Source organism: Kitasatospora sp. NPDC057595 (genome assembly GCF_042800875.1).
Classification (GTDB): domain Bacteria; phylum Actinomycetota; class Actinomycetes; order Streptomycetales; family Streptomycetaceae; genus Kitasatospora.
The window spans coordinates 115,344-169,731 of sequence record NZ_JBHVGL010000020.1 but is presented as its reverse complement, the minus strand read 5'-3'; the positions used below and the strand labels follow the sequence as shown (position 1 = coordinate 169,731).

The 54,388-nt window shown below is 74.1% G+C and carries 54 protein-coding genes (2 of these 54 only partly in view); 15 read left to right on the top strand and 39 right to left on the bottom strand.

Annotated features, from left to right (window positions below; translation table 11 throughout):
• Both ACFU9E_RS27220 and ACFU9E_RS27215 read left to right on the top strand, forming a co-directional pair.
• On the top strand, window positions 1–1,202 hold the 3' portion of the coding sequence (locus ACFU9E_RS27220) for an MFS transporter (RefSeq protein WP_380687149.1). Its footprint begins 67 nt before the window's first position; only the last 1,202 of its 1,269 coding nucleotides appear in the window; its start codon lies beyond the left edge, outside the window; the stop codon is at window positions 1,200–1,202.
• Window positions 1,203–1,294: 92 nt separating this feature from the next.
• Window positions 1,295–2,617, top strand: a complete 1,323-nt coding sequence (locus ACFU9E_RS27215; RefSeq protein ID WP_380687147.1) for a D-arabinono-1,4-lactone oxidase — start codon at window positions 1,295–1,297, stop codon at window positions 2,615–2,617.
• On the opposite strand, the gene ACFU9E_RS27210 is transcribed toward ACFU9E_RS27215, so the two are convergent.
• The gene (locus ACFU9E_RS27210; RefSeq protein ID WP_380687145.1) at window positions 2,614–3,480 is read right to left on the bottom strand and encodes a hypothetical protein; all 867 of its coding nucleotides are present in this window, start codon (window positions 3,478–3,480) and stop codon (window positions 2,614–2,616) included. The two genes, ACFU9E_RS27215 and ACFU9E_RS27210, sit on opposite strands and share 4 nt — an antisense overlap.
• Window positions 3,481–4,060: 580 nt before the next feature.
• Here ACFU9E_RS27210 and sepH point away from each other — a divergent pair.
• Window positions 4,061–5,137: a septation protein SepH gene (gene sepH / locus ACFU9E_RS27205; RefSeq protein WP_380687143.1), complete on the top strand. Its 1,077-nt coding sequence runs from the start codon at window positions 4,061–4,063 to the stop codon at window positions 5,135–5,137.
• A gap of 57 nt (window positions 5,138–5,194) precedes the next feature.
• Here the strand turns inward: sepH and ACFU9E_RS27200 are convergent, their stop codons facing one another.
• Window positions 5,195–6,055, bottom strand: coding sequence for a sulfurtransferase (locus tag ACFU9E_RS27200; protein ID WP_380686677.1), 861 nt, complete (start codon window positions 6,053–6,055; stop codon window positions 5,195–5,197).
• A 155-nt stretch (window positions 6,056–6,210) separates the two neighbouring features.
• On the opposite strand from ACFU9E_RS27200, the gene ACFU9E_RS27195 reads away from it, so the two are divergent.
• Window positions 6,211–6,960, top strand: coding sequence for a VOC family protein (locus tag ACFU9E_RS27195; RefSeq protein WP_380686679.1), 750 nt, complete (start codon window positions 6,211–6,213; stop codon window positions 6,958–6,960).
• Between the two features lie 12 nt (window positions 6,961–6,972).
• Here ACFU9E_RS27195 and ACFU9E_RS27190 read toward each other — a convergent pair whose 3' ends face one another.
• The 4 genes from ACFU9E_RS27190 to ACFU9E_RS27175 form a co-directional block, all read right to left on the bottom strand.
• A complete protein-coding gene (locus tag ACFU9E_RS27190; RefSeq protein ID WP_380686681.1) occupies window positions 6,973–7,629 on the bottom strand; it encodes a thymidine kinase in 657 nt (218 codons plus the stop codon).
• Between the two features lie 33 nt (window positions 7,630–7,662).
• Complete coding sequence (locus ACFU9E_RS27185; RefSeq protein ID WP_380686683.1) at window positions 7,663–8,847, bottom strand: alkaline phosphatase family protein; 1,185 nt, start codon at window positions 8,845–8,847, stop codon at window positions 7,663–7,665.
• Window positions 8,848–9,006: 159 nt separating this feature from the next.
• Window positions 9,007–9,606 carry a DUF5998 family protein gene (locus ACFU9E_RS27180; protein WP_355364902.1) on the bottom strand — a complete coding sequence of 200 codons (600 nt, stop codon included), beginning with the start codon at window positions 9,604–9,606 and terminating at the stop codon, window positions 9,007–9,009.
• A gap of 93 nt (window positions 9,607–9,699) precedes the next feature.
• Window positions 9,700–12,513 (bottom strand): GNAT family N-acetyltransferase, encoded by a 2,814-nt coding sequence (locus tag ACFU9E_RS27175; protein ID WP_380686685.1) that lies wholly within the window; start codon window positions 12,511–12,513, stop codon window positions 9,700–9,702.
• Window positions 12,514–12,752: 239 nt separating this feature from the next.
• Here ACFU9E_RS27175 and ACFU9E_RS27170 point away from each other — a divergent pair, with 239 nt between their 5' ends.
• Window positions 12,753–13,034, top strand: a complete 282-nt coding sequence (locus ACFU9E_RS27170) for an HPr family phosphocarrier protein (protein ID WP_355364908.1) — start codon at window positions 12,753–12,755, stop codon at window positions 13,032–13,034.
• A 73-nt stretch (window positions 13,035–13,107) separates the two neighbouring features.
• Here the strand turns inward: ACFU9E_RS27170 and ACFU9E_RS27165 are convergent, their stop codons facing one another.
• From ACFU9E_RS27165 to ACFU9E_RS27115, 11 genes are all read right to left on the bottom strand, one after another.
• The gene (locus tag ACFU9E_RS27165; RefSeq protein WP_380715418.1) at window positions 13,108–15,684 is read right to left on the bottom strand and encodes an ABC transporter permease; all 2,577 of its coding nucleotides are present in this window, start codon (window positions 15,682–15,684) and stop codon (window positions 13,108–13,110) included.
• Window positions 15,681–16,433, bottom strand: a complete 753-nt coding sequence (locus ACFU9E_RS27160) for an ABC transporter ATP-binding protein (RefSeq protein WP_355365251.1) — start codon at window positions 16,431–16,433, stop codon at window positions 15,681–15,683. The genes ACFU9E_RS27165 and ACFU9E_RS27160 overlap by 4 nt, the downstream gene beginning before the upstream one ends.
• 38 nt (window positions 16,434–16,471) lie before the next feature.
• A complete protein-coding gene (locus ACFU9E_RS27155) occupies window positions 16,472–16,861 on the bottom strand; it encodes an SHOCT domain-containing protein (RefSeq protein ID WP_380683995.1) in 390 nt (129 codons plus the stop codon).
• Window positions 16,862–17,076: 215 nt separating this feature from the next.
• Complete coding sequence (locus ACFU9E_RS27150; RefSeq protein WP_380683993.1) at window positions 17,077–17,742, bottom strand: response regulator; 666 nt, start codon at window positions 17,740–17,742, stop codon at window positions 17,077–17,079.
• Window positions 17,739–18,947 (bottom strand): sensor histidine kinase, encoded by a 1,209-nt coding sequence (locus ACFU9E_RS27145; RefSeq protein ID WP_380683992.1) that lies wholly within the window; start codon window positions 18,945–18,947, stop codon window positions 17,739–17,741. Before ACFU9E_RS27145 ends, ACFU9E_RS27150 begins: the two co-directional genes overlap by 4 nt.
• A gap of 13 nt (window positions 18,948–18,960) precedes the next feature.
• Window positions 18,961–19,626 carry a DUF2269 domain-containing protein gene (locus ACFU9E_RS27140; RefSeq protein ID WP_380683991.1) on the bottom strand — a complete coding sequence of 222 codons (666 nt, stop codon included), beginning with the start codon at window positions 19,624–19,626 and terminating at the stop codon, window positions 18,961–18,963.
• 223 nt (window positions 19,627–19,849) lie between these two features.
• Window positions 19,850–20,488 (bottom strand): NAD(P)-dependent oxidoreductase, encoded by a 639-nt coding sequence (locus tag ACFU9E_RS27135; RefSeq protein ID WP_380683990.1) that lies wholly within the window; start codon window positions 20,486–20,488, stop codon window positions 19,850–19,852.
• Between the two features lie 159 nt (window positions 20,489–20,647).
• Window positions 20,648–21,277 carry an NAD(P)-dependent oxidoreductase gene (locus ACFU9E_RS27130; RefSeq protein ID WP_380683989.1) on the bottom strand — a complete coding sequence of 210 codons (630 nt, stop codon included), beginning with the start codon at window positions 21,275–21,277 and terminating at the stop codon, window positions 20,648–20,650.
• Between the two features lie 77 nt (window positions 21,278–21,354).
• The gene (locus ACFU9E_RS27125; RefSeq protein WP_380683988.1) at window positions 21,355–22,986 is read right to left on the bottom strand and encodes a PQQ-binding-like beta-propeller repeat protein; all 1,632 of its coding nucleotides are present in this window, start codon (window positions 22,984–22,986) and stop codon (window positions 21,355–21,357) included.
• A gap of 31 nt (window positions 22,987–23,017) precedes the next feature.
• The gene (locus tag ACFU9E_RS27120) at window positions 23,018–23,992 is read right to left on the bottom strand and encodes an NAD(P)-dependent oxidoreductase (protein ID WP_355364935.1); all 975 of its coding nucleotides are present in this window, start codon (window positions 23,990–23,992) and stop codon (window positions 23,018–23,020) included.
• Between the two features lie 333 nt (window positions 23,993–24,325).
• Complete coding sequence (locus ACFU9E_RS27115) at window positions 24,326–25,960, bottom strand: MDR family MFS transporter (protein ID WP_380683987.1); 1,635 nt, start codon at window positions 25,958–25,960, stop codon at window positions 24,326–24,328.
• A gap of 249 nt (window positions 25,961–26,209) precedes the next feature.
• On the opposite strand from ACFU9E_RS27115, the gene ACFU9E_RS27110 reads away from it, so the two are divergent.
• Both ACFU9E_RS27110 and ACFU9E_RS27105 read left to right on the top strand, forming a co-directional pair.
• On the top strand, window positions 26,210–27,058 hold the full coding sequence (locus tag ACFU9E_RS27110; RefSeq protein ID WP_380683986.1) for an SDR family NAD(P)-dependent oxidoreductase: 849 nt from the start codon (window positions 26,210–26,212) through the stop codon (window positions 27,056–27,058).
• A 171-nt stretch (window positions 27,059–27,229) separates the two neighbouring features.
• Window positions 27,230–27,982, top strand: coding sequence for a GNAT family N-acetyltransferase (locus tag ACFU9E_RS27105; RefSeq protein WP_380683985.1), 753 nt, complete (start codon window positions 27,230–27,232; stop codon window positions 27,980–27,982).
• Window positions 27,983–28,140: 158 nt separating this feature from the next.
• On the opposite strand, the gene ACFU9E_RS27100 is transcribed toward ACFU9E_RS27105, so the two are convergent.
• The 13 genes from ACFU9E_RS27100 to ACFU9E_RS27040 form a co-directional block, all read right to left on the bottom strand.
• The gene (locus ACFU9E_RS27100; RefSeq protein ID WP_380690391.1) at window positions 28,141–29,190 is read right to left on the bottom strand and encodes an ArsR family transcriptional regulator; all 1,050 of its coding nucleotides are present in this window, start codon (window positions 29,188–29,190) and stop codon (window positions 28,141–28,143) included.
• 149 nt (window positions 29,191–29,339) lie between these two features.
• Complete coding sequence (locus tag ACFU9E_RS27095; RefSeq protein WP_380715416.1) at window positions 29,340–30,518, bottom strand: RCC1 domain-containing protein; 1,179 nt, start codon at window positions 30,516–30,518, stop codon at window positions 29,340–29,342.
• 34 nt (window positions 30,519–30,552) lie between these two features.
• Window positions 30,553–30,951 (bottom strand): nuclear transport factor 2 family protein, encoded by a 399-nt coding sequence (locus ACFU9E_RS27090; protein WP_380684792.1) that lies wholly within the window; start codon window positions 30,949–30,951, stop codon window positions 30,553–30,555.
• An 80-nt stretch (window positions 30,952–31,031) separates the two neighbouring features.
• Window positions 31,032–32,459 (bottom strand): FAD-dependent oxidoreductase, encoded by a 1,428-nt coding sequence (locus ACFU9E_RS27085; RefSeq protein WP_380684791.1) that lies wholly within the window; start codon window positions 32,457–32,459, stop codon window positions 31,032–31,034.
• A gap of 4 nt (window positions 32,460–32,463) precedes the next feature.
• Window positions 32,464–32,829: an antibiotic biosynthesis monooxygenase family protein gene (locus ACFU9E_RS27080; RefSeq protein WP_355364958.1), complete on the bottom strand. Its 366-nt coding sequence runs from the start codon at window positions 32,827–32,829 to the stop codon at window positions 32,464–32,466.
• 33 nt (window positions 32,830–32,862) lie between these two features.
• On the bottom strand, window positions 32,863–34,098 hold the full coding sequence (locus ACFU9E_RS27075; RefSeq protein WP_380684790.1) for a beta-ketoacyl synthase N-terminal-like domain-containing protein: 1,236 nt from the start codon (window positions 34,096–34,098) through the stop codon (window positions 32,863–32,865).
• Window positions 34,095–35,381: a beta-ketoacyl-[acyl-carrier-protein] synthase family protein gene (locus ACFU9E_RS27070; protein WP_380684789.1), complete on the bottom strand. Its 1,287-nt coding sequence runs from the start codon at window positions 35,379–35,381 to the stop codon at window positions 34,095–34,097. The genes ACFU9E_RS27075 and ACFU9E_RS27070 overlap by 4 nt, the downstream gene beginning before the upstream one ends.
• Window positions 35,378–35,806 (bottom strand): cupin domain-containing protein, encoded by a 429-nt coding sequence (locus ACFU9E_RS27065; protein ID WP_355364967.1) that lies wholly within the window; start codon window positions 35,804–35,806, stop codon window positions 35,378–35,380. The genes ACFU9E_RS27070 and ACFU9E_RS27065 overlap by 4 nt, the downstream gene beginning before the upstream one ends.
• A gap of 5 nt (window positions 35,807–35,811) precedes the next feature.
• Window positions 35,812–36,318: an SRPBCC family protein gene (locus ACFU9E_RS27060; RefSeq protein WP_380684788.1), complete on the bottom strand. Its 507-nt coding sequence runs from the start codon at window positions 36,316–36,318 to the stop codon at window positions 35,812–35,814.
• Window positions 36,319–36,320: 2 nt separating this feature from the next.
• Window positions 36,321–36,590 carry an acyl carrier protein gene (locus ACFU9E_RS27055; RefSeq protein WP_380684787.1) on the bottom strand — a complete coding sequence of 90 codons (270 nt, stop codon included), beginning with the start codon at window positions 36,588–36,590 and terminating at the stop codon, window positions 36,321–36,323.
• A 102-nt stretch (window positions 36,591–36,692) separates the two neighbouring features.
• Window positions 36,693–37,025 carry a TcmI family type II polyketide cyclase gene (locus tag ACFU9E_RS27050; RefSeq protein WP_355364976.1) on the bottom strand — a complete coding sequence of 111 codons (333 nt, stop codon included), beginning with the start codon at window positions 37,023–37,025 and terminating at the stop codon, window positions 36,693–36,695.
• A 104-nt stretch (window positions 37,026–37,129) separates the two neighbouring features.
• Window positions 37,130–37,585, bottom strand: a complete 456-nt coding sequence (locus ACFU9E_RS27045; RefSeq protein WP_380684786.1) for an ester cyclase — start codon at window positions 37,583–37,585, stop codon at window positions 37,130–37,132.
• Between the two features lie 84 nt (window positions 37,586–37,669).
• Window positions 37,670–38,134 carry a hypothetical protein gene (locus tag ACFU9E_RS27040; RefSeq protein ID WP_355364982.1) on the bottom strand — a complete coding sequence of 155 codons (465 nt, stop codon included), beginning with the start codon at window positions 38,132–38,134 and terminating at the stop codon, window positions 37,670–37,672.
• A 408-nt stretch (window positions 38,135–38,542) separates the two neighbouring features.
• Here ACFU9E_RS27040 and ACFU9E_RS27035 point away from each other — a divergent pair, with 408 nt between their 5' ends.
• The 4 genes from ACFU9E_RS27035 (at window position 38,543) to ACFU9E_RS27020 (ending at window position 41,900) form a co-directional block, all read left to right on the top strand.
• Window positions 38,543–39,607, top strand: a complete 1,065-nt coding sequence (locus ACFU9E_RS27035) for an amidohydrolase family protein (RefSeq protein WP_380684785.1) — start codon at window positions 38,543–38,545, stop codon at window positions 39,605–39,607.
• Between the two features lie 61 nt (window positions 39,608–39,668).
• Window positions 39,669–40,583, top strand: coding sequence for an SDR family NAD(P)-dependent oxidoreductase (locus ACFU9E_RS27030; protein WP_380684784.1), 915 nt, complete (start codon window positions 39,669–39,671; stop codon window positions 40,581–40,583).
• Window positions 40,584–40,645: 62 nt separating this feature from the next.
• On the top strand, window positions 40,646–41,026 hold the full coding sequence (locus ACFU9E_RS27025; RefSeq protein ID WP_355364991.1) for a SchA/CurD-like domain-containing protein: 381 nt from the start codon (window positions 40,646–40,648) through the stop codon (window positions 41,024–41,026).
• Between the two features lies 1 nt (window position 41,027).
• A complete protein-coding gene (locus tag ACFU9E_RS27020; protein ID WP_380684783.1) occupies window positions 41,028–41,900 on the top strand; it encodes an LLM class flavin-dependent oxidoreductase in 873 nt (290 codons plus the stop codon).
• 139 nt (window positions 41,901–42,039) lie between these two features.
• On the opposite strand, the gene ACFU9E_RS27015 is transcribed toward ACFU9E_RS27020, so the two are convergent.
• From ACFU9E_RS27015 to ACFU9E_RS27000, 4 genes are all read right to left on the bottom strand, one after another.
• Complete coding sequence (locus tag ACFU9E_RS27015; RefSeq protein WP_380687927.1) at window positions 42,040–42,675, bottom strand: TetR/AcrR family transcriptional regulator; 636 nt, start codon at window positions 42,673–42,675, stop codon at window positions 42,040–42,042.
• Window positions 42,676–42,842: 167 nt separating this feature from the next.
• The gene (locus tag ACFU9E_RS27010; protein ID WP_380687929.1) at window positions 42,843–43,349 is read right to left on the bottom strand and encodes a quercetin 2,3-dioxygenase; all 507 of its coding nucleotides are present in this window, start codon (window positions 43,347–43,349) and stop codon (window positions 42,843–42,845) included.
• A 133-nt stretch (window positions 43,350–43,482) separates the two neighbouring features.
• Window positions 43,483–44,460 (bottom strand): alpha-ketoacid dehydrogenase subunit beta, encoded by a 978-nt coding sequence (locus ACFU9E_RS27005; RefSeq protein WP_380687931.1) that lies wholly within the window; start codon window positions 44,458–44,460, stop codon window positions 43,483–43,485.
• 22 nt (window positions 44,461–44,482) lie between these two features.
• Window positions 44,483–45,469, bottom strand: a complete 987-nt coding sequence (locus ACFU9E_RS27000) for a thiamine pyrophosphate-dependent dehydrogenase E1 component subunit alpha (RefSeq protein WP_380687934.1) — start codon at window positions 45,467–45,469, stop codon at window positions 44,483–44,485.
• A 361-nt stretch (window positions 45,470–45,830) separates the two neighbouring features.
• On the opposite strand from ACFU9E_RS27000, the gene ACFU9E_RS26995 reads away from it, so the two are divergent.
• Both ACFU9E_RS26995 and ACFU9E_RS26990 read left to right on the top strand, forming a co-directional pair.
• Window positions 45,831–46,739, top strand: coding sequence for a sensor histidine kinase (locus tag ACFU9E_RS26995; protein WP_380687937.1), 909 nt, complete (start codon window positions 45,831–45,833; stop codon window positions 46,737–46,739).
• 121 nt (window positions 46,740–46,860) lie between these two features.
• Complete coding sequence (locus ACFU9E_RS26990; protein WP_380687940.1) at window positions 46,861–47,517, top strand: response regulator; 657 nt, start codon at window positions 46,861–46,863, stop codon at window positions 47,515–47,517.
• Window positions 47,518–47,539: 22 nt separating this feature from the next.
• Here ACFU9E_RS26990 and ACFU9E_RS26985 read toward each other — a convergent pair whose 3' ends face one another.
• Together ACFU9E_RS26985 and ACFU9E_RS26980 are read right to left on the bottom strand one after the other, a co-directional pair.
• Window positions 47,540–47,809 carry a hypothetical protein gene (locus tag ACFU9E_RS26985; RefSeq protein WP_380687942.1) on the bottom strand — a complete coding sequence of 90 codons (270 nt, stop codon included), beginning with the start codon at window positions 47,807–47,809 and terminating at the stop codon, window positions 47,540–47,542.
• Window positions 47,810–48,017: 208 nt separating this feature from the next.
• The gene (locus tag ACFU9E_RS26980) at window positions 48,018–49,025 is read right to left on the bottom strand and encodes a medium chain dehydrogenase/reductase family protein (protein WP_380715414.1); all 1,008 of its coding nucleotides are present in this window, start codon (window positions 49,023–49,025) and stop codon (window positions 48,018–48,020) included.
• Between the two features lie 182 nt (window positions 49,026–49,207).
• On the opposite strand from ACFU9E_RS26980, the gene ACFU9E_RS26975 reads away from it, so the two are divergent.
• Window positions 49,208–49,837 carry a TetR/AcrR family transcriptional regulator gene (locus ACFU9E_RS26975; protein WP_380690155.1) on the top strand — a complete coding sequence of 210 codons (630 nt, stop codon included), beginning with the start codon at window positions 49,208–49,210 and terminating at the stop codon, window positions 49,835–49,837.
• A 360-nt stretch (window positions 49,838–50,197) separates the two neighbouring features.
• Here ACFU9E_RS26975 and ACFU9E_RS26970 read toward each other — a convergent pair whose 3' ends face one another.
• Window positions 50,198–50,914: a DUF4386 domain-containing protein gene (locus tag ACFU9E_RS26970; protein ID WP_380686132.1), complete on the bottom strand. Its 717-nt coding sequence runs from the start codon at window positions 50,912–50,914 to the stop codon at window positions 50,198–50,200.
• A 131-nt stretch (window positions 50,915–51,045) separates the two neighbouring features.
• Here ACFU9E_RS26970 and ACFU9E_RS26965 point away from each other — a divergent pair, with 131 nt between their 5' ends.
• Window positions 51,046–51,561 carry a MarR family winged helix-turn-helix transcriptional regulator gene (locus ACFU9E_RS26965; RefSeq protein WP_380686130.1) on the top strand — a complete coding sequence of 172 codons (516 nt, stop codon included), beginning with the start codon at window positions 51,046–51,048 and terminating at the stop codon, window positions 51,559–51,561.
• 111 nt (window positions 51,562–51,672) lie between these two features.
• Here ACFU9E_RS26965 and ACFU9E_RS26960 read toward each other — a convergent pair whose 3' ends face one another.
• On the bottom strand, window positions 51,673–52,866 hold the full coding sequence (locus ACFU9E_RS26960) for an RtcB family protein (protein ID WP_380686128.1): 1,194 nt from the start codon (window positions 52,864–52,866) through the stop codon (window positions 51,673–51,675).
• Between the two features lie 341 nt (window positions 52,867–53,207).
• Window positions 53,208–54,388 carry the 3' portion of a M16 family metallopeptidase gene (locus ACFU9E_RS26955; protein WP_380686126.1) on the bottom strand. It continues 211 nt past the right edge of the window, so the window shows 1,181 of its 1,392 coding nt (coding positions 212–1,392); the start codon falls outside the window, past its right edge; it ends in the stop codon at window positions 53,208–53,210.

Here is a 54,388-nt window from a genome sequence, read left to right as displayed (position 1 = left end):
TATCCCGGCTGCCGATCTCCATGACGGGCATCGGCATCGTCACGATGCTCTCCGAGCTGCGCGGCTCCTTCGGGGTCGCCGGTCTGGTCTCGGCGACGATGGCGGTGTCCGCGGCGATCCTCGGCCCGCAGGTGTCCCGGCTGGTGGACCGGCACGGGCAGCGCCGGATCGTCCTGCCGGCCACCGCGATCACCGTCGTGGCCGCGATCGGCCTGCTGCTGTCCGCCCGGTTCGAGGCGCCGGTCTGGACGCTCTTCGTGTTCGCCGCCGGGATGGGCGTGATGCCGAGCACCGGGGCGATGGTGCGGGCCCGCTGGGCGCACCTGTACCGGGAGGAGGCGCCGAAGCTGCACACCGCCTACTCCTTCGAGGCGGTGGTCGACGAGATCTGCTTCATCGTCGGCCCGATCCTCTCGGTGACGCTGGCCACCGCGGTCTTCCCCGAGGCCGGCGTGCTGCTCGCCGGCGTGTTCCTGGCCGTGGGCGTGGCCCTGTTCGCCGCCCAGCGCTCCACCGAGCCGCCGGTCCATCCGGCCGCCCGCCACGCCGGCAGTCCGGTGATCCTCAACCGGGGCCTCCAGGTGCTGATCCTGACCTTCGTCTCCACCGGCGCGATCTTCGGCTCCGTCGAGGTGGTCACCGTCGCGTTCACCAAGGCGCAGGGCCACGGCGCCACCTCCGGTCCGATCCTGGCGCTCTGGGCGCTCGGCTCCTGTGTGGCCGGCGTGGTCTTCGGCGCCCTCAAGCCGAGGGGGTCGATGCCGGTGCGCTTCCTCGTCGGCGTGGTGTTCATGGCCGTCAGCATGGTCCCGCTGCTGCTGCTCGCCGAGACGGTGAACGGCGTCGGCGGCCTGGTGGCGGTCGGTGGCGCGCTGCTGATCGCCGGCATCGCCATCTCCCCCACCCTGATCACCGCGATGGCCGTGGTCGAGCGGCTGGTGCCGGCCGCCCAGCTGACCGAGGGCATGACCTGGACGACCACCGGGCTGGCGCTGGGTGTCGCGGTCGGCTCCTCGGCCGGCGGCTGGGTGGTCGACGCGTCCGGCGCGGCGGCCGGCTACTGGGTGCCGGTGGCCGCCGGGATCTTCGGCGTGCTGGCGGCGCTCGTCGGGCTCGCACGGCTGCGGGCCGGGCTGGCCGCCGGGGAGACCGTCGCGCGGAGTGCCCCGTCCTCGGCCGAAACCGTGGACCTCGAACGGTGACCTGACCTACTCTCCTCCCTACCCGTGGCCTACCCGCGGGTAGGGACCGAGGTGAGCCGACGCCGTTCGGCCACGGAGCAGGAGGCGCCGCAATGCCCCAGGCCAGTACCGCGACCCGCACCCGCTGGACCAACTGGGCGGGCAACCAGAGCGCCGCGCCCGGCCGGGTGGTCACCCCCGGCACCGCGGAGGAGCTGGCCAAGGAGATCCTGCGCGCCGGCGACCAGGGCCGGACCGTGAAGGCGGTCGGCTCGGGCCACTCCTTCACGGCGATCGCCTCCGCCGGGGACGGCGTGCTCGTCCGCCCGCACGCGCTGACCGCCGTGCGCGGGATCGACCGGGAGAACGGCACGGTCACCGTCGAGGCCGGACTGCCGCTGCACCGGCTCAACCGGCTGCTGGACGCGGCGGGCCTGTCGCTCACCAACATGGGTGACATCGAGGTGCAGACCGTGGCCGGCGCCACCAGCACCGGCACCCACGGCACCGGCCGGGACTCCGGCTCGCTCGCCGCCCAGATCCGCGGCCTGGAGATCGTGCTCGCCGACGGCAGCATCCGGCACTGCTCCCCCACCGAGGACCCGCGGCTCTTCGAGGCCGCCCGGCTCGGCCTCGGCGCGCTGGGCGTGATCACCGCGCTCACCCTCGGCGTCGAGCCGGCCTTCCTGCTCACCGCGCACGAGCAGCCGATGCGCTTCGACGAGGTGCTGGAGCGGCTGGACGACCTCACCGCGGTCAACGAGCACTTCGAGTTCTACTGGTTCCCGCACACCGACCGCTGCTCCACCAAGCGGAACAACCGCAGCCAGGGCCCGGCCGCGCCGCTGCCCCGGTTCAAGGAGTGGCTGGAGGACGACTTCCTCTCCAACACCGTCTGGGAGGGCGCCTGCCGGGTGGGCCGCCGGTTCCCCGGTTCGGTGCCGGCCATCGCCTCGCTGGCCAGCCGCGCCTGGTCGGACCGCAGCTACACCGACACCGCGTACAAGGTGTTCACCAGCCCGCGCAAGGTGCGCTTCGTCGAGATGGAGTACGCGGTGCCGCGCGCGGCGGCCGGTGAGGTGCTGCGCGAGCTGCGGGCGATGGTCGAGCGCTCCGGCTGGCGGATCAGCTTCCCGGTCGAAGTGCGGTTCGCCCCGGCCGACGAGGTCTGGCTCTCCACCGCGCACGGCCGGGACACCGTCTACATCGCCGTCCACCTCTACCGGGGCACCGCCGAGCAGGGGTACTTCACGGCGGTCGAGCGGCTGATGACCGAGCACCGGGGCCGCCCGCACTGGGGCAAGCTGCACACCCGGGACGCCGAGTACCTCGCCGGGGTGTACCCGCGCTTCGCGGAGTTCACCGCGCTGCGCGACGAGCTGGACCCGGACCGCCGCTTCGGCAATGACCACCTGCGCCGGGTGCTCGGCGCCTAGCCTTCCGCCCCGCCGGGAGCGGCCGGGGCGGCCGGAGCGGCGGGGGCGGCGGGCGGTTCGACGGCGGTGGTCGGGGCCGGGGGCTTCGGGGTGGCGCCGCCGGACGGCTTCGCGGAGGCGGCCCCGTCCCCGGCCGGCGCGGAGGGCGCGGTGGACGCGGGGGGCGTGGACGGGGCGGACGGCTCGCCGCCGGGGCGCGCGGAGGGCTTCGCGGACGGCTCCGTTCCCGCCCCCGACCCTGAACTGGAACCGGCCGACGGGGAGGCGGACGGCTCGCCGCCCTCCGCACCCGGGCGGGGGTCGGGGCTCGGCCGCCCGGAGGCGCCGCCGTCCCGGCCGGCCGACGGCGAGGGCACCGAGGCGGGCCCGGAGGACGGCGCGTCACCCGGTGGGACGGTCGGTTTCCGGTCGACCCGGCCACCGATCGAGGTACCGGTGCCCGACCCGCCCTTGACGGTCGCCGACACCGGCTGCCCGGTCGCCACCTCGAAGGCGAGGATCGGCACCATCGCGAGGGTGAAGACCAGCGCCGAGACCGCCGCGTACGACTTCCAGGTCCATCGCCGACGCGCCCGGACCACCTGCGGCGTGTTCCACTCCGCGGAGGGCGGCGGCTCCACGCCCGGAACCGGCTCCGGCGCCTGCCGCAGTCCGTTCGCCAACTGCCCCGGCCCGGCGGTCCGGTCCACGGCGCCGCGCAGCTGTTCACCGGTGCGTTTGAAGACGTGCTGGAACACCGCACTGCCGGTGGTGGCGCCGATGCTCACCACCGCCGCGCCGAGAATGGTTCCGTAGACCCCGAGTTCGGACGCGAGCACCGCCCCCACCACGGTGGCCAGTGCGCTGGCGGCGACCTGAGCCACACTCAGATCAATTCGCCTGCGACCTTCCTCGGCTCCGTCCGGGGCGGGCTTCACCTGCGGCATCAACATCCCTCAAGTCAGTACGACTGTCCTTCGAACAAGTCACTCCATCTTGCACAAAGAAGGACACAAGGGTCGAAAATGCGGTTCTGCGCGGGAGATATATGTGAAGATGATCACCGTTCACCGGCCGATCCTCGGCCATTGGGGTCGCGTGCTCTTGAGATTCCCGTGAATCGCGGGAGACTTGAGCGGCGAGCCGCCCCTTTGGATGCCACGAATGGAGTACTGTTCGTAAAGCCTGAGGCCCGGGTCGACTTGTCGACTGCCCATCAACCGGCAGCTCGACGAAGAGCTACGGCACAGGCACGCACGGCGACGCCCGTCCCGGACCGTCGCGACACTCCGCGTGCGAGGACGGCCGGGACACCCAGGCGCGACGCCGACGGATGGCGTGGCAAAAAGGCAACCGTGCCACAGCGACGTGGACGGGCGTGAGCCCGACACGCCGGGGAACTCAGCAAGGTTGTGGCCAGTCGCGAGTGGGCAGGCCACACTCAGTACGGGAGCAGCGACGCAGGTGACGTCGGCAGGCACCACCCGGGAGGTAACCGTGCCCGAACTGCGGGTTGTGGCCGTCAGCAACGACGGCACACGGCTGGTGCTCAAGGCTGCCGACAGCACGGAGTACACCCTTCCCATCGATGAGCGGCTGCGCGCCGCCATCCGTGGTGACCGGCCGCGCCTCGGCCAGATCGAGATCGAGGTCGAGAGCCACCTCCGCCCCCGGGACATCCAGGCGCGGATACGAGCCGGTGCCTCCGCCGAGGAGGTCGCGCAGGCGGCCGGCATCTCCGTCGACCGGGTCCGCCGCTTCGAGGGTCCGGTGCTGGCCGAGCGCGCCTTCATGGCCGAGCGGGCCCGCAAGACCGCGATCCGCCGGCACGGCGAGGCCCCCGGCCCGCAGCTGGGCGAGGCGGTGGCCGAGCGGCTGGCGCTGCGCGGCGCGGAGAAGGAGACCGAGCGCTGGGACTCCTGGCGGCGCGACGACGGCACCTGGGAGGTCATCCTCTCCTACCGGGCCGACGGCGAGGGCCGCAGCGCGTCCTGGACGTACGACCCGCCCCGGCGGCTGGTCCAGCCGAACGACGACGAGGCCCGGGCGCTGATCGGTGAATCGGTCGAGCGCGAGGAGGAGTCGGTCTTCCCGTTCATCCCGCGGATCGCCCGGCTCCCCCAGGACCGGCCGCCGCGCCCGATGATCGACCGGCCGTCGGCGGACCGCATCATGTCGGCCCGTGAGGTCCGGGAGTCCCGCGAGGCGACGGCCGAGTCCCGCGACTCGCTGACCAGCCTGCTGGACGTGGTGCCCGCCTTCCGCGGCGACCTCGCGGTCGGCGCGCCGCCGCCGATCGAGCCGGTGCCCGCCGAGGTGGCCGAGGAGGCGGAGGAGCCGGCGGCCGCCGCCCCGGCGGTCGGCGCGGGCTCGGCGTACGCGGACATCCTGATGCCGCGCGCGGTCGCTCCGCACCGGGACCGGCTGGTCGGCACCACCGACCGGCAGGCCGAGGCGGACGGCGTCCGGCCCGGGCGCCGGGCCACCGTGCCGAGCTGGGACGAGATCGTCTTCGGCAGCCGGCGCAAGAAGCAGGAGTAGTCGCACGAACGGAGGGGCGGACGGCCGTGGCCGTCCGCCCCTCCGGTGTGTCCGGGATCAGCCCGGCTGGTCGGTGACGGCGACCGGGCGGCTCCCGTCGCTCGACCACTCGCTCCAGGACCCCGGGTAGAGGGTGGCCGGCAGGCCGGCGACCGCGAGGGCCAGGATCTGGTGGGCGGCCGTCACCCCGGAACCGCAGTAGACGGCGGTCTCCCGCTCGCCCGCGCCCAGCGCCCGGAAGCGGACGGCGAGTTCGGCGGCGGGCCGGAAGCGGCCGTCCGGGCCGACGTTCTCGGTGGTCGGCGCGGAGAGCGCGCCCGGGATGTGACCGGCCCGCGGATCGATCGGCTCGGTCTCGCCCCGGTAGCGCTCCCCCGCCCGGGCGTCCAGCAGCAGCGCCTCCCGGGCCCAGACCGCGGCGCCGTCCGCGTCGGTCACCGGCAGCTGCCCCGGCACCGGCTTGAAGTCGCCGTCCCCGGCGGGCGGCACCTCGGTGACGACCGGCAGTCCGGCCTCCCGCCAGGCCGCGAAGCCGCCGTCCAGCACCCGGACGTCCGGGTGGCCGGCCCAGCGCAGCAGCCACCAGGCGCGGGCGGCGGCCATCGCGGTGGCACCGTCGTAGACCACCACCGGGCGGTCGGCCGAGACGCCGGAACGGCGCAGCGCGGCGCCGAACTCCTCCGGGTCGGGCAGCGGGTGGCGGCCGCCGCGCCCGGGCGGGCCGGCCGGGGCCGCGAGGTCGGTGTCGAGGGCCACGAAGTGCGCGCCGGGCAGGTGGCCGGCGGTGTAGTCCTCGATGCCGGGCGGGCCGCCGAGCTGCCAGCGCACGTCGAGCAGGACCGGCGGGCGGGCGGAGGCGAGCGCCTCCCGCAGCCCGGTCACCGACACCAGCGGGGAGTCATCGTGAGTGGTGGTCATGGCGGACATTCTGGCGCAGGGCGACCGCACCGGTGCTCTTTGTGCGGTCTTTGCCGGACTTTCCGCGCGGCCCGAGGGTTCGACGCGCGCCACGGTGGAAGCATCACCCTCACTGCGCCGTTTCGTGCGCCGTCCGCCCCCTGAGGAGACCTGTCATGTCCGCGCTGACACTCCGGCTGGCCCAGGGCACCCCGTGCTGGGTCAGCCTGATGACCGACGATCTGCCCGGAGCCCGGGCGTTCTACGGCGAACTGCTCGGATGGACGTTCACCCCGGGGCCGGCGCAGCTCGGCACGTACGTACGGGCCCGGCTCGGCGAGGAGCCGGTGGCCGGGCTCGGGGTGTCCTCGGTGACCGGCTTCCCGGTGCAGTGGACCACCTACTTCGCCGTGGACAGCGCGGACCGCTCGGCCCAGCTGGTGCGGGAGTGCGGAGGGACGGTCGCGGTCGGGCCGCTGCAGGCGGAACGGGCCGGGCGGCTGGCCATCGCGGCGGACGTCTCGGGGGCGGTCTTCGGACTCTGGCAGGGCGAGGAGCACCTCGGCCGGGAGGCCGGCCCAGAGCCGGGCGGGCCGGCCTGGGCCGAGCTGCTCACCCCGGACCCGGACGGCGCGGCGGTCTTCTACCGCGCGGTGCTCGGGGTGCCGGTCGCGGAGGCCGACGGCGGGTCGGCGCTGCTGGTCGGCGGCCGGGCGGTGGCCGGGATCCGGCGGGACGCCGAGCTGCGCGGCCACCCGCCGCGCTGGCGCACCCACTTCGCGGTCGCCGACGTTGAGCTGACGGCGCGTCGGGCGGTGGAGCTGGGCGGCCGGGTACTGGTGGAGCCGCAGCCGACGCCGCGGGGCCGCGCGGCCCGGCTGGCCGACCCGCGCGGCGGGCACTTCTCGGTGCTGGAGACGAGCTAGCGACCCTCCGCCTCAGACCTGCTGGTCCTCGAAGGGGAGGACGTCCGGGGAGAGCACGGCGGCGCGGGCGGTGGCGGCGGTGAGCCGGCGGCGGTGGTGGCGGCGGCAGAGCACCTCGTAGCCGACCTCGTCCTGGCGCACCGAGATGTCGCCGATCACCACCTGCGCGCCCTCGACCACCATCACCCCGCCGACGGTACGGGCGTTGTGGGTGGCCCGGGCGCCGCACCAGCAGAGCGCCTCCACCTGGAGCACCTCGACCCGGTCGGCGAGTTCGATCAGCCGCTGCGAGCCCGGGAAGAGCCGGGTGCGGAAGTCGGTGGTGATGCCGAAGGTGTAGACGTCGATGTCGAGTTCGTCGACGACCCGGGCGAGCTGGTCGATCTGGCCGGGGGTGAAGAACTGGGCCTCGTCGCAGATCAGGTAGTCGACCCGGCCGCCGGCCGAGAGCCGGTGCACCACATGGGCGTGGAAGTCGAAGTCGTCGCCCACCTCGACCGCGTCGGCGCGCAGGCCGAGGCGGCTGGAGATGGTGGCCGCGCCGGCCCGGTCGTCGCGGGTGAGGATGATCCCCTGCCGGCCGCGGGCGGCGTGGTTGTGGTCCATCTGGAGCGCGAGCGTCGACTTGCCGCAGTCCATCGTGCCGGAGAAGAACACCAGTTCAGCCATGGGTGGTGCAAAGGCCTTTCACATCAAGGGAGTTCAGTGGCGAAATTCGAGCAGCGGCACATACTGCTCGACCGGGGTCATCGAACCGTGCAGGCCGATCATCGCGGACTCGCCGGGCTCGTTGCGGGAGGCGGTGATCGCGATGTCGTCGCGGGCGGCGGCGACCACGTCGCCGATCCGGTGGTAGACCCGGTCGTCCACGGCGGGGCCGAACCAGCCGGCCTCGATCGCCTGGTCGCGGGTGGCCACCCACATCCGGTCGCCGAGCACCTCGCTCCAGACCGTGTGCACGTCGGCGGCGGCGCCGGGGACGGCGTAGACGTGGCGGGCCCGGCCCTCGCCGCCGAGCAGGGCGACGCCGGCCCCGAGCTCCCAGTCCTCGTCGAAGTCGATCCGGTCCTCGGGGGCGATGTCGATCATGCCGTGGTCGGCGGTGACGTACATCACCGAGCGCGGGGGCAGCTGCTCGGCCAGCCGGCGGGCCAGCCGGTCGACCGCGTCCAGGGTCATCCGCCACTCGTCGGAGTCCACACCGAAGCGGTGGCCCGCGCCGTCCAGTTCGCTGACGTAGGTGTAGACGAGCGCGCGGTCGTGCTCGGCCAGCCAGGCGGCGGCGCGGTCCATCCGCTCCTCGCCGGTGGTGCGGCCGAGGAAGGTGCCGCCGGAGAGCGCCACCCGGGTGAGCGGGGTCTGGGCGAACAGCGGGGAGGAGACCTGGGCGGTGGCCACCCCGGCGGCGTCGACCCGCTCGAAGACCGTCGGGTACGGCTGCCAGCTGCCCGGGTCGGTGTGCGGCTGCCAGCGGAGCTGGTTCATCAGGTGACCGGCGCCGGGCACCGCCACCGTGTAGCCGGCCAGGCCGTGCAGGCCGGGCGGGGTGCCGGTGCCGACCGAGGCCAGCGAGGTGGCGGTGGTGGACGGGAAGCCCGCGGTCAACGGCCGGCCGGTGCCGCCGAGCGAGCCGGCCGTCAACGAGGAGAGGAACGGCGCGTACTCGGGGTGGCGCAGCAGCAGTTCCCAGCCGAGGCCGTCGACGAGGAAGACCACCGCGCGGTCGGCGGGCGCCAGCGGCAGCGCCGCCTCGAAGCCGGGTACGCCGAGGCCGGCCGCCACCGAGGGCAGCAGGTCGCAGAGCGAGCCGGTGCCGTAGGGGGGCGCGGGGGCGGTGGCGGGGTCGAGGAGCTCGAAGGCGTCGTGGCCGTCGGGGGCGAAGGGCATGGTGGCGGAGGTGGCTTCCTGGCTGGCCGGTACGGTCCGGGCGGGTGGGGGCGGCGTCCGGACGGCGCGGGTCGGTACGTGGCGGCGGGGTGTGACGGCGGTACCGGACCGCGGCACCGTACTACGGAGCCGGACGACGGGGCTGGACGGCGGCGCGGATCAGACCCGGGGGCCGTTGGTGATGGTCGCCTCGGACAGGGCGCGGGCGAAGACCAGGGCCTGGGCGACCGTCTCCGGGCCGTCGCCGGCCTCGCTGACCCGCAGCGACAGGTCGTCGGCGGTGGCCGAGCCGGTGTAGCCGTGGTCCGCCTCGCAGTTGGGGTCGGAGCAGCCGGCCGGTTCGAGGTCGAGGCGCTGGACGGCGCCCCAGCCGATGGTCAGCACCACCTCGCGGGGCAGCGTGCCCGGGGTGTAGGTCTCCGGGTTGGCGACCATCCGGCTCACCACCACGGAGTTGATCCGGTCCAGCCGGACGCTCTCGGTGGAGGTGGTGGCCAGCGGGACGGCGGGGCTGCCGGCGTCACCGGTCTGCTCGTCGGTGTGGCTCACCACGAAGCGGGTCGGGGTCAGCACCAGCACGGTGACGTGCCGGCGGACCTCGTTGGCGTCGAAGGTCGTCTCCTGGTGCACCAGGTAGGAGGTGATCGGCTCGGGACCCACCGCGGACTCCACCGCCTCGGACACCAGGGCCGGGTAGTAGCCGCTGCGCTCGATCGCGGAACGCAGGTCCTGCGTGGTGGTGGTACCGGTCTTCGCCATAACTCCATCCTGGCATGGTCCGCCGACGAAGCGGGCGGCGCGGCGCCGAGCTTCGGACAACGGCGCCCGCGGTCCGGACGCAACCAAGGAAGGTTACAGCGTGCTCATGGCGCGCGGGCCCAGATCGCTGCGGACCGGCAGGGGTGCGATCCGTACGCGCGCCCCCAGGATCGCCAGTCCGTGCGGGGCGACGACCACCGGTTCGAGATCCACCGAGGCGACCTCCGGGAGGTCGTCGACCAGCCGGGACACCCGCAGCAGGACCTCCTCCAGGGCGTCGGTGTCGACCGCCTCGGCGCCGCGCCAGCCGAACAGCAGCGGCGCCGCCCGGACCTCGCGGACCAGCGAGGCGACGTCCTGGTCGGTGGCCGGAACCAGCCGGTGGGCGACGTCGCCGAGCAGTTCGGCGGGGGCGCCGGCGAGGCCGAAGGAGAGGATCGCGCCGACCGCCGGGTCGACGGTGGCGCCGATCACCGTGTCCACCCCGCGCGGGGCGAGCCGCTGGACCACCAGTTCGGCCCCGGCGGCGCCGCCGAGCAGGGCGTCCAGCTCCTGGTGGGCGCGGCGCAGGCCGGGCTCGCCGGTCAGGTCGAGCCGGACGCTGCCGAGGTCGGGGCGGTGGCGCAGGTGCGGGGCGGTTGCCTTGAGCGCGACGGGGTAGCCGAGGGCGGCGGCGGCGCGCACCGCGCTCTCCTCGTCGGGGGCGGGCAGGGTCGGCGAGACGTCGACGCCGTAGCGGGCGAGCAGGGCGGCGGCGTCGGCGTCGGGCAGGGTGATCCGGGCGCCGCCGGGCTGGGTGCGGGCGGCCACCGCCGCGCGGGTGGAGAGCGCGGCCTCCACCAGGGCGCGGGCGCCGGCCTCGTCGATCCGGTCGAGTTCGGGGACCCGGGCGGTCTCCTCGGCGGCGGCCATCCGGTGGCGCCAGTCGGCGTAGTGGACGGCGTGGGCGAGGGCGCGCACGGCCCGTTCGGGCGCCGGGTAGGCGGGTATGCCGCCGGGACGCAGCCGGCCGGGCAGGTCGGTGAGCGCCAGGTGGGCGAGGAGCAGCGGCTTGCCGGCGGCGCGGGCGCGCTCGCCGGCGTCCAGCAGGGCGGCGGCGATCTCCGGGTCGTCGGAGCCGAGCTCGGGGTCGTCGGGGCCGGTGAGCCGGCCGCCCATGAAGTCGTGGGCGGAGGTGCCGATCGGCGGGATGGCGACGGCGATCACCGCGTCCACCCCGGGGTCGCCGAGCGCGGTGTCCAGGGCGATCCGGAAGTTCTCGCCGGTGGCGGCGGTGGTGAGGTCGACGGGGGTGCGCGGGCGCAGGCCGGCGGAGAGGCAGGCGTCGTGGGTGAGCAGGCCGAGGGAGTCGGAGTTGCCGATCACGGCGACCCGGTCGCCGGGCGGCAGCGGCTGCAGGGCGAGCAGTTCGCCGGTGTCGTACAGCTCGGTGATGGTCTCCACCCGGGTGACGCCGGCCTGCTGGAAGAGGGCGTCGACGGTGGCGTCCTTGAGGCCGGTGGCGGTGGCCGGGACGGCGTGGCCGGGCGGCAGGCTGCCGGTGTGGCGGGCGCCCTTGACCACGACGACCGGCTTGGCCTGGGCGAGCCGGCGGGCGATCCGGGTGAACTTGCGGGGGTTGCCGAAGGACTCCAGGTAGAGCAGGACGACGTCGGTGGCCGGGTCCTCGGCCCAGTACTGGAGGAAGTCGTTGCCGGAGACGTCGGCGCGGTTGCCGACCGAGGCGAAGGAGGAGATGCCGAGGCCGCGCCGGTGGGCGGCCTCCAGCAGGGCGACGCCGATCGCGCCGGACTGGCAGAAGACGCCGAAGCCGCCGCGGGCGGGCAGCACCGGGGCGAGCGAGGCGTTGAGCGGCCGCTCGGGGTCGGTGGAGATCAGGCCGAAGGCGTTGGGGCCGATCACCCGCATGCCGGCCGCGCGGGCCTGGCGGACCAGGGCGCGCTGGCGGTCACGGCCCTCGGGGCCGGTCTCGGCGTAGCCGGCGGAGACCACCACCAGGCCCTGGACGCCGTGCGCGCCGCACTCGGCGACCGCTTCGGGGACGGCGGAGGCGGGCACGGCGATCACCGCGAGGTCGACCGGGCCGGGGACGTCCAGGATCGAGCGGTGCACCGGGAGGCCGTCCAGCTCGGTGCCGGGCGGGGCGTTGCGGTTGACCGCGTGCACCGGGCGCTCGTCGTCGGCGAAGCCGGTGAGCAGGTCGCGCAGCAGGGCCCGGCCGACGGTCTGCGGGCGGCGGGAGGCGCCGATCACCGCCACCGAGCGCGGGGTGAGCAGCCGCTGGACGGAGCGGGCCTCGGCGCGGTGCTCGCGGGCCCGCATGACGGCGAGCGAGGCGGCGGTGGGTTCGAGGTCGAACTCCAGGTGGACGACGCCGTCGGCGAAGCTGCGGCGCTGGACGTAGCCGGCGTCGGTGAAGACCTTCACCATCTTGCGGTTCTCCGGCAGCACCTCGGCCTGGAAGCGGCGGATGCCGCGCTCCTGGGCGACGGCGGCGATGTGCTCCAGCAGCGCGGAGGCGACGCCGCGGCCCTGGTGGGCGTCCTGGACCAGGAAGGCGACCTCGGCGTCGGTGCCGGTCTCGGAGGGGCGCCCGTCGTGGTCGATCCGGTCGTAGCGGACGGTGGCGATGAAGCGGTCGCGGACGACGACGGCGAGGCCGACCCGGTTGACGAAGTCGTGGTGGGTGAAGCGGCGGACGTCCTTGTCGGAGAGCCGCGGGTAGGGCGCGAAGAAGCGGAAGTACTTGGACTGGTCGGAGACCTGTTCGTAGAACTCGACCAGCCGGCCGGCGTCGGCGGGGGTGATCGGCCGGATCCGGGCCGTGCCGCCGTCACGCAGCAGGATGTCGGCCTCCCAGTGCTGGGGGTACTCCGGCTCGGATCGCGCTACCGCAGAGTCGTCCACGACCGTCAGGTTATCCGGCGGCGAGCCGAATGGCGCCGGGCGTGCGTTCCCGGCAGGGTGGACGCAGCGTGGACAGGGCCGCTGAACGGGGATTATGCGCCGTTTATGGCCCTGAAAGAAACAATCACAACTCCCGAACGCAGCGGTTCGCGGGCGGGGGCTGCGTGCAACACTGGTCTAGACAACACGTCCGTTTCCCCCATCACGGCCGTGACCAGCTTTACCGAAAGGCACGTCTCATGGCTGAGCGCCGCGTCACCATCGGTTGGGCCGAGGGCCTGCACGCCCGTCCCGCCTCCGTCTTCGTCAAGGCCGTCGCGGCCACCGGCGTGCCGATCACCATCACCAAGCCGGGCGGCAACCCGGTCAACGCCGGCTCGATGCTCGGCCTGCTGGCGCTCGGCGCGCAGGGCGGCGACGAGGTCGTGCTGGCCTCCGACGCCGAGGGCGCGGACCAGGCCCTGGACCGCCTGGCCAAGCTGGTCTCGGAGGGCCTCGACGAGCTGCCCGCCGCGGCCTGAGACCGCACCGCACACGTCCGGAGCCCGGGCCCCGTTGGTCGGGGGGCCCGGGCTCCGGCGTGTCCGCGGCGGATCAGCCGGCCGCGATGGCCCGCAGGATGTCCAGCCGGGCCGCCCGGCGGGCCGGCCGCAGCCCGGCCACCGCACCCGCCACCAGTCCGGCGACCAGCACCACGGTGAGCTGCAGCGGCGGGACGGCGAAGCTGCCCGTCCCCTCGGTGTCGGCCGCCCGCACCAGCGCCCAGCCGAGGAACGCCCCCAGGCCCAGGCCGCCGATCGTGCCGAACATCGCCACCAGCACCGACTCCCAGCGCACCATCGCCCGCAGCTGGCCGCGGGTCTGGCCGACCGCGCGCAGCAGGCCCAGCTCCCTGGTCCGCTCGTGCACCGCCAGGGTCAGCGTGTTGGCGATGCCCAGCAGCGCGATCAGCACCGCGAGCGCCAGCAGCGCGTAGACCACCGACAGCATGATGTCGACCACCGAGGCGGCGCTCTTCGCGTACTCCGACCTGGTCTGCACGTCCGGGGCGCCGAACGGCTCCACCGCCTTCTTCACCGCCGCCTTGCCGGCCGACAGCGACACCCCGTCCTTCAGCGCGACCGCCACCAGCGAGTCGGTGTCCTGGCCCCGGTGCGGGGCCCAGGCCTCCCGGGTGACCAGGTAGTCACCGGTCAGCTCGCCGGCGCCCTGGTAGAGCGCCTTCACGGTGAACGCCGACTCGACGCCGTCGCTGAACCGCACCGGCACCGAACTGCCCACCTGCCAGCCCTGCTTCTCGGCCTCGCTGCGGGACACCGCCATGCCGTCGGTGCCCAGCTGCAGCGAGCCGTCCACCCGGCCGAGGTCGACGATGCCGGCCAGCCGGGTCGGATCGGTGACGTCCAGGGTCCGGCCGTGGCCGTCCACCCGGGCCACGCCGCGGCCCAGGCCCACGCTCTGGCTCACCTCCGGCAGCGCGCCGACCGCGTCCGCCAGCTTGGGACTCAGCCCGCCGCCGCGGAAACCGCCGGTGGAGACCGCGAGGTCCCCGGCGAAGGTCTTGCTCACCGTGTCGTCCATGGTCGCCTTGATCGACGCGCCGAAGACGGTGAACAGCGAGACCACGGTGACCCCGACCATCAGCGCGCTGGCCGTCGCCGCCGTGCGCTTCGGGTTGCGGGCCGCGTTGCGCTCCGCCAGCACGCCGGGCATGCCGCGCAGCCTCGGCAGCGGGGCGCCCAGCAGCCGCACCACGTAGGTCGCGAACACCGGGCCGAGCACCACCACGCCGAGCAGCGTGGTCACCGCCCCGCCCGCGGTCAGCCCGACCGACGGGCCGTTGGTCGCGCCGACGACCGTACCCGCCACCCCGGCCGCCACCAGCAGCGCGCCGACGATCCAGCGGATCCGGCCCGCCCGGCCGGCCGCCGCGCCGTCCACCGCCACCGCCCGCATCGCGGCCAGCGGCGCCGTCCGGCCGGCCCGCACGGCCGGCGCGACGGCCGAGGCGACCGCCGTGACCGTGCCCACCAGCAGCGGCAGCGCCACCGAGAGCGCGCTGATCACCAGGCCGCCGGTCGGCAGGTTGAAGCCGATCACCTTGAACAGCGACTTCAGCCCCGCCGCCACGCCGATCCCGCCGAGCAGACCGGCCACCGAGGCGGCCACGCCGACCACCACGGCCTCCGCGAGGGTCGCCGCCAGCACCTGGCCGCGCGCCGCGCCCAGGGCCCGGAGCAGCGCGTTCTCCCTGGTCCGCTGGGCCACCACGATGGCGAAGGTGTTGTGGATGGTGAAGGTCGCCACCAGCAGGGCGATGCCCGCGAACACCAGCAGCAGGGTGGTGAACATGGTCAGGAAGCGGCTGGACACCTGCTTGGTGGCCTCTTCGCTGATCTTCGTCCCGGTCACCGCCTCCAGACCGGACGGCAGCTTCGCCGACAGCGCCGTCACCAGCTGCTGCTGGGAGACCCCGCTCTCGGCCCGGAACTGGATCGAGGTGGCCTGGCCCTGCCCCTTCGGGGTCAGGTAGCGCTCGGCGTCCTCCAGGGTCAGCCCGGTCCAGGTGTTCTGGCCCATGCCGTCGGCCTTGGCGCCGAAGGTCGCGATGCCGACGATGGTGACCGTCACCGGGTCGGGGGCGCGCAGGATGGTCGTGTCGCCCAGCTTCAGCTCCCCGGCCTTGGCCGCACCCCGGTTGATCACCGCCTCCCCCGGCCGCTGCGGGGCCCGGCCCTCGGCCAGCCGGTACGGGTTGAGTCCGCTGTCCGTCTGCCAGTAGCCGGCCAGGGTGGGCGGACCCTGACCGCCCACCGCCTTGCCGTTCTTGCCGATCAGCTGGCCGGAGCCCTGGATCGCCGGCTCGGCCGCCGCCACCCCGGGCACCTGGCGCAGCTGGTCGGCCAGCGCCAGGTCCACCGGGGCCCGGACGCCGCCGAAGGTGTTCTCGGTGTCCATCACGTCGGCGCTGCGCACCACCGCGTCGGTGCCGCGGTTGGCGTCGGTGAAGAGGGTGTCGAAACTGCCGCGCAGGGTGTCGCCGAGCACCAGCGTGCCGGACAGGAAGGCCACCCCGAGCAGGATCGCGGTGAAGGTCCCGGCCAGCCGCCGCTTGTGCGCGGACAGCGAGCGCAGGCTGATCCGCAGGGTGGCGGTGGCGCTGCTGCTCATGAACCGACGCCTCCCCGTGCGGCCGCGGGAGCGTGGTCGAAGGCCTTCATCCGGTCCAGCACCCCGGCCGGGGTGGGTCGCTCCATGCGGTCCACCAGCCGGCCGTCGGCGAGGAAGAGCACCTCGTCCGCGTAGCCGGCGGCGGTCGGGTCGTGGGTGACCATGACCACCGTCTGGCCCATCTCGTCCACCGCGCGGCGCATCAGCTCCAGCACCTCGGCGCCGGTGCGGGAGTCCAGGTTGCCGGTCGGCTCGTCCGCGAAGACCACCTCGGGGCGGCCGGCCAGCGCCCGGGCCAGCGCGACCCGCTGCTGCTGGCCGCCGGAGAGCTCGCTCGGCCGGTGGTCGAGCCGCTCGCGCAGCCCGACCGCGTCGATCAGGGTCTCCACCCACGCCTGGTCCACCTCGCCGCCGGCCAGGTCGACCGGCAGCGTGATGTTCTCCCGGGCGGTGAGCACCGGCACCAGGTTGAAGGACTGGAAGACGAAGCCGATCCGCTCGCGGCGCAGCAGGGTCAGCCGGCGGTCGTTGAGGTTCTCCAGCTCGGTGTCGCCGATCATCGCGGTGCCGGCGGTCAGCCGGTCCAGCCCCGCCGCGCAGTGCAGCAGGGTGGACTTGCCGGATCCGGACGGCCCCATGATCGCGGTGAGCCGGCCGGCCGGGAAGCCGACGGTCACGTGGTCCAGGGCGCGCACCTCGGTGCGGCCTATCCCGTAGACCTTGACCGCCTCGGTGACCCGGGCGGCCATCCGGTCGGTGTCGACCAGGTCGAGGACCGGGATGGTGGTCACTTGGCACCGCCCTGGCCCGGCTTGGTGTCGCCCGGGTCCTGCAGGTGCTCGATCAGGGTGTCCCGGCGGGTGCGGTACTCCTCCTCGCTGATCTCACCGTCGGCGTACCGGCGGGCCAGGCTCGCCAGCGGGCCCTCCGGACCGCCCGGCCAGCCGCCGCGCCAGCCCGGGCCGCCGCCCCACGGGCCGCCCCACTGACCGGCCCACGGCGGGCCCCACGGCCCGCGCCGGCCCCAGCCGCGGCGACGCAGCACGGTGAACAGGGTGATCAGGACGAGCAGCCAGAACAGCGGGAAGATCAGGAACCACGGGCCCGGGCCGCCCCCGTTCCACGGGCCCCAGCCGTCCCGGCAGATCGTGTCGGCTAGCAGTGCGGTGCTCTGCATGTCGGTCAACTCCTCGGTGGGCCCCGCGGGTTCGGACGGGGGCCGCGCTCCGGCCCCGGACCGTTCCCGAGGCCACCACGAGCGTCCCGCCGGGAGGGGGTCCGGCGCGTCCTCCGGGGAGCGGCACCGGGGGTACGACGCGGGGAGTACGGGGCGGGGGCGGTGCTGCTCCCGCCCCGCCCCGGGCCGCACCCGGTCGGCGAGCGACCGGCGGGCTACAGCCAGCCGGGACGGACCAGGCCGGACTCGTAGGCGAGGACGACCAGTTGGGCGCGGTCGCGGACGCCGAGCTTCACCATGGCGCGGCTGACGTGCGTCTTGGCGGTGAGCGGGCTGACCACCAGGCGGCGGGCGATGTCGTCGTTGCTCAGGCCCATGCCGACCAGGGTGAGCACCTCGCGCTCGCGGTCGGTGAGCGAGGCCAGCAGCCGTTCGCTCGACGCGGGCTCGCGGGAGCGGCTGGCGAACTCGTCGATCAGCCGGCGGGTCACGCCCGGGGAGAGCAGCGAGTCGCCGACGGCGGCGACCCGTACCGCCCGCAGCAGGTCGGCCGGCTCGGTGTCCTTGGCCAGGAACCCGGCCGCGCCCAGCCGCAGCGCCTCGAAGATGTACTCGTCCAGCTCGAAGGTGGTCAGCACCACCACCCGGACCGCGGCCAGTTCGGGGCGGGTGCAGATCCGCCGGGTGGCCTCCAGGCCGTCGGTGCCGGGCATCCGGATGTCCATCAGCACGACGTCCGGCCGCAGTTCCTCCACCAGCCGGACGGCCGCCTCGCCGTCGTCGGCCTCGGCGACCACCTCGATGTCCGGCTGGGCGTCGAGCAGGGCCCGGAAGCCCGCCCGGACCAGGACCTGGTCGTCCGCCAGCAGTACCTCGATCATCCCGACCGCCCCTTCTCGCTCGCCGTGCCCTCCCCCGCCGGGTCGGGCAGCCAGGCCCGCACCCGGAAGCCGCCGCCGTGCGGTCCGGCGGTCAGCTCGCCGTCGAAGGCCGCGGCCCGCTCGCGCATGCCGACCAGGCCGTTGCCGGAGCCGCCGCCCTCGCCGCCGGCGGCCGGGCCCGGGTCGTCCACCCGGAGCAGCAGCCCCCGCGGGGAGGACCAGTCCATCAGAACGGTGGCGGTGCGCGCGGCCGAATGGCGGATGACGTTGGTGAGCGCCTCCTGGACGATCCGGAAGGCGGCCAGCTCCACCTGGGTGGACAGCGGCCGGGCCGTACCGGCCGTCTCGATGGTGACGGTGAGCCCGGCGTGGCCGGCCTGGGTGACCAGTTCGGGCAGCCGGGCGAGCCCCGGGGCCGGAGTGCGCGGGGCCTGGCCGTCCGGACCGCGCAGGGTCCCGAGCACCTGGCGGACCTCGCCCAGCGCCTCCTTGCTGGTCGCCTTGATGACGGTCAGCGCGGCGCGGACCTGGTCGGGGTGCTCGTCGATGAGCTCCAGGGCGACCCCCGCCTGCAGGTGGATCACCGAGATCGAGTGGGCCAGGATGTCGTGCAGTTCGCGGGCCATCCGCAGCCTTTCCTCGGCGGCCCGGTTCTCCTCGGCCTGCCGGCGGGCCAGCCGGCGGGCGGCGAGCTGTTCGCCGCGGTTGCGCATGATCTCGGCGCCGGCCAGGACCAGCAGCAGCCAGGCGGCCGCCCCGGCCTCCTGCCACCAGCTGGGGCCGGGGCCGGGCGCGCGCTGCCAGTCGTGCGGCAGCAGGTGGGAGCTGGACAGGTGGACCAGGTAACCGGCGCCCAGCGAGATCCAGGCCCACCGGCGGCGGCCTCGCGCGAGCGCGCCGTAGACGGCGACGCCGAGGCTGAGGAACACCGGGCCGTACGGGTAGCCGGCCAGCAGGTAGCCGGTGGTGACGGCGGTGACGGCGGCCACCACCGGGCCGGGGTGGCGCTCGCGCAGCAGCAGCAGGGCCGGGCCGAGCAGCAGCAGCGCGTACCCGGCGGCGTCCAGCGCGGCCCGGTCCGGCTGCTGGCGGGCGGCGGCGGTGGAGCCGACCACCTGGACCAGGGCGACCAGGAGCGCGGAGACCCGCGTCCAGGACGGCCTGGTCCACGGCGGTCCGCCGTAGGGGTAGTGGTCGGTGCTCATGTACGGAGGAGGTTCACCGCCCCGGCGCCGCGGCGGCGGGACGCTTGGTGCGCGCGGCGCGGGCCTCGGCGGCGAGGCGCCGGCCGCGCTTGGTCATCCCCCAGGGCTTGACCACGGAGAGCACGGTGGCGACCAGGTAGATGGTCAGGGCCACCGAGGGGGCGATGACCAGGACGTGCGGGGCCCGGCCGTCCGGCGGGACGGTGCCGGCGGCGACCTGGCCGGCCGCGTCGTGGATGAAGGCGCGCAGCGCGAAGATCGAGGCCAGGGTGGCGGCCAGGGTGAGCCAGAACTTGGTGGCGACCCAGCGGTACCGCAGCAGGCCCCAGGTGGTGCCGAGGGACAGCAGCACTCCGGAGAGCAGCGAGACCAGGCTGACCGGGATCAGCAGCCAGTCGGCGAAGATCTGCTGGGCCAGGTAGGCGGCGCGCACGGTGTCGGGGTCGTCGGAGAAGCGGCCGGCGATGCCGAGGGCGAGCACGCCCGCGGTCAGGCCGAGCCAGCCGACCGAGAAGGCGACGTGCACGACCAGCCAGACCCGGCGGGCGTGCCGGGGCAGCCGCAGGCGCCCGGCGCGGTCGGCCGGGGGCGCGTCGGGGGCCACCGGCGACTCCCCCGCGGTGGCCCCGGTCGGGGGCACGGAGGTGGCGGCGGCGGGCGGACCAGGAGGTGTGGGCATCGGCTTGTGCTCCGGAGGGCGAGGGGCGACGCGGGCCACGGGCCGGCGGCCACCGGGGTGGATGGTGTGCGGCCGCCGGCCCACGGCTTGGGTGATCCGCGGGATCACTCCCCACTCTGCCCGGTCCGCGGGGGCCGGGCATCGCACCGCGGGAGTAGCCGCCCGTACCGCTCGTTGAGTACGGACGGACGGGCGGCCTGGTCGGCGGTCGGTGGACGAGCGGTCAGTACGCGATCTCGACGACCGCGCGCCGGGCGGCCGGGTCGCCGAGCGCGCCCAGCAGGTAGTGCGCGAGGTCGGCGCGGGATATCGACCAGGCCCCGGGCAGCCGCCGCCCGGCGGCCGTGCGGTAGCGGCCCCGGGCCCTGCCGCCGGTGAGCCGGGCGGCCCGGACCAGCGTCCAGTCCAGGCCGGTGTCGGCCAGCAGCACCCGCTCCATCCGCGCCATGTCCGCGTACGGCCGGCGGAGCATCGGGTGCAGCACCCAGGAGGTGAGCGCCCGTTGCAGCGGGGCGGCGCTCCACGGCGCCGGGCTCATGCTGGTGGTGGAGACGCACAGCAGCCGGGCCACCCCGGCGGCGTGCATCGCCTTGAGGATGTGGCCGGTGCCGGCGGAGTAGACGGTGGTGTCGGCCCGGCTGTAGCCGATGCCGAGCGCGGAGACCACCGCGTCCGCGCCCTCGACGGCACGGGCCACCGCCTCCGGGTCGAGGACGTCGCCCTGCCGGATGGTGGTCGGCCGGGCGTCGGCCAGGGCCAACGGGTCGCGGGCGAAGGCGACGGTGGAGTGCCCGGCCGCGGCGGCCAGCTCCAGGAAGTGGCGGCCGGTGCCGCCGGTCGCGCCGAAGACGACGATGTTCACGGTGCGTTTCCCCCTTGATCCCTTGATCCCTGGGTCCCTGGGTCCCTGGGTCCCTCGGTCCCTGAATCGCTCGGTCGCTCGGTCAGCGGTGGCCGCGCCGAGCGCGGCCGACCCGCGCCGCGGACGTGCCGCGGGTGGGCCGGCCGCCGCCGGGGGTCATCAGTTGGCCACCTCGACGCGCCGGCCGTAGGTGGCCGCGTCATCCAGATGGGTGACGATGTAGTCGGCGACGTTCGCCCGGGCGACGCGCGAGGCCTTGGGGAGGTGACCGCCCACCACCGCCTGGTAGTTGGGCGTGGCCGGCCCGTCCGTGAGCATCGGCACCCGGACGATCGTCCAGTCCAGCGGGCTGGACTCGACCTCGTCCTCCATCCGGCCGAGGTCGAGGTGGATGTTCCGGTAGACCCGGTCCACCACGAACTCGGCGACGAAGCGCTGCATCGCCGGCAGGTGCTTGGTCTCCAGGCCCGCCGAGGACATCGTGACCAGCCGGCGCACCCCGCCCGTCCGGGCGGCCGCGATGACGTTGCGCACGCCCTCGGAGAACACCGTCGTCGTGGTGCGGCTGGTCACGCCCAGCGACACCACCACGGCGTCCTTGCCCGCCAGCGGACCGGTCAGCGAGTCGACGTCGAACACGTCGCCGCGCACCTTGGTCAGCCGCTCGTGCTCGACCGGCAGCTTGGCCGGGTCGCGCAGCAGGGCGGTGACGCCGTGCTTGTTCTCCAGGGCCTTCTCGACCAGCAGCCGACCGGTGCGGCCGGCCGCTCCCACCACGACGATCTCCATGACTTTCCTCCTTGCCGGGGCCGGCGGCAACTTCGTGCCGCCGGCCGTGAGTTGACCTTCTCTTACACCGACGGGTCCTACCGTAGGGAAAACGCGAGCAGCGCGCCGCCCGAGGCGCTCGGGTACTGCGGGTAGTACGCCGCCTGGACGTAGAGCATGCCGTCGGCGACCACCGCGCCACCGCCGCCGGAGAGCGCCGTGCCGTGCGCCGGAACGCCGTTGACCGTGGTGAAGTCGCGGACCACGTCGTACTGCCAGAGCACCGCGCCGGTGCTCGCCGAGAAGACCCGCATCTTGCCGTCGGCGTTGCCCTCGTAGACCAGGCCGCGACTGCTGCTCACCGCGGGCGTGAAGCCGCGCTGGCAGAGCTCCGGGTTGGCGGCCGAGCCGCCCCACTGGCAGCCGTCGGCCGGGCTCTCGGTCTGCCAGAGGATCGCGCCGGTCGCCGGGTCGAGCGCGTACAGGGTGCCGGGGTTGGCGAACCAGGTGGCGACGTAGAGGCGGGTGCCGTCGTAGCTGGTGCCCCACTGGATGCCCGAGCTGCCGCCCTGGGTGTTGGGGTTGGCGACGACCGCGCGGTCCCACACCTTGGCGCCGGTCAGCGCGTCGTAGACGTGGTAGACGCCGTTCTTCTGGCCGATGCCGACCACCCGGCGGTTGCCGATGCTGAAGACGTTGGCGCTGGCGCCGAAGTCCCAGTCGTGGTCGGTGCCGTTGGCCTTGCTGGGGCAGTAGGCGTCGGCGCCGGCCATGCCGCAGGCGACCGTGAAGGTGTCCGGGAAGACCTCCTGGGCGCGCCAGCGGACGGCGCCGGTGGCGGCGTTCAGGGCGAGCAGCGAGTCGGTGTCACCGGCCGCGCCGCTGTAGTTCTGGCCGGTGCCGACGTAGACGGTGCCGCTCTCCCGGTCGATCACCGGCGTGCTCCAGACCGCGACGCCGGAGGGCTCGTAGCGGTTGGCGCCGTTCGGCCAGGTGCCGACCAGCTGCGGCTCGGGGGTGGTCCAGTGCCGCCAGGTGAGCTGCCCGGTGGCCGCGTCGACGGCGACGACCGAGCCGCGGAAGGTGCAGCAGGGGTAGGTCAGGTCGAAGGTGGCGCCGGACTCCCGGCTGGATATGCCGATGTAGACCTGGCCGTTGTAGACCAGCGGCGAGCTGGTGATCTGGGCCTGCGGGTGGTCGTCGAGCTTCAGCGACCAGCGCAGCGCACCCGTCCAGCGGTCGAGCGCGTAGAGGTAGCCGCGGTTGTCGCCGAAGTAGACGGTGTTGCCCTCGACGGCCGGGCTGCTGCGCACCGGGTCGGGGCTGCTGGTGGAGTGGGCGCCGGCCACCGGGGCGACGTCGAAGGTCCAGCGGGTCGCGCCGGTCCGGGCGTCCAGGGCGTGGAAGGTGCCCTCGACGCCGCCGACGTACAGGGTGCCGTCCACCACGGCGGGCTGGCTGCCGAGGAAGACGCCCGGGACCTTGGCGTGGCCGAAGGCCCACTTCAGGTCGAGGTTGGCGACGTTGGACGGGGTGATCCGGTACTCCTGGCCGTTGAACCGGCTGCCGGCCGGGTCGAACTGCCAGCTGCTCCAGGCGCCGGATCGCGGGCGGGCCTCGGTGTCCTCGGCACCGGCGCCATTGGTGGCGGCGAGCAGGACGAGGGCGGTCAGCAGGGCCACCAGACTGGTGCCGAAGCCGGCTATCCGGGGCCGTCTGGGTTGGGACACGTGGATCAACTCCTCGGTGAGGGCGAGCGGTTCACGTACGGTCCGGGGTGCCGGCCAGGCCGGCGGCGGCCTCCGCGTGGGAGAGCACGGCAGCGCAGTCCAGCTCGCCGAGGCCGGCCTCGGCGGCGGCCACGAGGGTGTCGTGGGTGGCGTCGCAGACGGGGGTGTCGACGCCCAGGCGGTCGGCCTCGGCGGTGGCCAGCCGGAGGTCCTTGCGCATCAGGTCGAGCCTGAACTGCGGTTCGCCGTAGGCCCGGCGGCGCATCACGCCGGCCTTGTAGCGCATCACCGGCGAGCTGAAGCCGCTCTCGCTGATCATCGACAGGGCGAGCTCGCGGTCGATGCCGGCCCGCTGGGCCAGCGTCACGGACTCGGCGAGCACCTGCATCTCGACGCCCATCAGCACGTTGAGCATGACCTTGGCGGTGGCGCCGAGGCCGCTCGGGCCGAGGTGGCGGATCTCCTTGGCGAGCGGCTCCAGCACCGGGCCCAGCCGCTCGAAGGTCTCGGCGGATCCGCCGACCATGAAGCGCAGTTCGCCGTCCTTGGCGTGCTGGCCGTTGCCGATGATGCAGGCGTCGACGGAGCTGCGGCCGCGCCCGGCGACCCGCTCGGCCACCGTGCGGGCGAAGTCCGGGGAGACGGTGCTGGTGTCCATCACGATGCCGTGCGCGGGCAGCGTCTCCAGCACCCCGCCGGTGCCGAACAGCTGCTCCTCGACGGCCGCCTCGGAGGCGAGGCTGAGCAGCACCACGTCCACCCGCGCGGCCAGTTCGGCCGGGGTGGCGGCGACCTCCGCGCCGCGGGCGGCAAACGGCGCGGTGCGCTCGGGGGTGCGGTTGTGGACCACGATCCGGTGGCCCTGGTCGAGCAGCCGGGAGGCCATCCCGCCGCCCATCACGCCGAGACCGATGACACCGATCCTGGTCGCCGGGGGTATGCCGGGAGTGGCCGCGGGCGGGAGGTCCCGGGAGAGTGCACGCCGCTGGCTGGGTATGTCGGCCATGGAGTCGACCCGCTTCCTGGTGGGCTGGTCGCGCCGGGTTCCCGGCGCTCGGAGTGCGGCGGGGAAGGCCGTGCCAGACACCCCGCCCCACCGCGGCCGGGGTGCCGACTGCTTGTCCAGCCTAGCGGGTGAACACTCACTCCGCGATGGCTTCCGGCGTCCGTTTCGAGCCGCATCGTTTGCTGAGGTGTCGTCAACTGTCGTTCCCGGGCACCCTGGAGTGCCCGGGAACGGTCCGAACAGACCTCCTCCCCCACCGCCGGGGGTAACGGTGGGGGAGGAGGGGCAGCGGTGGCGAACACCGGTCCGACCGGTACGGTCCGGCCGCCGCGGTCAGCCGGTCGCCGTCTCCGGGCGCCCGCCGGCCGCGGAACCGGGCTGAGCACCCGGGGCACCTGCGGCGCCCTGCTGGCCGGCCTGGCCCGCCGGGGCGCCCTGGCCCTGACCCTGACCCTGCCACTGGCCGCCGCCCTGGCCCTGCTGCTGACCGCCGGGGCCGCCCGGGCCACCGGGGCCCTTGCCGCCGGGCGCGCCCATCGGCGCCCGCATCGGCCGCTCCTGGAGGAAGACCACCACCAGGGCACCGACCAGCGCGATGACCATGCCGATCAGGTAGACCACGTGCAGCGACTCGGCCAGCGCGGCGGCGACACCGTCGCGCACCGGCGGGGCCTGCGCCCGGACCTTGGCCGGCGCGGTCAGCAGGCCGTCCGTACCGAGCCGCTCCAGGGCGTCCGCCGGCACCTTCTTGGGCAGCCAGTCACGCAGCTGGGAGTTGAGGATCGCGCCGAAGATGGTCACACCCATGGCGCCGCCGAGCGAGCGGAAGAAGTTCGCCGCGGCCGTCGCCACGCCCAGCTGCCGCATCTCGACGGAGTTCTGCACCGCCACGATGAGGACCTGGGTGACCAGACCGAAGCCGATGCCGAAGACCGCCAGGAAGACGCCCGCGGAGACCTGCGAGGAGTCCGCCTTGAGCGTCGACATCAGGTAGAGGCCGACCGCCATGACCAGCAGGCCGACGATCGGGAAGAGCTTGTACTTCCCGGTCTTCTCGACCACCTTGCCGGAGAGCGTCAGGCTGGCCACGGTGGCGAGCATCATCGGGACCAGCAGCAGGCCGGACTCGGTGGCGCTGTCGCCGTTGGCGATCTGGAGGAAGAGCGGGGTGTAGACGGTCGCCACGAACAGCGAGACCGAGGTGAGGAAGAGGCCGAGGGTGGCCACCAGGACCACCGGGTCCTTGAAGAGCGCCAGCGGGACGACCGGCTCGCTGGCCCGGTTCTCCTGCCAGACGAAGGCGCCGAGCAGCAACACCGCGAGCACCAGCAGGCCGATGATCTGCACCGAGCCCCAGGCGTACTGGTCGCCGGCCCAGACCGAGACCAGCAGCACCGAGACGATGGCCCCGCTGAGCAGCGCCGAGCCGAGGTAGTCCAGCTGCTTCTGCTGCTTGCGGACCGGCAGCTTCAGCACCGAGCTGACGATCAGCAGCGCGACCACGCCGATCGGCAGGTTGATGTAGAAGATCCACGGCCAGGACAGGTGGTCGACGAAGGCGCCGCCGATCAGCGGGCCGACCACGCCGGCGAGCACGAAGCAGGACTGCGCGTAGCCCTGCCACTTGCCGCGCTCGCGCGGCGGGACCAGCTCCGCGATGAGGGCCATGGCCAGCGCCATCAGGCCGCCCGCGCCGAGCCCCTGGAGGGTGCGGAAGCCGATCAGCTGGCCGATGTTGCCGGAGATCCCGGACAGCGCCGAGCCGAGCAGGAAGATCGTGATGGCCGACTGGAACATCAGCTTGCGGCCGTAGAGGTCGCCCAGCTTGCCCCAGAGCGGCGTGGCCGCGGTGGCGGCCAGCATGTAGGCGGTGACGACCCACGACAGGTGGGTCACGCCGCCGAGGTCACCGGCGATGGTCGGCAGGGCCGTCGCCACGATCGTCTGGTCCAGGGCTGCCAGGAACATGGCAAGCACCAGGGCAGCGAAGATCGTCAAGAAGGTTTTACGTGGCACTTCCGGGGCTGGTGCTGCGTACGGGGCGCTCATGGGGTACTCCTCGAGGAGGCGCTCGCCGGCTCGGAGTCCTTGCTCCAAGCTTGAATTCGTATAGACTATACAATCAAAATTAGCCGTCAAGGGCCAACGTCAAGGGCGACCACCGGCCGCCCGGAGGGGCAGCTAACGATGAGTCAACTGCAGGGAAAGATTGCGCTGGTGACCGGTTCCACCTCGGGCATGGGGGCGGCCGCCGCGGCCGCCCTGGCCGCCGCGGGTGCGCACGTGGTGGTCTCCGGCCGCCGCGCTGAGCTGGGCAACGCCGTCGTGGAGCGGATCCGCGAGAAGGGCGGACAGGCGGAGTTCATCGCCGCCGACGTCACCGTCGAGGATGACGTCGCCCGGCTGGTGGGTACCACGGTCGAGCGACACGGCCGGCTGGACATCGCCTTCAACAACGCGGGCGGCGGCGGGGCGTTCGGCCCGCTGGACCGGGTTCCGGCGGACGCCTTCACCCAGGTGATCGCCGTCAACCTGATCGGCACCTACCACTCGCTCAAGCACGAGATCGCCGTGATGCGGGCGAACGGCGGCGGCAGCATCATCAACAACGCCTCCACCGCCGGCGTCCAGGGCACCGCCTTCGGCCTGGGCGCGTACACCGCGGCCAAGCACGGCGTGGTCGGCCTGACCCGGGCCACCGCGCTGGAGGCCGGCCCGGCCGGCATCCGGGTGAACGCGCTGATCACCGGGCCGGTGGACACCGAGGACTTCCGCCAGCGGGTCGGCGGCCAGCCGGGTGCGCTGGAGCGGGCCGGGGCGGCCACCGCGCTGGGCCGGATCGCCACCGAGGAGGAGGTCGCCAACGCGGTGGTCTTCCTCGGCAGCGACGCGGCCAGCTTCGTCACCGGCTCGCTGTTCGGGCTGGAGGGCGGCATGACGGCCGGCGTCACGGCCGGGACGATGGGGCGGCCCGGCGGCGGCGCTCCGGGCCAGGGCCAGGGCGGCCCCGGCCAGGGCGCTCCGGGTCAGGGCGCTCCGGGCGCCGGACGCCCGGGCGCCAGCTGACCCGAGACCGTCCACGGGCGGTTTCCCGGCGTACCACCCATTGCCAGCAATCCACCCTCCGAGTATTTTTTCGATATGCTCGTGAAAACCACAAGGAACACCGAAGAGTTCATATCCGAAACCGGTGAGTGGATTGCTGGCAACCCGGTCGAGAATTCCATCCTGCTGACCATGCTGGCAGCGGCGAAATTCCGGCCGCCGACCGCCCCGCCGACCAACTGGAGCCGTGTCGAGGACCCCGCGTCCGACGGCGGCCCGGTGGTCGGCGCGGCGGCCTTCACTCCCCCGCACCTGGTCGTGCTGAGCGGCATGCCGACCGCCGCCGCGGCCGCCCTGGGCGCCGAGCTGGGCGCCGGCCCCGATCCACTGCCCGGCGTGATCGGCTCCGACCCGGCGTCCGGCGCCTTCGCCGAGGCCTGGTCGAAGACCACCGGCCGCCCGGCCCGGGCGGACCGGCGCGAACTCGTGCTGTGCCTGGACGGTCCGGCCGCGCCGAACGAGCGGCCCGCCCCGTCCGGGCAGTCCCGGGCCGCCCGGGCCGAGGAGTTGGAGCTGCTCACCGACTGGTGCCTGGAGGCCGCGCACGGCGCACGGCTCAGCCGGGAGATCGCCCGGCGCTCGGTCCAGGGCCAGATCGCCGGCGGCCTGCTGCGGGTCTGGGAGGACGACGGGCAGCCGGTCGCCGCGGTCGGCCGGACCGCCGCCGTCGCCGGGGTGGTGCGCTTCAACCCGGTGTACTCGCGGCCCGAGGCCCGCCGGGGCGGCTACGTCCGGGCCCTGCTCGCCGAGGCGGCGACCGAGCTGCGCGCGGACGGGCTGACCGGCCTGGCGGTGCTCGGCGAGGCCAACACGGCCGTCCAGGGGCTCTTCACCTCGCTCGGCTTCCGGCCCGTCGGGGGCCTTTCGGAATACCGCTTCGACTGATCCCGGGGATTTCCCGGAAAAACACCCGCGGGCCCGGATCCAGGAAGGATCCGGGCCCCCTTTCGCGAATCTCCCGCGATTCTCCGGGGCAGGCCCGGAAAACCGGCCCGGCCCCCGGGAATTCCGGGGGCCGGGCCTGCGTCGTCCGCTCCGCCGGGTCAGTCCAGCGGGTCGGGGTCCGGCACGGCCTCCAGCAGCGAGAAGGCCGTCCCGGTCGACACCACCCGGTTCAGCCGGTAGCCACCGCGCCGGAAGACCTCGGCGAACTGCGCCTCGGTCCGCACCTCGCCGCTCATGGTCACCAGCATGACCAGGTCGAAGTTCTTCACGAACCGCGGCACGCCCTCGCGGTGCACCAGCTCGGCCGCGACGAAGCGGGCGCCCGGCGAGGCCTCGCGGCACCGGCGCAGCAGGCGCACCAGCGCCTCGTCCGGCCAGGAGTGCCAGACCTGCTTGGTGACGTACGTGCCGATCCCGGCCGGGACCCCGGCGAAGAAGTCGACCGGCTGGAACTCCAGCCGGCCCTGCTCGGCCAGCTTGGCGACGTCCGGCTGGGTGCGGGCCTGCTCGATCACGCTCGGCAGGTCGGCCAGCACGCCGCGGCCGACGGCCTCGTAGGCGTTCAGGATCGCGGCCAGGTAGGTGCCCTGCCCGCCGCCGAGGTCGCAGACCGCGCCGGCCTCGGCGAAGTCGGGGTACGCGGAGACCAGGGCGTCGGCGAGCGCGTCGGTGAAGTCGGTCATCGCCTGGTTGAAGGTCGCGGCGGCGGCCGGGTTGCGCTGCAGCCAGGGCCAGAGCGCGGTGCCGTGCACCTTCTCGAAGCCGGGCTTGCCGGTCTCCAGACTGTGGTCCAGTGCGCCCCAGGAGGACCAGAGCCACTCGGCGCCGACCATCCGGGCCATCGCGTCCATCGAACCGGGCACACCGGGGCGGAGCAGTTCGGACAGCGCGGTGTTGGCGAAGACACCGGGCTCGGTCTCCTCGAAGACGCCGTCCTCGGACAGCAGCCCGAGCACCTTGGCGAGCGGGCCGGCGGCCACCCCGGCGCGCTCGGCGAGCTCGGCGGCCGGCAGCGGGCCGTCGGCGAGCAGCTCGGCGATCTTGAACTCGGCGGCCAGGGCCAGGCAGCGCGGGGTGGACGGGAACATCAGTTCGGAGAGGAACACCGCGCCGGCCGAGGCAGGGGCGGTCTGGGGAACGGCGGTCATGGGGTGAGGCCTCCCTGCGGGGACCGGGCCGGGGGCGGACGGCGCCCCCGGCCCGAGGGTCAGCGGTCATGGGTGGGCGGGCCGGACGGGCCCGCGCCGGGCGGCCCTGGACGGGCCGGGGCCGCCCGGCGTTCGCACGGGGCCGGGTCTCAGCCCAGCAGGGCGAAGCCGAAGCCGCCGCCCGGGTTGGCCATGAACTTGTTGGTCGGCGGGATCTCGCCGCCGGCGGCGACGCCCACCGCCGGACCGGCCAGCGCGATCCGGCTCGGGGTCGGGACGATCTGGACCTGCCCGGCGGCCAGCTGGCCCCAGTTGTTCCAGCCCCAGCCCTGCACCGAACCGTCGGCCAGCAGCGCCAGCGCGTGCCCGCCGTTGCCGGGGGCCGCGTCGGTGCCGCCACCGCCGGCGGCGATCGCCTTGACGCCGGTCAGGCCGGGCACCGGGGCCGGCACCGCGCGGTCCTCGGTGGTGCCGTCGCCGAGCTGGCCGCCGTCGTTGAGGCCCCAGGCCCAGACGGTGCCGTCGGCCAGCAGCGCCACCGTGTGGTGGTAGGCGCCGACCAGCTGGCTGACCGAGTGCAGGCCGGTGAGCTTCTGCGGGGCGGCACGGTCGACGGTGGTGCCGTCGCCGAGCTGGCCGCGGTCGTTGAAGCCCCAGACCGAGGCGGTGCCGTCGGCGTGCACGACCAGGCTGTGGCCGCCGCCGGCGCTCATCCGGACGACCGGCTCCAGGCCCTCGATCACGGCCGGGCGCGGCCGGCAGTCGAAGGAGGCGGTCATGTACGAGCGGACGATCCGGCCCTCACGGGTCGAGCCGGGACCGTCGCCGAGCTGGCCGCGGTCGTCACGGCCCCAGGACCAGACGGTGCCGTCGGCCTTGAGCGCCAGGTTGTGGGCGCCGCCGACCGCCAGGTCGACGACGTCCTCCAGGCCCTCGACCCGGACCGGGACGGGCTGCACGCCGAAGTTGGCCTCGCCGAGCGCGCAGAAGAAGCCGGCGCCCCAGGCCCAGACGGTGCCGTCCTCCAGCAGGGCGGCACTGTGGCCGCCGCCGGCGCCGGCGGTGCGGACCCGGCCGGGCAGGCCGACGGTCCGCACCGGGGTCGCCTGGTTCTCGGTGGAGCCGTCGCCGAGCTGGCCGAAGGCGTTGCGGCCGAAGCCCCAGAGCTCGCCGTCGGCGGTGATCGCCAGCGCGTGGCCGCTGCCGGCCGCCACCCGGACGACGCCCTCCAGGCTCTTGATCTCCTGTGCGGTGGTCCGGCTGACGGTCCCGCCGTCGCCGAGCTGGCCGTTGGTGTTGTCACCCCAACTGCTGATGATGCCTGCCATGGTGATGCGACCTCTCTCGATCGTCGGGGGGCGGTCAGGCCCAGAACTGGTCGACGGCGTACTGGTCCTCGGGGTAGGTCCAGAACTCGGCGATCAGGCCGTCCTGGATGCGCGCCACGTTGATGAAGGGCATCTCCAGGCTCTTGCCCTCGCGCTCGTAGCGGGTGAACACGGTGGCGAAGGCGAACGAGTCGCTGGCGCCGATCTCGTGGATCTCCATCTGGATGCGGCCCTGGCAGATCTCGAACATCCGGCCGGCGAAGGCCAGCGCGGACTCGATGCCCTCGTGCGCGCCGGACAGCTCGCTGGTGCCCGGGTAGTAGTGCACGCAGTCCTTGGTCCAGTAGCTGGCCGCCTTCTGCACGTCGCCCACGGTGAAGGCGGCGTAGACCGCTTCCATGAGCTTGGCGTTCGGGTGGTCGACGACCTTCATGACTCTCCTCCTGTGCTGGTGCGGTGCGGGGCTGGGCGGTACCGAAAAGGGGTCCGGCGGAGCCGGCGTCCGACGGGGCGTCAGACCGCGGCGCGGCGGACGATGTCGACGAGGGTGGCCCGGTCCGGGGCGGGGAACGGCGGCGGCGAGCCCGCGACCGCCTGCTTGACCCGCAGCCGGATCTCCTCGTCCTCGTACAGGCCGGCCGGGTTGTCGAGCGACATCATGGTGCGGACCAGCCGGCGCCAGACCACCTCGTCGGTGGCGGCCGCCTCGGCGACCGTCCCGAAGGTGAGCACGTCCGGCGGCAGCGGCGGCAGCTGCTGGCCGGCCACGGTGGCCCGCCAGAGCCGGGCGCGGCCCGCGTCGTTGCGGACGGCGTCCTCGAACCACGGGCGGAAGGTCCGCCCGGCCAGACCGGCCGCCAGCGCGGCCTGCTCGGCGTCCGGCTCCGGGTGCTCGCGCACCAGGTCGGCCAGCCCGAGCACGTGCGCGATGGCGAGCGAGACGCCGCGGCCGAACGAGGGGTTGGTGGTGCAGACCGCGTCGGCGACCGGCAGGAAGCCGGGCACCGGCTGCGCGTCCTGGCCGTACAGCTTCAGCGAGTTGTCCAGGCCGCCCATCGCGTGCACCGGCGAGATCGGCACCGAGGCCTCCGGCGACACCCAGGGGGCGAGCAGCGGGGTGGCCCGGACCACCGCGGTGAAGACGTCCTCGGCGCGCATCTGCTTCAGCTCGGCGTCGTCCGGCAGGATGCCGAAGGAGATGGCGAAGGTGTTGTTGTCGCCGAGGAACATCACGCCGGTGTAGTGGTCCCAGAGCCCGCCGGCGCCGAAGCCGCGGTTGAGCGGGCCCACCGGGCGCGGGCCGAGCGCCCGGTAGTAGCGGGTGTAGTAGGTGATGTCGGCGCTGTGCGCGACCAGTTCGGGCTCGGCCAGGCCGTGCTCGCGCAGCCACTCGTGGCCCTGCGAGCGGCGGCCGCTGGCGTCGATCACCAGGTCGGCCTCGACGGTGCGGCCGTCCTTGGTGACCACGCCGGTCACCCGGGCCGGGCCGCGGTCGGCGACGGTCAGGCCGCGCACCGTCTCGCCCCGGCGGAAGGAGATGCCGGGCTTGCGCAGCGCCTCCTGCCGCAGGATCAGCTCGAAGGTGGTGCGCCGGCTGCCGAGCATGCGCAGCTCGGCGTCGGCCGGGTGCGGCGTCTTGTCGGCCAGGGTCGGCGGCATGGCCTTGCCCAGCTCGATCTCCCGGGCGCCGGCCCCGACCAGCGCCTGGTAGACGGACGGCAGCCGGTCGCGCAGCAGGTTGGTGCCGAGCGAGCCGAACGCGTGCGAGTGGTGCAACTGCGGCACGGTCGGCCGCTGCCAGTCGCCGTGCGCGTCGTCGACGGTGTCCGGCGCCTCGTTGCCGTCCCGCTCCAGCACCGTGATGTCGTGCCCCAGGTCGGCGAACGCCAGCGCGGCCACCAGGCCGGCGACGCTGCCGCCGATGATCACTGTCCGTGTCATGACCTCACCCCGCGGTGGTAGCAGTGGAAAGGCCCGCCCGCGGGGTGTCCCGCGAGGTCTCGGCCTTGATGTGGAAACGGATGGACCTGGCCTCGCTGAAGCACTCGCGCATCGGGCGCACCAGGTCCCGGTGCTCCTCGGTCCGCTCCCAGGCGACGAAGTCCTCCAGCGAGCGCCACTCACTGGTGATCAGCCACTGCTCCGGGTCGGTGGAGGACTGGCAGACCTGGTCGCGCAGGTGCCCGGGGACGCCCTCGGCTACCAGGTGACGGATCTGCTCGTACGCCGCGAGGAAGTCCTCCCGGCGCTCCTCCTTGACGGTGATGAGGAAGAGCACGCGGCCCTGTGCCGCGCCCTCGACGACCGGCATGGCGGTCTCCTTCCGGGTCGGTGGGTGGTCGGGTCAGCCGTGGGCGCGCAGCAGGACGGCGCTGTTGAAGCCGTCGAAGCCGCGGGCGCCGATCAGCGCGGTGCGCACCTCGCTGGCCTGCTCCTCGCGGACGAAGGGGAGGTCGCAGCCGTCCGCCGGGCGGGCCGGGCCCGCCGAGGGCGGGATCAGGCCGTAGTCCATGGCGAGCACGGCGGTGGCGGCGTCCAGGGCGCTGCCGCCCTGGTAGAGCCGGCCGGTGAGCGGCTTCTGGGTGGTGACGGCGGCCGGGCCGGCCGGGCCGAACACCGCGCGCAGCGCCTCCGCCTCGGTGCGGTCGTAGCCGGGCACGCCCACCGCGTCGGGGAAGGCGACGTCGACGTCCCCGGGGGTGAGGCCGGCCCGTTCGACCGCGGTGCCGAGCGCGCGGGCGTACTGGCGGACCGAGCCGGTGGCGGTCCGGGTGGCGGCGACGGCGTCCTGGGTGGCGGCCCAGCCGGCGATCTCGGCGCGGATCCTGGCGCCGCGGGCGAGCGCGTGCTCCAGGTCCTCGACGATGAACACCGCGCCGCCCTCGCCGGGCACGTAACCGCCGGCCCGCTCGTCGAACGGCAGGTAGGCGGCGGCCGGGTCGGTGCCGGTGTACAGCCGGCCGCTGCGCTGCTGGCAGGCGAGCGCGTACGGGCCGAGCGGTGCCTCGGTGCCGCCGGCGAGCACCACGTCGGCGCCCCGGCGGATCAGCCGGGCGGCGTGCGCCAGCGAGTCCAGGCCGCCGGCGCCCTCCGAGACGAGCACGCTGGACGGGCCCTTGGCCTGGTGCCGGATGGCCAGCTGCCCGACGGTCGCGGCGTAGAACCAGGCGATGGACTGGTAGGCGCCGACGGTCCGCGAGGTGTCCGGCTGCCAGAGCCGCTGGAGCTCGCGCTGGCCGAACTGGTTGCCGCCGGAGGAGCTGGCCAGGGCCACCGAGAGCTTGTAGGGCTCGACCGTGGACGGGTCCAGCTCGGCCTCGCCGAGGGCCAGTTCGGCCGCCGCGTAGGCGAGGTGGGTCCACCGGTCGGTCTGCACCTGGAGCCGGCGCTCGACGTAGCGGTTGACGTCGAAGTCCGGGACCTCGCCGGCCAGCGTGGTCTCGTACGGGCCGGCGTCGAAGAGCGTGATCGGGCCGATCCGGCTCTCGCCGCCGCAGACCGTCTTCCAGTGCGCCTCGCTGCCGATGCCGCTCGGCGCGACCACGCCGATGCCGGTGATGACCGCGCGTCGGGTGCTCATCGGCCCCTCCCCAGCTTGGCGAAGAGCATCGCGGACTGGAAGCCGCCGAAGCCGCTCCCGACCGAGAGCGCCGCGTCCACCCGCACCTCGCGGGCGGTGTTGGGGGTGTAGTCGAGGTCGCACTCCGGGTCGCGGTTCTGCCAGTTGGCGGTCGGCGGGACGACCCCGCGCTCGACGGCCAGCGCGCAGGCGGCCATCTCGATCGCGCCGATCGCGCCCAGCGAGTGGCCGACCATCGACTTGATCGAGCTGATCGGCACCCCGTAGGCGGCGTGGCCGAGCGAGCGCTTGAAGGCGCCGGTCTCGTGCCGGTCGTTCTGGCGGGTCCCGGAGCCGTGGGCGCTGATGTAGCGGACGTCCTCGGGGTTGAAGCGGGCCTGGCGCAGGGTGTCGTTGATGGCCTCGGACATCTCCAGGCCGTCCGGGCGCAGACCGGTCATGTGGAAGGCGTTGCCGCGGTTGGCGTAGCCGACCACCTCGCAGTAGATCCGGGCGCCGCGCCGGCGGGCGTGCTCCAGCTCCTCCAGGACGAGCACCGCGCAGCCCTCGCCGAGCACGAAGCCGTGCCGGTCCCGGTCGAACGGCCGGGAGGCGTGCTCCGGGTCGTCGTTGTCCGGGGTGGTGGCCCGGATGGCGTCGAAGGAGGCGACGGTGACCGGGGAGATCGGCGAGTCCGAGGCCCCGGTGATCATCACCTCGGCCTCGCCGTCCAGCAGCAGCTGGTAGGCGTGGCCGATGGCGTCGATGCCGGAGGTGCAGCCGGTGGAGACGACCACCGCCGGGCCGTGCGCCCCGTGCCGCACCGCCACGTCGGCGGCCAGGCTGCTGGGGATCAGGCCCTGGTAGAGGAACGGGCTGGTGACGTCCGGGTCCACCAGCCACTTGCGGCCGGAGTCGCTGGCGACGACGAACTCGTCCTCCAGGACGATGGTGCCGCCGACCGCCGAGCCGAGCACCACGCCGGTGGCCTCCCGGGTGCGCTCGTCGAGCTCCAGGCCGGCGTCCAGCACCGCCTCCTGGGAGGCGGCGAGCGCGAACTGCACGTAGCGGTCGGCGCGGCGCAGCTCCAGCGGGGTCAGTCCGGCGGCGGCGCCGTCGAAGTCGGCCTCGGCGGCGATCTGCGAGCGGAACGCCGAGGCGTCGAAGGCGGAGATCCGGCGGGTCGCGGTGCGGCCCGAGGTGATGAGGTCCCAGAAGGTCTCCCGGGTGGTGCCGCCGGGCGCCACCACACCGATCCCGGTGACCACCACCCGGCGGGCACCCGTGGTGGGGAAGGCGGTCATCGCTCCCCCAGCACTATGTGGGCGTCCGCCGTGGTCCCCGGGCCGTCCTCGGTGTCGACGTGGCCGAGCTCGGGGGACGGTGCCAGCGGGCCGAGGTGGAAGACCGCGAAGGCCTCCTCCGAGCCGGTGTTGCGCAGCCGGTGCCGGACGTCCTTGGGGATGACCAGGCCCTGGCCGGCGAACAGCTCGAAGGGCTTGTCGTCGAGGTCGAGGGTCAGCTCGCCGCGGATGAGGAGCAGGAACTCCTCGCTGTACGGGTGGTAGTGCTCGCTGATCCGCTCCCCCGGCTGGAGCCGGGCGATCCCCATGAAGCCGGAGGTCGAGCCGACGGTGCCGGGCGAGAGCACCGCGCGGGTCTCGCCGCCGCGCTTGCGGTTGGCGGGGACGTCGTCGGCGGCGATGATGCGGATGTTCCTGGCGGCCACGGCGCTCACTCCTTCTCGGCGGTGTTCGGGGCTACGGCGTTCGGGTCGGCCGTGTTCGGGTCGGCCGCGAGGGCCTCGACCTTGGCCTTGATGACCTCCAGCTGGACGGGCGAGTTGGTGTTCAGCCGGTCGGTCATGCCCTGGTCGTCGACCGGGGCGGTGGGCTTCATCGCGAAGTCCTGGATCCAGGTCATCCGGGTGCCGCCGCCGGGCAGCTCCTCGTAGCGCCAGTGGATCTGCATGTAGGCGAACGGGCCGGTCTCCACCCGGTGGGCGTGGACGGTGCGGTCGGCGACGTTGACGGTGCGGTCGCTGACCCAGCTCCAGATCCGGCCCTCCTCGTCCGGGTGCATGGTGAGCCGGAAGCGGACGGTCTCGCCGCGCCGCTCGACGATCTCGGCGGACGCGTACTCGGTGAACAGCTCCGGCCAGCCGGCGACGTCGTTGGTGACGTCCCAGACGAGCTTGAGCGGGGCCTGGATGACGATGCCGTTCTCGGTGTGCCCGGCCATCCTCAGCCCACCGCCCCGGCGGTCTGAAGCTCGGCGACGATCTGGTCGACGCTGAGGGCGACGGCGCCGTCCGGGACCTTCAGGCCGTAGCGGTCGGCGATCACCGCCTCCAGCTCCAGAACGGCGAGCGAGTCGAGGCCGAGCTCCTCCAGGGGGACGTGCCGGGAGCCCTCGAAGACGTCCGGCGCCGCGCCGGCGCTGGTGATGAGGACGTTCTCGATCTCCTCCGCGGTGACGACGACCGTCGTCCCGCCGGCCTGGTGGTCGGTCATGGTGCTGCCTCTTTTCTCCGGTGTAGGGACTGCTCCTGGGCCGCACGGCCGGCCGGGGTGAACGGGCCCCGGGTCGGCCGGCGCCGCCTGCGGAGGGCGGGCTCAGCGACCGCCGTTGCCGGGCTCCCAGGTGTAGAAGCACCGGGCGACCGCGTCCTGCGGCGAACGCCAGGTGGGCAGGTAGGGGGAGATGAACGGGGTGAGCCGTTCGCTGACCCGGCCGAACTCCGGGTGCCGGCGGGCGGCCTCGACCGCCTCCGGTCCGGGGTCGTCGGTCTCCAGCAGGTGGACGTAGGCGTCGCCGAGCAGGTACAGCGAGCGGTGGGTGACGCCGGCGAGCCGGGGCAGTTCGGTCTCGTCCGACTCGCCGAAGACGCGGGCGACGTCGCCCTCCGCTCCGGGCACCATCCGGGCGATGATCAGGGTGCGGTGCATGCGGACTCCCCTCGGGCTGGTTCGGGTGGTTGGGGCTGCCGGGCCGCGGGACCGTGCAGCCTCGGGCCGCTCAGTGCTGCGGGCGGCTCAGTGCTGCGGGCCGCTCAGTGCTGCGGGCGGCCGACCGGCTGGATGGCGCCGATGTCGAGCAGGATCCGGGGCACGTTGTCGCCGATCCAGGACTCGACGACCCGGCCGTCGACGACCCGGTGGCACGACATCTCGTGCACGGTGACCGGCTTGCCGGTGGGCGGGATGTCGAACAGCTGCCCCTGGTGGGTGCCGCGGGTGGTGAACCGGGCGTAGACGCGGTCACCGTCGCCGGCCACGTCCTCGACGGTCACGTGGACGTCCGGGAAGGCGTTGCGCCACAGCAGCACGGCCTGGCGGAAGGAGTCCGGGCCGGGCGGCATCGGGGGCAGGCCGGGGGCGTGCACCACGTAGTCCTCGGCGAAGCGGTCGCCGATGGCGGCGAGGTCGCCGTCGTTGAACGCCCGCTCGGTCAGGTCGCGGATGAGGGCCTTGTTGGCCTCCACCGCACTCTCGTTGGACGAGGTCATGACAGTCCTTTGCTCGGCGGACGGCCCGGCCGGCACACGGCCGGGGGCGGGTCCGGGGAAGGAAGGAGCGGTTGGGGGGTCGGGTCAGAGCAGCGAGGCGAGCACGAAGCAGGCCGCGGCGCCGATCGCGCCCATGGTCCGGGTCTCGTGCGCCAGGTGCCAGCGGCGGCGCTTGCCGCGCCACGCGGCGTCGCTGTCGCGGTACGGGCTCCAGCGCTCGATCTGGCGCCAGATCGGGCGGTTGACGCCCTCGGAGGCGACCGCGACGGTCGCCATGCCGACGGTGCCGGCCGCGTACAGCACCTTGGCCACCTTGTTCTCCGAACGGACCGCCTTGGTCGCGCCGACGGCGGCGGTGGCGAGGCCGTTCCAGAAGGCGATCGGGTGGAACACGTGCATGTCGATGAGCTGGCAGGTGTTGACGTACCGGTCGTAGGGAAGCGAGTTCAGCATCGGCAGGATCGAGGTCTTCATGATCCACAAGGTGCCGAGCTGGACGCTGGACGACGTCACCAGCCAGGTGTCCGTGTTGTCCTTCATGTCCTTCATATCGATTCCTCGAATCGATCGGGGATCGCGGGACGTCCGCCGCGACGGTGCGGCGGACCGGGGCAGGGTCGCCCACTTCGAGAGAGCGGGACCCCGGGGACCGGGGCATCTCGGCCCCCGGGGCGCCCCGCCGCCTCATCCTTGCCGCCGGGCGGTCCCAGTGTCAGGAGGCATCCGTCTCCACCGGGCTGGGACGTCGCCCGGCCGCCCACGGACCGAATCCCGGCCGTCCCGGGCGGTTCGCCCAGTCCGTTCGTTGCACCAACCTGCCGCCCACCGGGCCGTGTTGACGCACCCACCGACCGCACCCTACGGTGCGAGCGGGCACTCACTCACCGAGTGCCCGGGGCCCGTGACCACCCCCGCCGCGCCGACCGGCCGGCGGCCGTCCCAGGAGGTGCCGAGCCGATGACGATCGATGTGCACGGCCACATCACGTCGCCCGAACTCTTCCGCCGCTTCCCCATGCCGCCGAGCCTCGCCGACGTCGACGGCATGGTCGAGCTCAAGGCGGCGGCCGGGATCACCACGTCCCTGGTCGGCAGTCCCGTCGGCGCGGGCACCATGGTGCGCACGCCCGGCCTGGACAACTACCGCCAGCCACTGGACACCCTCGAACGCTTCCACGACTGGCTCGGCGAGCAGGTCCGCGCCCGGCCCACCGCGCTGCGCGGCTACGTCTACACCAACCCGCTCGGCTCCGACGCCGAACTCGCCGCCGCCGCCAAGCGGTTGGAGCAGGACGAATTCGTCGGACTGATGGTCAACTCCTCCGTCGCCGGACGGTTCCTGGACACCCCGCAGGCCGACGCCTTCTTCGCGATGGCCGCCCAGCACCGCACCCCGGTGATGCTGCACCCGCCGGCCGAACCGGCCGGGGCCGGGGAACTGGACGACCTGCGACTGGTCGAGCAGATCGCCCGGCCGTGCGACGTCACGCTCGGGACGGCGGCGGTGCTGTTCGCCGGCTGGCTGGAGAAGTACCCGGAGCTGCGGATCGTCGCCCCGGTCTGCGGCGGCGGGCTGCCGCTGCTGCTGGAGCGGCTGGAGCTGGCCCGGCGGATGCCGGTCACCTTCGGACGGCCGGGCGGTGCTCCCGGGGGCGGCCCGGGCGGCGCTCCCGGCGGGCCGCCGCCGGGGGTCGGCGGGCCCGGAGCGAGCGGCCCCGGCGGTCCCGGCGGACCTGGGACGGCCGGGCCGGGCGGACCCGCCGTACCGCCGCTCGCCGAGGCGCTGCGCCGGGTGTACGTCGACACCGCGACCCCGAGCCTGCGGGCCGTGGCCGCCGCCGTCGACGCCTTCGGGGCCGGCAACGTCATGTTCGGCACCGACTCCCCGCCGATGAGCGCGCCGCTGGACGCCTCGCTGGCCCGGCTGGGCGGCCTCGGCCTGGACGCCGCCACCGTCGCGCGGATCCGGCACGACAACGCCGCCGAGCTGTTCGGCCTGCCGGGCTCGACCGCCGCGGCCTGAGCACGTCTGACGCTCCGTCAGAGCATCCGCATTCACCGACACGCGACAGGGAGGTGCTGCCATGACGGCAGCCGCACCGACCCAACCGCCCGGCCCGCCCCAGGGCTTCGGCGGACCACCCCCGGGCGTCGGCGGCCCGCCCCCGGGGATCGGCGGCCCGCCCGGCGCCGCCGCACCGCCCCGGCCCGCGCCCGAACGCGTCCCCGCCGAACGGGAGTTCCTCGGCTGCCGGGTCCTGCTGGTCGGCGGCTACGGCAGCATCGGCGCGGCCGTGGCGGCGGACCTCGCCGCCCGGGGCGCCAAGGTCGCCGTCGCCGGCCGCTCGCTGAAGAAGGCCGAGGAGGCCGCCGAACGGCTGAACCCGCTGGCCGCCCGCGGCGGCACGGTCGCCCCGCACGCCGTGGACGTCGCCGACCGCGCCGACGTCGACCGGCTGGTGGACGCGGTGACGGCCGACTGGGGCGGCGTCGACGTCCTGGTGAACTGCGCCAGCGCGCTGGTCACCGTCGGCGCCGAGACCATCTCCGAGGAGGACTGGCGCACCATCGTCGACACCAACCTGCTGGGCGCCTTCTGGCTCTCCCAGTCGGTCGGCCGGGCGATGATCGCGGCCGGCGGCGGCCGGATCGTCCACCTCTCCTCGGTGCGCGGCAAGTTCGGCGCCCGGCGCGGCTTCAGCGCCTACGGTGCCAGCAAGGCCGGCCTGGACCTGCTGGTCAAGCAGCTGGCCGCCGAATGGGGCCGGCACGGGATCGCGGTGAACGCCGTCGCCCCCGGCTTCGTGCGCACCGACTTCGTCCAGGAGAACGCCGGCAACCCGGAGTTCATGCGGATGGTGCTCGGCCGGATCCCGCTCGGCCGCACCGCCGAACTGCACGAGGTGGCGGACGCCGTCACCTTCCTCGCCTCGCCGCGGGCCGGCTTCGTCACCGGCCAGGTGCTGTACGTGGACGGCGGCGTCACCGCCAGCCAGTGACCCCCGCGCCTTCCCACCCACCGACGGGCCGAGCCCGGCCCCGAACCGTCAGGAGACGATCCATGAGCACGTGGCACGCGCTGTACTACCCGCTGCTGCCGGGCAGCGAGGACATCGTCAAGGACCTCTTCCGCAAGAGCGGCCGCCCGGACTTCGACGTCAAGGCGCCCGACGGCACCGTCGTCGGCAAGCTCCTCGGCACCCAGGCCTTCGTGGGCCGGGAACTGGCCGTCCGGGTGATCGAGATCGAGGGCCCGCTGCCGCTGGTGGCCGCGCACATGAGCCAGCAGCCCGCCGTCCGCGAGTTCGAGCGGGAGCTGGAGAAGCACCTCGCCGTTCCCCGCGACATGACCAGCCGGGAGGGCGCGCAGGCCTTCTTCCGGCTGGCCTCGATGGAGAACGTGCTCTCCCGCCGCCACGACCAGCCGATCGAGGGTGAGTGAGATGAAGGTCGGAATCGGACTGCCGACCTCGCTGGCCGGCGCGGCCGGCGCCGACGTGGTCGCCTGGGCCCGGCTCGCCGAGGAAGCCGGGTTCTCCACCCTCGGCACCATCGACCGCCTGGTGCACACCAGTTGGGAGCCGCTCACCACGCTGGCCGCGGCCGCCGCGGTGACCGAGCGGATCGGTCTGGCGACCAGCATCCTCATCTCGCCGCTGCGCGCCAACACCGCGCTGCTGGCCAAGCAGGCGGCCACCGTGGACCGGCTCTCCGGCGGGCGGCTGACCCTCGGCCTGGCGGTCGGCTCGCGCCAGGACGACTTCGAGGTCGGGCAGGTCGAGAAGACCGGCCGCGGCGCCCGGACCGGCACCCAGGTGGCCCAGCTGCGCCGGCACTGGGCCGACGCGCAGTCCGGCCGCGAGCCGGCGGTCGGTCCGGCCCCGGTCCGGCCGGACGGACCGGAGCTGATCCTGGGCGGGCACTCGCCGGCCGCGCTGCGGCGGGCGGCCCGGCTGGCCGACGGCTGGATCGGCGGCGGCACCGGACCGGTGATGTTCGCCCAGGGCGCCCAGGCGCTGCGCGAGCAGTGGGCCGCCGAGGGGCGGACCGGGGCGCCGCGGCTGGTGGCGCTGGCGTACTTCGCGCTCGGCGAGGACGCCGGCAAGCACACCGAGGGCTATCTGCGGTCCTACTACCGGGACGCCGGGCCGTTCGTCGACCACATCCTGCGCGGTGCGGCCGACAACCCCGGCAAGCTGCGCGGGATCGTCGGCAAGTACGCCGAGGCGGGCTGCGACGAGCTGCTGCTGATGCCGTGCGCCGGTGACCTCGGCCAGGTCACGGCGGCGGCCCAGGTCCTGGGGCTCCAGGGCTGAACCGCGGTACGACGGGCAGGGGCGGACGGCATCCAGCCGTCCGCCCCTGCGCCGTTCCCGCCGCCGCCGTCCCCGGAAGGCGAAGAGCCCGCCGCCCGGTACTGCTCACCGGGCGGCGGGCGGTCTTCGGTTCACCGCCTCAGCGGGACTTGCCACGGCCCTTCGCGGGCGCCGCGGGGCGGTCGGCCGGGGCGAGCGTACGCCAGAGCTGGCGGACGAAGGCCTCGGCCTCGCGCAGCGCCTCCGAACCGCCGGCCGGGCTGGCGAACACGCCCCCGTAGGCGGCCAGGTAGCAGGCGCCGAGCAGGAGCTGGGCCGCCGCCACCGGGTCGGCGTCCCGGCTGACCAGATCGGCCCGCTGGGCCCGCCGCAGGTAGTCGGCCAGCAGCTCGGAGGCCCGGTGCGGCCCCGCGTTGTTGGCCTGCATCCACTCCCGGTGGCGGTCGAGCAGCTTGGGTTCGGCGAAGACCGACAGCAGCATCGGCATCGACTCCCGGTAGAAGGCGAGCGCCTCCTCGGCCACCTGCTGCAGGGCCGCCCGGACCTCGCCCTCGCTGGTGACCTCCTCCGGCAGCGCCCGCAGCACCGGCAGCAGGCCGGGCAGCCGCTCGGCGAGGACGGCCAGGAAGACGTCCTCCTTGCTGCGGAAGTGCCGGTAGATGGTGCCCTCGGAACAGCCCGCCACCTCGGCGATCTCCTTGGTGGTGCAGCGGGCCAGGCCGAGGTCCCGGATCACCCGCTCGGCGGCGTCGACGATCTGCTCGCGCATACTCATGAAGGCTCCGAGGGAACGGGGCGGCCGGTTGCGAACCGGTCCGCGGCTGCGGAGGGGTACCCGAAGGATAGCGTGCAGGTGAGTGCCCGCTCACAGGTTTCGACCAGTACGCCGGCCCCACCGCCCACGAAGGGCGACGGGGCCGGCGAAGGAAGCGGCGGCACCGGTCAGCGCGGCGGCCCGGCGGGCCCGCCCGGCCCGGGCGGCGGCCCGACCAGCTGCACGCCGAGCGGCTCCAGCGCGCCGAGCAGCCGGGCGAAGTCCGGCGGGCCCTGCAGCGGCGGCGGCAGCTCCAGGCTGGTGGCCGGCTCGCCGGTCTGGAAGAACCACTCCTCGAACCCGGCCGGGGTGCCCAGCACCAGGAACCTGGTCCCCTCGGTCTCCACCCGGTACTGGTGGGCGATGCCGCGCGGCGCGAAGACCGTCGCGCCCGGACCGACCTTGTGCTCGTCGTCGCCGATCCGCAGCACCATCTCACCCTCCTGGACGATGAAGAACTCGTCCTCGCGGGTGTGCAGGTGGACCGGCGAGGCGTAGCCCGCCGGGGACAGCTGCTCGGCGAGCCAGAACTGCCCGTTGGTCTCGGCGCCGGTCGCCTTGAACTTGAGCAGCGCGCCCACGTGCCAGATGGCGCGGCCCTCGTCGGGCTGCTTCACGAACGGTTGGGACGTCACTCGGTTCCTCCTCGGTCGGCGGGCCCGGACCCGGGCCCGGCAGCACAGCGGTACGGAAACTGATGGATCGTCGTTGCGGCGGTACGGCGGTACGGCGTTGCGGCAGTGCGGCAGTGCGGGGGCGGTACGGCGCTCAGGCCGCGCTCCGCACCGACCCGGTGGCCCGCACGGCGGCCGCCACCTGGTCCGGCCCGGGGGCGAAGGCGTCCTCCAGCTCGGGGCTGAACGGCACCGGCGCGTGCGGCCCGGTGACCATCCTGATCGGCCCGCGCAGCGCGGAGAAGCGGTCCTGCGCGACCTGCGCGGCGATGTCGGTGGCCAGGCTGCAGCGGGGGTGGGCCTCGTCGACCACGACCAGCCGCCCGGTGCGCTCCACGCTGCCGTAGATGGTCGAGGTGTCCAGCGGGGACAGCGTCCGCGGGTCGATCACCTCGATCTGCACGCCCTCGGCGGCGAGCTGCTCGGCGGCGGCGAGCGCGACCGAGACCATCCGGCCGATCGCGACCACCGTGCAGTCCGTCCCCGGCCGGACCACCTTGGCCGAGCCGAACGGGATCGCGTAGGGCTCCTCGGGGACGCCGCCGGGCACGAAGTAGAGCATCTTGTGCTCCAGGAACAGCACCGGGTCGTCGTCCACCAGCGCCTGCGCCATCAGCCCCTTGGCGTCGTACGGGTTGGACGGCGCGACCACCTTGAGGCCGGGCAGGTGCACGAAGAGCGGGTGCAGCGCCTGCGAGTGCTGGGCACCGCGGCGCAGGCCGGTGCCCCACATCGCGCGCAGCACCAGCGGGACCGAGATCCGGCCGCCGGCCATGTAGCGCAACTTGGCCGCCTGGTTGGCGATCTGGTCGAAGCAGACGGTGGCGAAGTCGACGAAGAGCAGGTCGACCACCGGGCGCAGGCCGGTCGCGGCGGCGCCGACCGCGGCGCCGACGAAGGCGGCCTCGGTGATCGGCATGTCGAGCACGCGGTCCGGGAATTCGAGGTGCAGGCCCTTGGTCGGGCCCCAGGCGTTGGTGCTGTCCTCGCCCATGAGGACCACCGAGCGGTCGAAGCGCATCTGCTGGGTCAGCGCCTCGCCGATCGCCTGCTGGTACGTGATGGTGCGCACGTGGATCCCTCCTCCGGTGCGGTCAGCGGGTGTAGACGTGGTCGAGCAGGCTGCGCGGGTCGGCCGTGAAGGGCTCGGCGGCGGCCACGACGGCGGCCTCGACGAGCGCGGTGGCGTCCCGGTCGAGCCGATCGAGCTCGAAGGCGGCGGGTCCGGCCACGGTGCCGTCGGCGATCCGCGAGCGGAGCAACAGCAGCGGGTCGGACTCGGTGCGCAGCCGCTCCGGGTCGGCGCCCGGGCGGTAGGACTGGTCGTCCCACAGCTCCATGTGGCCGTGGAAGCGCTCGGCCCGGAACTCCAGCACGGTCGGGCCCTCGCCGGCCCGGGCGCGGCGCACGGCCTCGGTGGTGGCGGCGTGCACGGCGAGCACGTCGTAGCCGTCGACCACCTCGCCGGGGATCCCGAAGCCGGCCGCGCGCTGGGCCATGTCGGTGCCGGAGAAGTGCCGGTCGGCGGGGGTCGCCTGGGCGTAGCCGTTGTTCTCGACGGCGAAGATCACCGGCAGGTCGAGCATCCGGGCGAGCACCAGGCTCTCCAGCACGGCCCCCTGGTTGGCGCCGCCGTCGCCGGTGAAGGCCACCGCGACCTGCCCGGTGCCCTGCTGGCGTGCCGTCAGTGCCGCGCCGCAGGCGAGCGGGACGCCGCCGCCGGCCAGGCCGTTGGCGCCGAGCATGCCGCGGTCGAAGTCCGCGATGTGCATCGAGCCGCCCTTGCCACCGCAGATCCCGTCGGGCCGGCCGTGCAGCTCCTTCATCATCGCCTCGACGTCGCAGCCCTTGGCGATGGCGTGGCCGTGGCCGCGGTGGGTGCTGGCGAGGTAGTCGTCGGGGGCGAGGGCCGCGCACACGCCGGCGGCGACGGCCTCCTGCCCGCTGTAGAGGTGGACCGCGCCGGGGAGGCTCTTCGCCAGGCCGTGCAGGCGGTCCTCGAAGGCCCGGATCACACTCATCGTCCGGTAGATCTCGGCGATCTGATCGAGCGTCAGATCGGTGGTGCGGGATGTGCCCATGGGGTCGCCTCCTCGGCTCTCCGGGGGACGCCGGCGGGGCGCCGCGCGCCTCGTTCGCCGGTCGTGCTGTGGCCCGACTCCATGAGGGTAAGTGCTCACTCACATGGGTGCAACCAAGTGTCCGAATCCGTCACCGCCCCCTCCCCCGCCCGACTCGCCCACCCTTGCGCCCCGCGCAATGGCGCGCCTAAGGTCTTGTCCCGGGTGGATTGGGATCACGGCATTGAAACGTACGACGGACCGATAGCGAAGGGTCCGCCGTGCCGATTTTCGGACATGCCCGAGAAATTCCATTTCCCCGCGCCAGGAAACGCCCGTGCACAGTGGGTCAAACGCGAGCGACGGGGGGATCTCAGGAACCATGCTGGACCAGATACTCAAACCCTCCGGCAGGGGCGACCGAAGACCGACCAACCTGGCCATGGGTGACGCGGCAGCACTCATCACACGCGGCGAACGGAACACCTCCGACCGGATCGGCCGGCTGGTGAGCACCCTGCTCGGACTGGTCACCGGCCTCGGCGCGGCCGGCCTGCCGCCTGCCCAGCCACGCCGCCCGGCTTCCGCCACGGCCGCGCTCGCGGCCGCCGATGCGGAGTCCGGCTGTCCGGACGCCGCCGCCCGACTCGACGAACGCCGCCGACTCCGGCGGGAGTTGCACGACTCACTGGCTCCCCGGCTGGCCGCCCTGCACATGCGGATGGAACTGGCCGGCCTCAACCTGAACGGCGACGCCGAGCTGGCACCGGCCCTGCTGGCCCAGGCCCGGGAGGACGTCAGCACCGCCATCGCCGACGTCCGCCAGGTGATCCGGGACCTCGACCGCTCCGAGCCCCGGACCGTCGAGTCCGCCGGAACACTGCGCCAGTTCCTGGACCGGCAGGTCCGCGCCTTCGAGGAGGCCGGGGCCGGCAGTCTGCGGTTCGTCACGGAGCTGCCGACCGTCCTGGACGATTTCCCGGCCGACGTCCAGACCGAATTGAAGAAAATCTCCGGCGAGGCCGTCGCCAATGTCGCCCGGCACGCGCGGGCGTCCCTCTGCCGGATCTCCGCCTCGGTCGGCAGAAGCGGCCTCGACCTGTCGATCGAGGACGACGGGATCGGCATTTCCGTGGACGCCGACCGCGGAATCGGCCTTCCGTCGATGTGCGTCCGCACCAAGGAACTCGGCGGTGTTTTCTCGGTTTCGGCCCGGACCCCGCACGGCACCGCGGTCCGGATCCGACTGCCGCAATCGGCACTGGTCGACGGCGCCACCCTGCTCGACTGACCCGCTCCCGGCCTCCCTCCCCGCCCCGGGGCCGTCGCGGAGTCCGTGCCCGACCGACCCGCGCCCGCCCCCGGCCTCCCGCGCGTCCCACGCGTTCCCTCACCCTCCCCAAGGAGCCCCCATGGACCCGGTCGTGCCCCGAAACCTCCGTATCCTCGTCGTCGACGATCACGAGCTGTTTCGGGCGGGTTTACGCCAACTCCTGGACCGGATCGACTCCCTGACGGTGGTCGGCGAAGCGTCCAGCGGGGCGGACGTGCTCTCCGCCGTCGAGCGGCTCGCACCCGATGTCGTGCTGATGGACATCGGCATGCCCGGCACCGACGGCATCGAGGCGACCCGGACCCTGCTCGCCCGCCACCCCCGGGTCGCGGTGGTGATGCTGACCGCGGACGACAACGACGACTCCATCGTCGCGGCCGTCCGGGCCGGCGCCCGCGGCTACCTGGTCAAGGGCGCCGGACTGGACGACGTCCGCCGGGCGATCACCGCGGTCAGCCAGGGCGGGGCGCTGTTCGGGCCGGAGGCCGCCGCGCACCTGCTGGCGCAGGTCCGCCGGCCGGCCCCCGAGCGCGAGCCGTTCCCCGACCTCACCCCCCGGGAGATGGCGGTGCTCACCATGCTCGCGGACGGCCGCAACAACGCCTACATCGCCAATGAGTTCGGCCTCTCGATGAAGACGGTGCGCAACTACCTCTCCCGGATCTTCAGCAAGCTCCAGGTCGCGGACCGTGCCGAGGCGGCCGTCCGGGCCCGGCGCGCAGGCCTCGGCAACTGAGCCGGCGGGCCCGCGGCGCCGGTCAGCGCTCCAGCAGGAGCGCCCACAGCTCCTCCTCGCGCCTGGTCAGCGGCGCGGGAGACGACCCGGTCCGTTCCGGATGCCACTCGGGCACCCCCGGCGGCGGCAGCACGTCCTCCGGCTTCCGCGCCCCCGGCAGGGCGGAGGGCGAGGTGAGCGCCCCCATCGCCAGTCCGAGCCAGATCAGCCCGTCCGCCAGGTAGCGGCCGGTCCGCCGCGCCCACCGGCGCAGCAGGAGACGGTGGTGGGCACGGTGCAGGGCGGTTCGCATCGGAGGGCCTCCGGCGGGACGGCAGCGGGGGGAAGCGGTGCTACGGCCATCCTGCGGACCGGCCGTCCCACCGTCATGGGTCGGGAATCCCCAACACGCTGGGAACCTTTCCTGCCCCGTCCCCGGTCACGGGGCCCTGCCCCGGGGACGGAAGCGCGGCGGCCGGCGCGCGCCCCCTGGCCGGTGGCGCGCGCCGGGTCGCGACCGGCTAGGCGGTGGCCGGGACCAGCACGATCTTCCCGGTGACGGCCGCGCTCTCCATCGCGCGGTGCGCGTCCGCCGCCTCGTCCAGCGGCATGGTGCGGCCCACCCGCGGGCTGACCAGGCCCTTCTGCAGCAGCTCCAGCACGGTCGCGAGGTCCTGCTGGTACGCGGCCGGGTGGGACTTCTCCAGGCTCCAGGCGTTGTAGAACAGGGTCCGCTTCCCGTCCGGGATCAGCTTCGGCAGCACGATGCCGCCCAGGAACCCCTGGGCGCCGGTCAGCAGGTCCCGCCGGTCGGTCCCGCGCAGCGCGGCGTTCTGGCCGAAGCCGACCATCACGCCGCCGCGCCGCACCGCCTGGTACGAGCGCATGAAGTGCCGGCCGCCGACCGGGTCGAAGACCGCGTCCACCGCGCCGCCCGGCAGTCCGCGCACCACCCGCAGGAAGTCCTCGGCGCGGTCGATCGGACGCCCGCCGAGCGCGCGCACCTGCTCGGCCCGGGCGGCGGAGCAGGTGCCGTACACGGTGACCCCGGCGAGCCCGGCCAGCTCCAGGAAGGCGGTGCCGACGCCACCGGACACGCTGTGCACCAGCACCGTCCCGCCGGGCCGGACCTCGGCCACCCGGTGCAGCATCTGCTGGGCGATGAAGTAGTTGAGGGCGAGCGCCGAGGCCTCGACCGGGTCGACCCCGTCGGGCAGCGTGACCAGGCGGTTGGCGGCGACGATCGCGTACTCCGCGTAGCCGCCGCTGCGCACCAGCGCGACCACCCGCCGGCCCGGTTCGGGGGCCCGGGTGCCCGGTCCGACCTGGTCCACCACCCCCACCAGGTCGTATCCGGGAGTGAAGGGGCGCTTGGGCCCGCCGGGGATGACGCCGGCACGGAGCAGAATGTCACCGTAGGAGACGCCGGCGGCGAGCACCCGGACCCTGACCTGACCGACGGTCGGTGCCGGGAGCTCGTCACTGGACAGCCTCAGGACCTCGGCTCCGCCGATCCTCGGCACACTCACATGGCGATACCTCATCGTGGCCTCCGCGTGGAGAGATGTCGTTGGTGGGAGTGGCGCCGGTCCTCCGCGGGGGCGGGTCCGGGAGACGGTCCGTGCCGGACCGTTCCCTGCCCCCGTATTTTTATATAGACTGAGTGTACAATGAATGTCATAGCACCCGCCTCAGGAGACGTCAACAGCCCATGAGCCCACGCCAGTACCGAGCCGGCCAACGCCAGGTAGCCGCCGAACAGACCCGCACCCGCATTCTGGAGGCGGCCTGCGAGCTGCTCACCGGGGAGAAGGGCCCGGCCTCGTTCAGCATGGACGCCGTCGCCAAGACCGCCGGAGTGGCGCGGATGACCGTCTACTACCAGTTCGACTCGAAGACCGGCCTCCTGGAGGCGCTCTTCGACGACCTGGCCCAACGCGGCGGAATGGCCAGGATGCCCGCAGCGTTCATGGCGCCCAGCGGCCGGGAGGCGCTCACCGCCATCCTCGACGTGCTCACCGGCTTCTACGCCTCCGGCCGGGTCGCGCTGCGGCGACTGCGCGGCCTGGGCATCCTCGACCCGGAGCTCGACACCGCGCTGCAGAGCCGCGGCGAGCGGCGGCGCGGCGGCCTCCAGGTGGTGCTCGGCCGGCTGCTCGCCGACCGCGACGCCGAGCTCGGCGAGGCCGAGCTCGACGAGCTGGTGGAGCTGCTCTTCATGCTGACCAGCTTCGAGAGCTTCGATCTGCTGGCCGGCCCGGAGGGCGACAGCGCCGCGGTGGCCCGCCGGATCGAGGAGCTGATTCTCGCCGTTCTCGACCGCCGCCTCGCGGCGGCCTGACGGCAGGGCACCTCCCCGCGCGCACCGGGGCCCCTCGCCCCTCCCGCGCGCCCGCACTCACACCCGCACTCACACCCGCGCTCGGACGCACCACCCGCCGCACGACGGCCGGCGGCGCGGCGGCCTTCCTCCCCAGGACACCGCCGCGCCGCCTTCCCTTTTCCTCACGAGCCCAGCGGCCCGCTCGGTCGCGACCGGTCCGCCGCGCCTCCCGGCGCCGCGACCCGTCGCCCTCCCCCGGCCCGGGCGGCCCCACCCCCGGAGCACCACCAACGGGGGGTCCGGGCCGTCACCGCACCGGAGCAGTCATCCCGGCCGGCCCGGACCGGTTCGCACCGGCCCGGGCCGACCCGGACCGTTTCAGGCCGTCTCCGCCTCCGCCTCGTAGGCGGCGGTGCGGCGCGGCAGACGCTGCTTCGGCAGGATCACGCTGGCCGCGATCAGCCAGATCAGACCGCCGAAGCGGGCGATCGGCAGGAAGAAGCCCAGGCTGGTCGAGAGCAGCGCGAGGGTGCCGAGCACGCCGATCCCGGCGAGCACCAGACCGGCCCAGGCGAAGCCCTTCGGCCCGAAGCCGAGCAGCAGCATCGGCACCGCCACACCGGCCAGCATCACGGCGAACGGGACGACGTGCCCGGGGCCGCCGGAGGCGAAGGTCAGGTCCGCCAGCGAACGGGCCAGCGGCGCGTCGCCGAGGTCACCGGCCCGGGAGGCGGCCCAGACGGTGAGCCCGCACAGCGCCATCGACGCCGCGGCGAGCACCCCGGAGACCAGCGCGATGCCGGGGCCGGGCGCGACCACACCGAGCCGGCGCAGCCGCTGGTAGACGATGGCGGCCCAGACCGCCAGCGGGAGCGAGGCGCCGAACTGCAGCGTCCCGGAGACCTTCGCGGCGGTCGCGTGGTCCTTGTAGTAGGCGAGCGTGTCGGCCGCCGAATCGGTGGGCAGCGGGGTCTGCCGGGCCAGCACGATGGACACCACCATCAGTGCCGCGAACGCCACGGCCGGCAGCAGCAAGGGCGGTCCTGACTGCGAACGCCGGGCGGAGGCGGCCGGCACCGCTGATGTCGTGGTCATGGGGGGCGCTCCAGTCGAGAACGGGTCGTTGGGGCCCGACGCGGCATCGAACGGATCGGCACCGGCGCCGGTAGTTCCAAAACCAGAATAGTTCACCCCGGGACATCATTGTCCACTGCTATCGTGTTTTCATGACCGAATCTCCCGACCCCGCCCCGATCCCGCACACGGGCCCGCAGGGAGCCCAGGTCGCCTTTCTCCTCTCCCAGTTGGGCGAACACGCCGCCCAGGCCTTCGCCCGGCGGGTCGCCGAGCTGGACCTCACCCCGGCCCAGGCCGGTCTGCTCCGGTCGGTCGCGCTGTCCCCCGGCCAGCACCAGCAGGAGCTCGCCCGGCGGCTCGGCATGTCCCCCAGCCGGTTCGTGGCCTTCGTCGACGCCATCGAGGCGCGCGGTCTGGTCGAGCGCCGGCGCAACCCCAAGGACCGCCGGTTCCAGGACCTCTACCTCGCGCCCAAGGGCGAGGAGGCGATGCGCGGGCTGGCCGAGGCGGCGCTCGCCCACGAGGAGGCCATCTGCTCGGGCCTGGATCCGCAGGAACGTATCGCCCTGGCGGAGCTGCTGCGCCGCATCGCCGAGGCCCAGCACCTCACCGCCGGGGTGCACCCCGGCTACCGGCGGCTCAACCCGAAGCGCGACGGGGTCTGAGCGCGCCCGGCGGCGGACCGGGAACACCTCGACGGCACACGGACGGCGCACCGGCGGCACGCCGAAGCCCCCGGCCGGACGGCCGGGGGCTTCACCGCGGGGAACCGGGCCTCAGCCCTTGACGCACACCACCTGCTTCAGGTGCGCCACGACCTCGACCAGATCCCGCTGCTGCTCGATCACCTTCTCGATCGGCTTGTACGCGCCGGGGATCTCGTCCACCACCCCCGCGTCCTTGCGGCACTCCACGCCCTTGGTCTGCTCGGCCAGGTCCTGCGTGGTGAACCGCTTCTTCGCGGCGTTGCGGCTCATCTTCCGCCCGGCCCCGTGCGAGGCCGAGTTGAACGACGCCTCGTTGCCCAGCCCGCGGACGATGTACGAGCCGGTGCCCATCGAGCCCGGGATGATCCCGTAGTCGCCGCCCCCGGCCCGGATCGCACCCTTGCGGGTGACCAGCAGGTCGACGCCGTCGTAGCGCTCCTCCGACACGTAGTTGTGGTGGCAGCTGATCACCTCGTCGAAGGCGACCTTCGCCCGCGGGAACTCCCGCCGGACCACGTCCTGGAACAGCGCCATCATCAGCGCCCGGTTGCGCTTGGCGTACTCCTGCGCCCAGAAGAGGTCCTGCCGGTACGCGGCCATCTGCGGGGTGTCCGCCACGAACACCGCGAGGTCACGGTCGATCAGCCCCTGGTTGTGCGGCAGCGACTGGGCCACGCCCATGTGGTGCTCCGCCAGCTCCTTGCCGATGTTGCGCGAGCCGGAGTGCAGCATCAGCCAGACCGCGCCGGTGTCGTCGACGCACACCTCGATGAAGTGGTTGCCGCCGCCGAGCGTCGCCATCTGCTGGGCCGCCCGCTCCCGGCGCCACTTCACCTCGGGCGCGACCGCGTCGAAGCGCTGCCAGAAGTCGTCCCAGCCGCCGGTCGGGACGCCGTGCAGCCGGCCCGGGTCGACCGGCTCGCCGTGCAGGCCGCGGCCGACCGGGATGGCCTGCTCGATCCGCGAGCGCAGCCGCGACAGGTCGTCCGGCAGGTCCTGCGCGGTGAGCGAGGTCTTCACCGCGCTCATCCCGCAGCCGATGTCCACGCCGACCGCCGCCGGGCAGACGGCACCGCGCATCGCGATCACCGAACCCACCGTCGCGCCCTTGCCCAGGTGGACGTCGGGCATCACGGCGAGCCCGTGCAGCCAGGGCAGCGAGCTGATGTTGCGCAGCTGCTGCATCGCCTGGCCCTCGACGGTGGCCGGGTCGGTCCACATCCGGATCGGAACCCGGACGCCGGGTACCTCGGTGTACGACATGGTTCAACGACCTCCAAGGTCGGATGGTTCAAGCCTAGGCGGGGAGCCGCCACGGGAGGATGCCGCGCGAAGAGAGACCCGGCGCGACGCGGGGATGTCAGGGGTTGGCGGCGCTCAGGCGGCCAAGGGGCATCGGGAGGACAGTCTCGGGGAGCGCCGCTGGAATGGCTCGACCCGCATGGTGACCGCCTCCTCTCCGTGTGTGCACCGGTTGCCGGGGGATATCTACCCACGCACCGCGCGTCCCGTGCAAGGGGATTAACGCCACGACGGCGCACGACGGCGAAGGGCCCGGCGGAGCGTCGGAACGCTCCACCGGGCCCCTGGCCGCCCGTACCGGGTCAGGCGCCGATCACGGTGACCTCACCGATGCCCAGCTCCCGCACCTGGTCCGCGAACGCCGAGGCGTCGCCGACCAGGACGGTGACCAGCCGGTCCGGCGGGAAGGCCTTGACCACGGCCTCGGTGGCGGCGGCGGTCGGCAGCTCGGTCAGCTGCCGGTAGACCTCCGCCTGGAAGTCGTCGGCCAGGTGCTGCTCGACCTGGTCGGCCAGGGTGCCGGCCACCGAGCCCGCCGTCTCGTACTTCAGCGGTGCCACGCCGACCAGGAACTGCACCGCCTCGGCGCGCTCCGCGTCGGTGAGCCCCTCGGCGGCCAGCGTGCGCAGGATGGTCCAGGTGTCGGCCAGCGCCGGGGCGGTGGAGGCGGTGTCCACCGAGCCGCTGATCGCCAGCAGGGAGCGCCCGCTGCCGTCGGCGGCCGAGCGCAGCGGCTGGGCGAAGGCCCGCACGCCGTAGGTGTAGCCCTTCTCCTCGCGCAGCACCCGGTCCAGCCGGGAGGTGAGGGTGCCGCCCAGGCAGTAGGTGCCGAGGATCTGCGCGGCCCAGGCCGGGTCGTGCCGGTCCGGACCGATCCGGCCGATCAGCAGCTGGGTCTGCACCGAGCCGGGCCGGTCCACGATGATCACCCGGCCGGTGTCGTCGGCGGTCACCGGCGCGTGCGCGCTCGGCTCGGCCGGGGAGCCCTTCCAGGCGCCCAGGGTGGACTCCAGCAGGGCCGGCAGGTCGGTGCCGGTGAGGTCGCCGACGACGACCACGGTGGTGGTGGCGGGCCGCACGTGCGCCTCGTAGAACGCCCGGACGGCGGCCCGGTCGATCGTCTTGACCGTCTCGGCGGTGCCGGCCCGCGGCCGGGACAGCCGGTCGGCACCGTCGAACAGCTCGGCGTACAGCGCCTTGGCGGCCCGCCGGGCCGGGTTGGCCTGCTCGTGCACGATCTCGTCCAGCCGGTTGGCGACCAGCCGCTCGATCTCGTCCTCCGGCAGCGCCGGGCTGCCCAGCGCGGCGGCCAGCAGGTCCAGGCCGCGGGCCAGCCGGGAGGCCGGGACCTCCAGCGAGACCCGGATGCACGGGTGGTCCGCGTGCGCGTCCAGGGTCGCGCCGGCCCGCTCCAGCTCGGCCGCGAACTCCTCGGCGGTCAGCGTGTCGGTGCCCTCGCTGAACGCCCGCGCCAGGATCGAGG

Bases quoted from the DNA above. Each gene is read 5' to 3' on its own strand.
- ACFU9E_RS27215 (WP_380687147.1), top strand. From the start codon at position 1,295: ATGCCCCAGGCCAGTACCGCGACCCGCACCCGCTGGACCAACTGGGCG.
- ACFU9E_RS27200 (WP_380686677.1), bottom strand. From the start codon at position 6,055: ATGACCACCACTCACGATGACTCCCCGCTGGTGTCGGTGACCGGGCTG.
- ACFU9E_RS27195 (WP_380686679.1), top strand. From the start codon at position 6,211: ATGTCCGCGCTGACACTCCGGCTGGCCCAGGGCACCCCGTGCTGGGTC.
- ACFU9E_RS27190 (WP_380686681.1), bottom strand. From the start codon at position 7,629: ATGGCTGAACTGGTGTTCTTCTCCGGCACGATGGACTGCGGCAAGTCG.
- ACFU9E_RS27185 (WP_380686683.1), bottom strand. From the start codon at position 8,847: ATGCCCTTCGCCCCCGACGGCCACGACGCCTTCGAGCTCCTCGACCCC.
- ACFU9E_RS27180 (WP_355364902.1), bottom strand. From the start codon at position 9,606: ATGGCGAAGACCGGTACCACCACCACGCAGGACCTGCGTTCCGCGATC.
- ACFU9E_RS27170 (WP_355364908.1), top strand. From the start codon at position 12,753: ATGGCTGAGCGCCGCGTCACCATCGGTTGGGCCGAGGGCCTGCACGCC.
- ACFU9E_RS27165 (WP_380715418.1), bottom strand. From the start codon at position 15,684: ATGAGCAGCAGCGCCACCGCCACCCTGCGGATCAGCCTGCGCTCGCTG.
- ACFU9E_RS27160 (WP_355365251.1), bottom strand. From the start codon at position 16,433: ATGGCCGCCCGGGTCACCGAGGCGGTCAAGGTCTACGGGATAGGCCGC.
- ACFU9E_RS27155 (WP_380683995.1), bottom strand. From the start codon at position 16,861: ATGCAGAGCACCGCACTGCTAGCCGACACGATCTGCCGGGACGGCTGG.
- ACFU9E_RS27150 (WP_380683993.1), bottom strand. From the start codon at position 17,742: ATGATCGAGGTACTGCTGGCGGACGACCAGGTCCTGGTCCGGGCGGGC.
- ACFU9E_RS27145 (WP_380683992.1), bottom strand. From the start codon at position 18,947: ATGAGCACCGACCACTACCCCTACGGCGGACCGCCGTGGACCAGGCCG.
- ACFU9E_RS27140 (WP_380683991.1), bottom strand. From the start codon at position 19,626: ATGCCCACACCTCCTGGTCCGCCCGCCGCCGCCACCTCCGTGCCCCCG.
- ACFU9E_RS27130 (WP_380683989.1), bottom strand. From the start codon at position 21,277: ATGGAGATCGTCGTGGTGGGAGCGGCCGGCCGCACCGGTCGGCTGCTG.
- ACFU9E_RS27120 (WP_355364935.1), bottom strand. From the start codon at position 23,992: ATGGCCGACATACCCAGCCAGCGGCGTGCACTCTCCCGGGACCTCCCG.
- ACFU9E_RS27115 (WP_380683987.1), bottom strand. From the start codon at position 25,960: ATGTTCCTGGCAGCCCTGGACCAGACGATCGTGGCGACGGCCCTGCCG.
- ACFU9E_RS27105 (WP_380683985.1), top strand. From the start codon at position 27,230: ATGCTGGCAGCGGCGAAATTCCGGCCGCCGACCGCCCCGCCGACCAAC.
- ACFU9E_RS27100 (WP_380690391.1), bottom strand. From the start codon at position 29,190: ATGACCGCCGTTCCCCAGACCGCCCCTGCCTCGGCCGGCGCGGTGTTC.
- ACFU9E_RS27095 (WP_380715416.1), bottom strand. From the start codon at position 30,518: ATGGCAGGCATCATCAGCAGTTGGGGTGACAACACCAACGGCCAGCTC.
- ACFU9E_RS27090 (WP_380684792.1), bottom strand. From the start codon at position 30,951: ATGAAGGTCGTCGACCACCCGAACGCCAAGCTCATGGAAGCGGTCTAC.
- ACFU9E_RS27085 (WP_380684791.1), bottom strand. From the start codon at position 32,459: ATGACACGGACAGTGATCATCGGCGGCAGCGTCGCCGGCCTGGTGGCC.
- ACFU9E_RS27080 (WP_355364958.1), bottom strand. From the start codon at position 32,829: ATGCCGGTCGTCGAGGGCGCGGCACAGGGCCGCGTGCTCTTCCTCATC.
- ACFU9E_RS27075 (WP_380684790.1), bottom strand. From the start codon at position 34,098: ATGAGCACCCGACGCGCGGTCATCACCGGCATCGGCGTGGTCGCGCCG.
- ACFU9E_RS27070 (WP_380684789.1), bottom strand. From the start codon at position 35,381: ATGACCGCCTTCCCCACCACGGGTGCCCGCCGGGTGGTGGTCACCGGG.
- ACFU9E_RS27060 (WP_380684788.1), bottom strand. From the start codon at position 36,318: ATGGCCGGGCACACCGAGAACGGCATCGTCATCCAGGCCCCGCTCAAG.
- ACFU9E_RS27055 (WP_380684787.1), bottom strand. From the start codon at position 36,590: ATGACCGACCACCAGGCCGGCGGGACGACGGTCGTCGTCACCGCGGAG.
- ACFU9E_RS27050 (WP_355364976.1), bottom strand. From the start codon at position 37,025: ATGCACCGCACCCTGATCATCGCCCGGATGGTGCCCGGAGCGGAGGGC.
- ACFU9E_RS27045 (WP_380684786.1), bottom strand. From the start codon at position 37,585: ATGACCTCGTCCAACGAGAGTGCGGTGGAGGCCAACAAGGCCCTCATC.
- ACFU9E_RS27040 (WP_355364982.1), bottom strand. From the start codon at position 38,134: ATGAAGGACATGAAGGACAACACGGACACCTGGCTGGTGACGTCGTCC.
- ACFU9E_RS27035 (WP_380684785.1), top strand. From the start codon at position 38,543: ATGACGATCGATGTGCACGGCCACATCACGTCGCCCGAACTCTTCCGC.
- ACFU9E_RS27030 (WP_380684784.1), top strand. From the start codon at position 39,669: ATGACGGCAGCCGCACCGACCCAACCGCCCGGCCCGCCCCAGGGCTTC.
- ACFU9E_RS27025 (WP_355364991.1), top strand. From the start codon at position 40,646: ATGAGCACGTGGCACGCGCTGTACTACCCGCTGCTGCCGGGCAGCGAG.
- ACFU9E_RS27020 (WP_380684783.1), top strand. From the start codon at position 41,028: ATGAAGGTCGGAATCGGACTGCCGACCTCGCTGGCCGGCGCGGCCGGC.
- ACFU9E_RS27015 (WP_380687927.1), bottom strand. From the start codon at position 42,675: ATGAGTATGCGCGAGCAGATCGTCGACGCCGCCGAGCGGGTGATCCGG.
- ACFU9E_RS27000 (WP_380687934.1), bottom strand. From the start codon at position 45,469: ATGGGCACATCCCGCACCACCGATCTGACGCTCGATCAGATCGCCGAG.
- ACFU9E_RS26995 (WP_380687937.1), top strand. From the start codon at position 45,831: ATGCTGGACCAGATACTCAAACCCTCCGGCAGGGGCGACCGAAGACCG.
- ACFU9E_RS26990 (WP_380687940.1), top strand. From the start codon at position 46,861: ATGGACCCGGTCGTGCCCCGAAACCTCCGTATCCTCGTCGTCGACGAT.
- ACFU9E_RS26985 (WP_380687942.1), bottom strand. From the start codon at position 47,809: ATGCGAACCGCCCTGCACCGTGCCCACCACCGTCTCCTGCTGCGCCGG.
- ACFU9E_RS26975 (WP_380690155.1), top strand. From the start codon at position 49,208: ATGAGCCCACGCCAGTACCGAGCCGGCCAACGCCAGGTAGCCGCCGAA.
- ACFU9E_RS26970 (WP_380686132.1), bottom strand. From the start codon at position 50,914: ATGACCACGACATCAGCGGTGCCGGCCGCCTCCGCCCGGCGTTCGCAG.
- ACFU9E_RS26965 (WP_380686130.1), top strand. From the start codon at position 51,046: ATGACCGAATCTCCCGACCCCGCCCCGATCCCGCACACGGGCCCGCAG.
- ACFU9E_RS26960 (WP_380686128.1), bottom strand. From the start codon at position 52,866: ATGTCGTACACCGAGGTACCCGGCGTCCGGGTTCCGATCCGGATGTGG.